This window comes from Micromonospora marincola (assembly GCF_056150385.1).
The window spans coordinates 392,784-447,411 of record NZ_JAXCFT010000005.1; the positions used below are offsets into that span (position 1 = coordinate 392,784).

General features: G+C 69.8%; 65 protein-coding genes and 4 tRNA genes (2 of these 69 only partly in view). 64 read left to right on the forward strand and 5 right to left on the reverse strand.

Annotation, left to right across the window (positions count from 1 at the left end):
- Together SM450_RS15375 and htpX are read left to right on the forward strand one after the other, a co-directional pair.
- Window positions 1-511: the 3' portion of an NADH-quinone oxidoreductase subunit N gene (locus tag SM450_RS15375; RefSeq protein WP_474620411.1), read on the forward strand. The gene continues 956 nt to the left of window position 1, outside the view; the window shows 511 of its 1,467 coding nt (coding positions 957-1,467); its start codon lies off the left edge, out of view; it ends in the stop codon at window positions 509-511.
- 155 nt (window positions 512-666) lie between these two features.
- Window positions 667-1,545 (forward strand): zinc metalloprotease HtpX, encoded by an 879-nt coding sequence (gene htpX, locus SM450_RS15380; RefSeq protein WP_474620412.1) that lies wholly within the window; start codon window positions 667-669, stop codon window positions 1,543-1,545.
- Window positions 1,546-1,597: 52 nt separating this feature from the next.
- On the opposite strand, the gene SM450_RS15385 is transcribed toward htpX, so the two are convergent.
- On the reverse strand, window positions 1,598-2,782 hold the full coding sequence (locus tag SM450_RS15385; protein ID WP_474620413.1) for an MFS transporter: 1,185 nt from the start codon (window positions 2,780-2,782) through the stop codon (window positions 1,598-1,600).
- 223 nt (window positions 2,783-3,005) lie between these two features.
- Between SM450_RS15385 and SM450_RS15390 the strand changes: the two genes are divergently transcribed.
- Window positions 3,006-3,530: a hypothetical protein gene (locus tag SM450_RS15390; RefSeq protein WP_474620414.1), complete on the forward strand. Its 525-nt coding sequence runs from the start codon at window positions 3,006-3,008 to the stop codon at window positions 3,528-3,530.
- Window positions 3,531-3,556: 26 nt separating this feature from the next.
- Here SM450_RS15390 and SM450_RS15395 read toward each other — a convergent pair whose 3' ends face one another.
- Window positions 3,557-5,191, reverse strand: a complete 1,635-nt coding sequence (locus tag SM450_RS15395; RefSeq protein ID WP_474620415.1) for an alpha/beta fold hydrolase — start codon at window positions 5,189-5,191, stop codon at window positions 3,557-3,559.
- A 176-nt stretch (window positions 5,192-5,367) separates the two neighbouring features.
- Between SM450_RS15395 and SM450_RS15400 the strand changes: the two genes are divergently transcribed.
- A complete protein-coding gene (locus tag SM450_RS15400; RefSeq protein WP_474620416.1) occupies window positions 5,368-6,627 on the forward strand; it encodes an MFS transporter in 1,260 nt (419 codons plus the stop codon).
- Window positions 6,628-6,726: 99 nt separating this feature from the next.
- Window positions 6,727-7,197: a VOC family protein gene (locus SM450_RS15405; RefSeq protein WP_474620417.1), complete on the forward strand. Its 471-nt coding sequence runs from the start codon at window positions 6,727-6,729 to the stop codon at window positions 7,195-7,197.
- Window positions 7,198-7,340: 143 nt separating this feature from the next.
- Here the strand turns inward: SM450_RS15405 and SM450_RS15410 are convergent, their stop codons facing one another.
- Window positions 7,341-7,835 (reverse strand): YajQ family cyclic di-GMP-binding protein, encoded by a 495-nt coding sequence (locus SM450_RS15410; RefSeq protein WP_474620418.1) that lies wholly within the window; start codon window positions 7,833-7,835, stop codon window positions 7,341-7,343.
- Between the two features lie 147 nt (window positions 7,836-7,982).
- Between SM450_RS15410 and SM450_RS15415 the strand changes: the two genes are divergently transcribed.
- Window positions 7,983-8,066: transfer RNA gene (locus SM450_RS15415), tRNA-Tyr, on the forward strand.
- A 72-nt stretch (window positions 8,067-8,138) separates the two neighbouring features.
- Here SM450_RS15415 and SM450_RS15420 read toward each other — a convergent pair.
- Complete coding sequence (locus SM450_RS15420) at window positions 8,139-8,585, reverse strand: hypothetical protein (protein ID WP_474620419.1); 447 nt, start codon at window positions 8,583-8,585, stop codon at window positions 8,139-8,141.
- Between the two features lie 86 nt (window positions 8,586-8,671).
- Between SM450_RS15420 and SM450_RS15425 the strand changes: the two genes are divergently transcribed.
- The 57 genes from SM450_RS15425 (at window position 8,672) to truA (ending at window position 53,083) form a co-directional block, all read left to right on the forward strand.
- Window positions 8,672-9,202 carry a hypothetical protein gene (locus tag SM450_RS15425; protein WP_474620420.1) on the forward strand — a complete coding sequence of 177 codons (531 nt, stop codon included), beginning with the start codon at window positions 8,672-8,674 and terminating at the stop codon, window positions 9,200-9,202.
- Between the two features lie 615 nt (window positions 9,203-9,817).
- A complete protein-coding gene (locus tag SM450_RS15430) occupies window positions 9,818-12,346 on the forward strand; it encodes a putative bifunctional diguanylate cyclase/phosphodiesterase (protein ID WP_474620421.1) in 2,529 nt (842 codons plus the stop codon).
- 95 nt (window positions 12,347-12,441) lie between these two features.
- Window positions 12,442-12,514 (forward strand) — tRNA-Thr (locus tag SM450_RS15435).
- Between the two features lie 25 nt (window positions 12,515-12,539).
- A tRNA-Met gene (locus SM450_RS15440) sits at window positions 12,540-12,612 on the forward strand.
- Window positions 12,613-12,743: 131 nt separating this feature from the next.
- Entirely contained in the window at window positions 12,744-12,911 is a 168-nt protein-coding gene (rpmG, locus tag SM450_RS15445) for a 50S ribosomal protein L33 (RefSeq protein WP_013288652.1), read from the forward strand.
- A 121-nt stretch (window positions 12,912-13,032) separates the two neighbouring features.
- Window positions 13,033-13,479, forward strand: a complete 447-nt coding sequence (locus tag SM450_RS15450) for an FAS1-like dehydratase domain-containing protein (RefSeq protein WP_474620422.1) — start codon at window positions 13,033-13,035, stop codon at window positions 13,477-13,479.
- Window positions 13,480-13,481: 2 nt separating this feature from the next.
- Complete coding sequence (locus tag SM450_RS15455; protein ID WP_474620423.1) at window positions 13,482-13,874, forward strand: MaoC family dehydratase; 393 nt, start codon at window positions 13,482-13,484, stop codon at window positions 13,872-13,874.
- A gap of 126 nt (window positions 13,875-14,000) precedes the next feature.
- Window positions 14,001-14,073: transfer RNA gene (locus tag SM450_RS15460), tRNA-Trp, on the forward strand.
- A 215-nt stretch (window positions 14,074-14,288) separates the two neighbouring features.
- Window positions 14,289-14,693, forward strand: a complete 405-nt coding sequence (secE, locus tag SM450_RS15465) for a preprotein translocase subunit SecE (protein WP_474620471.1) — start codon at window positions 14,289-14,291, stop codon at window positions 14,691-14,693.
- 35 nt (window positions 14,694-14,728) lie between these two features.
- On the forward strand, window positions 14,729-15,451 hold the full coding sequence (gene nusG, locus SM450_RS15470) for a transcription termination/antitermination protein NusG (protein WP_474620424.1): 723 nt from the start codon (window positions 14,729-14,731) through the stop codon (window positions 15,449-15,451).
- Between the two features lie 150 nt (window positions 15,452-15,601).
- A complete protein-coding gene (gene rplK, locus SM450_RS15475; protein WP_474620425.1) occupies window positions 15,602-16,033 on the forward strand; it encodes a 50S ribosomal protein L11 in 432 nt (143 codons plus the stop codon).
- 83 nt (window positions 16,034-16,116) lie between these two features.
- The gene (gene rplA, locus SM450_RS15480; RefSeq protein ID WP_474620426.1) at window positions 16,117-16,833 is read left to right on the forward strand and encodes a 50S ribosomal protein L1; all 717 of its coding nucleotides are present in this window, start codon (window positions 16,117-16,119) and stop codon (window positions 16,831-16,833) included.
- Between the two features lie 82 nt (window positions 16,834-16,915).
- The gene (locus tag SM450_RS15485; RefSeq protein ID WP_474620427.1) at window positions 16,916-17,890 is read left to right on the forward strand and encodes an ABC transporter ATP-binding protein; all 975 of its coding nucleotides are present in this window, start codon (window positions 16,916-16,918) and stop codon (window positions 17,888-17,890) included.
- On the forward strand, window positions 17,887-18,579 hold the full coding sequence (locus SM450_RS15490; RefSeq protein ID WP_474620428.1) for a hypothetical protein: 693 nt from the start codon (window positions 17,887-17,889) through the stop codon (window positions 18,577-18,579). Before SM450_RS15485 ends, SM450_RS15490 begins: the two co-directional genes overlap by 4 nt.
- Window positions 18,580-18,900: 321 nt before the next feature.
- Window positions 18,901-19,449, forward strand: coding sequence for a 50S ribosomal protein L10 (gene rplJ, locus SM450_RS15495; protein WP_281586599.1), 549 nt, complete (start codon window positions 18,901-18,903; stop codon window positions 19,447-19,449).
- Window positions 19,450-19,502: 53 nt separating this feature from the next.
- Complete coding sequence (gene rplL, locus SM450_RS15500) at window positions 19,503-19,892, forward strand: 50S ribosomal protein L7/L12 (protein WP_281586600.1); 390 nt, start codon at window positions 19,503-19,505, stop codon at window positions 19,890-19,892.
- A 572-nt stretch (window positions 19,893-20,464) separates the two neighbouring features.
- The gene (gene rpoB, locus SM450_RS15505) at window positions 20,465-23,896 is read left to right on the forward strand and encodes a DNA-directed RNA polymerase subunit beta (RefSeq protein WP_474620429.1); all 3,432 of its coding nucleotides are present in this window, start codon (window positions 20,465-20,467) and stop codon (window positions 23,894-23,896) included.
- Between the two features lie 80 nt (window positions 23,897-23,976).
- On the forward strand, window positions 23,977-27,864 hold the full coding sequence (locus SM450_RS15510; RefSeq protein ID WP_474620430.1) for a DNA-directed RNA polymerase subunit beta': 3,888 nt from the start codon (window positions 23,977-23,979) through the stop codon (window positions 27,862-27,864).
- 148 nt (window positions 27,865-28,012) lie between these two features.
- Window positions 28,013-28,384 carry a hypothetical protein gene (locus tag SM450_RS15515; protein ID WP_474620431.1) on the forward strand — a complete coding sequence of 124 codons (372 nt, stop codon included), beginning with the start codon at window positions 28,013-28,015 and terminating at the stop codon, window positions 28,382-28,384.
- 596 nt (window positions 28,385-28,980) lie between these two features.
- Window positions 28,981-29,352 carry a hypothetical protein gene (locus SM450_RS15520; RefSeq protein ID WP_474620472.1) on the forward strand — a complete coding sequence of 124 codons (372 nt, stop codon included), beginning with the start codon at window positions 28,981-28,983 and terminating at the stop codon, window positions 29,350-29,352.
- A gap of 486 nt (window positions 29,353-29,838) precedes the next feature.
- Complete coding sequence (rpsL, locus tag SM450_RS15525; protein ID WP_007465318.1) at window positions 29,839-30,213, forward strand: 30S ribosomal protein S12; 375 nt, start codon at window positions 29,839-29,841, stop codon at window positions 30,211-30,213.
- A gap of 1 nt (window position 30,214) precedes the next feature.
- Window positions 30,215-30,685, forward strand: a complete 471-nt coding sequence (rpsG, locus tag SM450_RS15530; RefSeq protein WP_474620432.1) for a 30S ribosomal protein S7 — start codon at window positions 30,215-30,217, stop codon at window positions 30,683-30,685.
- A gap of 76 nt (window positions 30,686-30,761) precedes the next feature.
- Window positions 30,762-32,858: an elongation factor G gene (fusA, locus tag SM450_RS15535; RefSeq protein WP_474620433.1), complete on the forward strand. Its 2,097-nt coding sequence runs from the start codon at window positions 30,762-30,764 to the stop codon at window positions 32,856-32,858.
- Between the two features lie 222 nt (window positions 32,859-33,080).
- Window positions 33,081-34,274, forward strand: coding sequence for an elongation factor Tu (gene tuf / locus SM450_RS15540; RefSeq protein WP_474620434.1), 1,194 nt, complete (start codon window positions 33,081-33,083; stop codon window positions 34,272-34,274).
- A 355-nt stretch (window positions 34,275-34,629) separates the two neighbouring features.
- Window positions 34,630-34,938, forward strand: coding sequence for a 30S ribosomal protein S10 (rpsJ, locus tag SM450_RS15545; RefSeq protein ID WP_007073037.1), 309 nt, complete (start codon window positions 34,630-34,632; stop codon window positions 34,936-34,938).
- A gap of 11 nt (window positions 34,939-34,949) precedes the next feature.
- Window positions 34,950-35,615 (forward strand): 50S ribosomal protein L3, encoded by a 666-nt coding sequence (rplC, locus tag SM450_RS15550; RefSeq protein WP_474620435.1) that lies wholly within the window; start codon window positions 34,950-34,952, stop codon window positions 35,613-35,615.
- Complete coding sequence (rplD, locus tag SM450_RS15555; protein WP_281586606.1) at window positions 35,612-36,262, forward strand: 50S ribosomal protein L4; 651 nt, start codon at window positions 35,612-35,614, stop codon at window positions 36,260-36,262. Before rplC ends, rplD begins: the two co-directional genes overlap by 4 nt.
- Window positions 36,259-36,561: a 50S ribosomal protein L23 gene (gene rplW / locus SM450_RS15560; protein ID WP_013288632.1), complete on the forward strand. Its 303-nt coding sequence runs from the start codon at window positions 36,259-36,261 to the stop codon at window positions 36,559-36,561. Before rplD ends, rplW begins: the two co-directional genes overlap by 4 nt.
- 12 nt (window positions 36,562-36,573) lie before the next feature.
- A complete protein-coding gene (gene rplB, locus SM450_RS15565) occupies window positions 36,574-37,413 on the forward strand; it encodes a 50S ribosomal protein L2 (protein WP_278109425.1) in 840 nt (279 codons plus the stop codon).
- A gap of 12 nt (window positions 37,414-37,425) precedes the next feature.
- Complete coding sequence (rpsS, locus tag SM450_RS15570) at window positions 37,426-37,707, forward strand: 30S ribosomal protein S19 (protein ID WP_091627706.1); 282 nt, start codon at window positions 37,426-37,428, stop codon at window positions 37,705-37,707.
- A gap of 40 nt (window positions 37,708-37,747) precedes the next feature.
- Entirely contained in the window at window positions 37,748-38,212 is a 465-nt protein-coding gene (gene rplV, locus SM450_RS15575) for a 50S ribosomal protein L22 (RefSeq protein WP_474620436.1), read from the forward strand.
- Entirely contained in the window at window positions 38,212-39,084 is an 873-nt protein-coding gene (gene rpsC, locus SM450_RS15580) for a 30S ribosomal protein S3 (protein WP_474620437.1), read from the forward strand. Before rplV ends, rpsC begins: the two co-directional genes overlap by 1 nt.
- Before the next feature lie 3 nt (window positions 39,085-39,087).
- Window positions 39,088-39,513, forward strand: a complete 426-nt coding sequence (rplP, locus tag SM450_RS15585) for a 50S ribosomal protein L16 (protein ID WP_073834927.1) — start codon at window positions 39,088-39,090, stop codon at window positions 39,511-39,513.
- Window positions 39,513-39,749, forward strand: coding sequence for a 50S ribosomal protein L29 (rpmC, locus tag SM450_RS15590; RefSeq protein ID WP_474620438.1), 237 nt, complete (start codon window positions 39,513-39,515; stop codon window positions 39,747-39,749). The genes rplP and rpmC overlap by 1 nt, the downstream gene beginning before the upstream one ends.
- Complete coding sequence (gene rpsQ, locus SM450_RS15595) at window positions 39,746-40,024, forward strand: 30S ribosomal protein S17 (protein ID WP_474620439.1); 279 nt, start codon at window positions 39,746-39,748, stop codon at window positions 40,022-40,024. The genes rpmC and rpsQ overlap by 4 nt, the downstream gene beginning before the upstream one ends.
- Before the next feature lie 97 nt (window positions 40,025-40,121).
- The gene (rplN, locus tag SM450_RS15600; protein ID WP_007465279.1) at window positions 40,122-40,490 is read left to right on the forward strand and encodes a 50S ribosomal protein L14; all 369 of its coding nucleotides are present in this window, start codon (window positions 40,122-40,124) and stop codon (window positions 40,488-40,490) included.
- A complete protein-coding gene (gene rplX, locus SM450_RS15605; protein ID WP_474620440.1) occupies window positions 40,487-40,807 on the forward strand; it encodes a 50S ribosomal protein L24 in 321 nt (106 codons plus the stop codon). Before rplN ends, rplX begins: the two co-directional genes overlap by 4 nt.
- The gene (gene rplE, locus SM450_RS15610) at window positions 40,807-41,376 is read left to right on the forward strand and encodes a 50S ribosomal protein L5 (RefSeq protein WP_393521868.1); all 570 of its coding nucleotides are present in this window, start codon (window positions 40,807-40,809) and stop codon (window positions 41,374-41,376) included. Before rplX ends, rplE begins: the two co-directional genes overlap by 1 nt.
- A 1-nt stretch (window position 41,377) precedes the next feature.
- The gene (locus SM450_RS15615) at window positions 41,378-41,563 is read left to right on the forward strand and encodes a type Z 30S ribosomal protein S14 (protein WP_007073023.1); all 186 of its coding nucleotides are present in this window, start codon (window positions 41,378-41,380) and stop codon (window positions 41,561-41,563) included.
- A 98-nt stretch (window positions 41,564-41,661) separates the two neighbouring features.
- Window positions 41,662-42,069: a 30S ribosomal protein S8 gene (gene rpsH / locus SM450_RS15620; RefSeq protein ID WP_393521866.1), complete on the forward strand. Its 408-nt coding sequence runs from the start codon at window positions 41,662-41,664 to the stop codon at window positions 42,067-42,069.
- A gap of 16 nt (window positions 42,070-42,085) precedes the next feature.
- A complete protein-coding gene (rplF, locus tag SM450_RS15625; protein WP_474620441.1) occupies window positions 42,086-42,628 on the forward strand; it encodes a 50S ribosomal protein L6 in 543 nt (180 codons plus the stop codon).
- Window positions 42,629-42,695: 67 nt separating this feature from the next.
- Complete coding sequence (gene rplR / locus SM450_RS15630; protein ID WP_281586612.1) at window positions 42,696-43,085, forward strand: 50S ribosomal protein L18; 390 nt, start codon at window positions 42,696-42,698, stop codon at window positions 43,083-43,085.
- Between the two features lie 33 nt (window positions 43,086-43,118).
- Entirely contained in the window at window positions 43,119-43,733 is a 615-nt protein-coding gene (rpsE, locus tag SM450_RS15635; RefSeq protein ID WP_013288621.1) for a 30S ribosomal protein S5, read from the forward strand.
- Complete coding sequence (gene rpmD, locus SM450_RS15640) at window positions 43,733-43,915, forward strand: 50S ribosomal protein L30 (protein WP_091065818.1); 183 nt, start codon at window positions 43,733-43,735, stop codon at window positions 43,913-43,915. Before rpsE ends, rpmD begins: the two co-directional genes overlap by 1 nt.
- Entirely contained in the window at window positions 43,915-44,358 is a 444-nt protein-coding gene (gene rplO, locus SM450_RS15645; RefSeq protein ID WP_474620442.1) for a 50S ribosomal protein L15, read from the forward strand. The genes rpmD and rplO overlap by 1 nt, the downstream gene beginning before the upstream one ends.
- A gap of 235 nt (window positions 44,359-44,593) precedes the next feature.
- Window positions 44,594-45,919: a preprotein translocase subunit SecY gene (secY, locus tag SM450_RS15650; RefSeq protein WP_474620443.1), complete on the forward strand. Its 1,326-nt coding sequence runs from the start codon at window positions 44,594-44,596 to the stop codon at window positions 45,917-45,919.
- Window positions 45,920-46,573 carry an adenylate kinase gene (locus SM450_RS15655; protein WP_474620444.1) on the forward strand — a complete coding sequence of 218 codons (654 nt, stop codon included), beginning with the start codon at window positions 45,920-45,922 and terminating at the stop codon, window positions 46,571-46,573. It begins immediately after the preceding gene.
- A 90-nt stretch (window positions 46,574-46,663) separates the two neighbouring features.
- On the forward strand, window positions 46,664-47,515 hold the full coding sequence (gene map, locus SM450_RS15660) for a type I methionyl aminopeptidase (protein ID WP_474620445.1): 852 nt from the start codon (window positions 46,664-46,666) through the stop codon (window positions 47,513-47,515).
- Between the two features lie 66 nt (window positions 47,516-47,581).
- Window positions 47,582-48,106 (forward strand): DUF1707 SHOCT-like domain-containing protein, encoded by a 525-nt coding sequence (locus tag SM450_RS15665; protein ID WP_474620446.1) that lies wholly within the window; start codon window positions 47,582-47,584, stop codon window positions 48,104-48,106.
- A 259-nt stretch (window positions 48,107-48,365) separates the two neighbouring features.
- The gene (gene infA, locus SM450_RS15670; protein WP_007073013.1) at window positions 48,366-48,587 is read left to right on the forward strand and encodes a translation initiation factor IF-1; all 222 of its coding nucleotides are present in this window, start codon (window positions 48,366-48,368) and stop codon (window positions 48,585-48,587) included.
- Window positions 48,588-48,678: 91 nt separating this feature from the next.
- A complete protein-coding gene (rpmJ, locus tag SM450_RS15675) occupies window positions 48,679-48,792 on the forward strand; it encodes a 50S ribosomal protein L36 (RefSeq protein ID WP_012184307.1) in 114 nt (37 codons plus the stop codon).
- Between the two features lie 153 nt (window positions 48,793-48,945).
- Window positions 48,946-49,326 carry a 30S ribosomal protein S13 gene (gene rpsM / locus SM450_RS15680; RefSeq protein ID WP_013288614.1) on the forward strand — a complete coding sequence of 127 codons (381 nt, stop codon included), beginning with the start codon at window positions 48,946-48,948 and terminating at the stop codon, window positions 49,324-49,326.
- 87 nt (window positions 49,327-49,413) lie between these two features.
- Window positions 49,414-49,821, forward strand: a complete 408-nt coding sequence (gene rpsK / locus SM450_RS15685) for a 30S ribosomal protein S11 (protein WP_014440747.1) — start codon at window positions 49,414-49,416, stop codon at window positions 49,819-49,821.
- 14 nt (window positions 49,822-49,835) lie between these two features.
- A complete protein-coding gene (gene rpsD, locus SM450_RS15690) occupies window positions 49,836-50,462 on the forward strand; it encodes a 30S ribosomal protein S4 (RefSeq protein ID WP_091065834.1) in 627 nt (208 codons plus the stop codon).
- 95 nt (window positions 50,463-50,557) lie between these two features.
- Entirely contained in the window at window positions 50,558-51,580 is a 1,023-nt protein-coding gene (locus tag SM450_RS15695) for a DNA-directed RNA polymerase subunit alpha (RefSeq protein ID WP_007073009.1), read from the forward strand.
- A gap of 34 nt (window positions 51,581-51,614) precedes the next feature.
- Entirely contained in the window at window positions 51,615-52,175 is a 561-nt protein-coding gene (gene rplQ / locus SM450_RS15700; protein WP_281586619.1) for a 50S ribosomal protein L17, read from the forward strand.
- A gap of 74 nt (window positions 52,176-52,249) precedes the next feature.
- On the forward strand, window positions 52,250-53,083 hold the full coding sequence (truA, locus tag SM450_RS15705; RefSeq protein WP_474620447.1) for a tRNA pseudouridine(38-40) synthase TruA: 834 nt from the start codon (window positions 52,250-52,252) through the stop codon (window positions 53,081-53,083).
- Window positions 53,084-53,096: 13 nt separating this feature from the next.
- Here truA and SM450_RS15710 read toward each other — a convergent pair whose 3' ends face one another.
- The gene (locus SM450_RS15710) at window positions 53,097-54,254 is read right to left on the reverse strand and encodes a hypothetical protein (RefSeq protein ID WP_474620448.1); all 1,158 of its coding nucleotides are present in this window, start codon (window positions 54,252-54,254) and stop codon (window positions 53,097-53,099) included.
- A gap of 125 nt (window positions 54,255-54,379) precedes the next feature.
- Between SM450_RS15710 and SM450_RS15715 the strand changes: the two genes are divergently transcribed.
- On the forward strand, window positions 54,380-54,628 hold the beginning of the coding sequence (locus tag SM450_RS15715) for a class I SAM-dependent methyltransferase (protein ID WP_474620449.1). Its footprint extends 357 nt past the window's final position; only the first 249 of its 606 coding nucleotides appear in the window; it begins with the start codon at window positions 54,380-54,382; the stop codon falls past the right edge of the window.

A 54,628-nucleotide genomic window follows, 5' to 3' on the forward strand; every position in this document is an offset into this window, starting at 1 on the left:
TGGCGTGTTGGCGCTGGGCGCGGGGCGCACCGCCGACGCCCGCGACGGCGCGTACGCCGCGGCCGTCGCGTACGCCGTCTTCTTCGTGCTGCTGGAGCTGGCCGCGTTCGCCGCGGTGGTGGCGTTGCGGCCGGCGGACGGCGACGGCGGCACGCTCGCCGACCTGCGCGGCGCGGCGCGCCGGCACCCCTGGGTGGGTGGCGCGTTCGCGCTGGCGCTGATCGGGCTGGCCGGCCTGCCGCCGGGGCTGGCCGGGCTGTTCGCCAAGGTGACGGTGGTCCGGTCGCTGCTGGCCGGGCACGCCGGCTGGCTGGCCCTGGTGGTGGCGTTGAACGCGGTATTCGGCCTGGCCTACTACCTGCGGGTGGCCGCGACGCTCTACGCGGCGCCCAGCGGCGTCGCCACGACCCGGCCGGCCCGCACCGTGGCGATCGCCCTCGGGGTGGCCACCGTGGTGGCCGTGGTGATCGGTTTCGCACCGCAGCTCGTGCTCGACGTCGCCGCGCGCTGACCCGGTTCGTGCCCGGTTGGGCGTTCGGCCCAGCGGTCGCACAGGAATCCTCAGCCAACTTTCAGCCATGAGCCGGATGGTTGACGGGTACCGGTGTGTTGAACCGGTCAGCGGGTTACCTGTGTGGGCCCGCGGCACCGAAGGAGCGATCGATCGTGCATCACAACCGTCTCAAGACCGCAGCGCTGCTCGGCCTGTTGACCTCGCTGATCCTCGCGGTCGGCTACTGGTTCGGCGGTAGCGGCGGACTCGTCATCGCCGTGCTCATCTCGCTGCTGATGAACGGCGTGACCTACTTCTTCTCCGACAAGCTCGCGCTGCGCTCGATGAAGGCGCAACCGGTCACCGAGGCACAGTTCCCCGAGCTGTACCGCATGGTGCGGGAGCTGTCGACACAGGCCGGCAAGCCGATGCCCCGGCTCTACGTGAGCCCCACGTCGCAGCCGAACGCGTTCGCCACCGGGCGTAACCCGCAGCACGCGGCGGTCTGCGTCACCCAGGGGATCGTGGAGGTCCTCGACTACCGGGAGCTGCGCGGCGTGATCGGGCACGAGTTGTCCCACGTCTACAACCGGGACATCCTGATCTCCAGCGTGGCCGCCGGCCTGGCCGGCATCATCACCATGCTTGCCAACCTGGCCTGGTTCATCCCACTGGGCTCGTCCGACGACGAGGACGGCCCGAACCCGGCGGTGCTGCTGCTCACCCTGATCCTCGGCCCGATCGCGGCCACGGTGATCCAGTTGGCGATCAGCCGGAGCCGGGAGTACCAGGCCGACGCGTCCGGCGCCGAGCTGAGCCGCGACCCGCTGGCCCTGGCCAGCGCGCTCAAGAAGATCCACATGGGTACGCAGGCCCGCCCGCTGGCGCCGCAGGGCCAGCTCGCCAGCACCGCGCACCTGATGATCGACAACCCGTTCAAGCGGGGCGGTGGCATCGCCGCGATGTTCGCCACCCACCCGCCGATGGAGCAGCGGGTGGCCCGGCTGGAGCAGATGGCCCGCAACTCCGGCCCGGTGCAGTTCCAGCGCTGACCCGTCCGTCCTCCTCCGCCCGCGTCCGCGCCGGACGCGGGCGGAGCCGCGTTCAGGCCGGCTCGGGCAGCCGGTCCGGCCGGGCCAGCAGCACCGTGGCGAGCAGCACCAGCCCCGCCGTCAGGTAGGCCACGGCCGGGCCGAACAACGCGGCGGCACCGCCGAGCAGGAAGACACCGACACCGGAGAGCATGATGTTCCCGGCGACGATTGTCGCCTCCACCTGCCCCATCCGCTCCCGGGGCGCCAACCGGGCGAACGTCGCCTGCGCGCCGATCAGCCACCCGCCGCCGGCTCCGATCAGCGCGTTCGCCACGGCGAGAGCCCAGGCCGGGGCGTCGACGGCCGCCAGCAGACCGGCCAGCAGCAGCGCCGTGGCGAGCGCGCCGGCGGCCACCACCTGGCCGGACACCCGGACCAGCCAGCCGCGGCGCCCGACCACCAACACGAACACCGCGCCACCGAACGACGAGGCGGCCAGCACCACCGGCCGCCACGCGCCTCCGGACAGGTCCGGGGCGAGAGTTTCCGGCAGCCCGCCGGCAAGCATGGTGGCCAGCGTGAGCAGGGCGACCCCGCGCAGGATCGGATGGGCGGCGATGATCCGGGCGCCGGCGGTGGCCGGTGGTCGTGGGCCGCGGCGCTCCTGCCGGCCCACCCGCAGGCCGGTGAGGACCACGGCCGCGAGCAGGAACGAGGCCAGGTCGACAAGCAGCGCCACCCGGGGGCCGATCGCCACCGTGACGCTCGCCCCGGCCAGCAGGCCGACGACCTGGCCGCTCTGGTTGGCGAAGGCCGCGAGCCCGAACAGCGGCAGGCGCAGCGGGGGCTCCACCGCCTCGGCGATGATCGCGACGTGCACGCTCCCGTACGCGGCCCGGACCGCGCCGAGCAGGCCGGCCGCCACGATCGCCGGCAGCGCCCGGGGAACCGCCGCCGGTACGGCGATGAGCACCGCGCCGGCCAGCGTGAGCCCGATCAGCATGGTGCGCCGGGCCAGCACGTCCAGCCAGCCGCTGAACACGGTCGCGACAAGGAACGCGGGCAGCGCCCGGGCGGCGTACACGGCGGCCGGCCCGAGCACCGAGCGCGTCTGGTCGTAGGTGAGCAGCAGCAGAGCGGCCAGCCCGACGAAGTCGCCCAGCTCGGAGATGCCCCGGGCGACCAGCAGCCGGGACGCGACCGGGTGCCGGAACAGCGCGCGGTAGCCGGGGGCGGGCGTCGCGGTGTCGGTCATCGGTTCGACGGGTCCGTTTCCCCGACCCGAAGCGGCACGACCGCCATTGCGCTCATCCGACCTCCGCACGCGCGTCGGCGGCCGATCCCGCCCGCCCTAGGCATGGACTCAGTTCGATCAGGAACCTACTCCCTCCCGGCCCGTACGGCAGCCCCTACAGGCACACCTGCGGGCGCGGGCCAGCGCCGCGCCGGCTTACCTCCGTATAGTGGCGCCGTCCGCGATGACGTTCTTCGGGGAGGACGTGACGATGATTGTTCGTTGGACTGGGCTGGGCTGGCTCGGACTTGTGCCGATGGTGCCGGCGTTCGCGGGGAGCCTCTGGCTGCTGTCGCGTGTGGACGCCAGCATGGAGGTCCGCGTCGCGCTGCTCGGGCCGATCCTCGTCGGGCTGTCCGTGCTGGTGACGGCGCCGCTCGGCGGGCTGCTCAACAGCACCCGCACCCCGCAGGGCCGGATCTGGCACAACCGCCACACCCTCTACGATCTCCCGCTGCAACACGTCGGTGCGGTCTACGCCATCCCGGCGATCGTCTTCCTGTCGTTGGCTCTCGGCCGCGGCTGGCACCCGGTCGCCGGCTGGGTCTTCTTCGCCATCGCCTCGGTCGCCGTGCTGACGCTTATCGTCCACCTCGCGGGCCGATCCGACAGGCGTCGCCGGCAGGCTGCGGGGCCGGCGTCGTTCGGGTCGGGCGTTCCGTCCCCCTTCACCGGTCCGGTCATCGACGGTGAGTCCCGGTCGCGCTGACGTTCGCCGATCAGGTCAGGCGGGCGTCACTTCGCGCAGAGCCGCGCCTGGGAGAACGACGGCCCCGGAGAGAGTTGGCCCCGCCATACGGAGTTGACGGTCACCGCCAGCGACGGGGCCTGCCAGGCCGCACCGAGCAGTTGGAGAGTGCCATACTCGCGCCGCCGCGACTCGACGTCCCTGCCGCTCAGGAAGTGGATCACCTGTTCGTCGACCTCCCGCTGGCCCATCAGCCCGCCGTGCAGGGCGGGCACCTCGTAGACGGGGATCCGGGTGTAGGGACCGGGCGGGAGTTCCGTCGCGCTGACCGTGGGCAGGAAGGCGATCATCCGGACGCCGGGGACCGGGCACATGGTCTGGTAGCGGTAGAACGGCGCCTGGTCCAGCAGTGACCGGATGAACGGCTCGTCCGGGCTGTCCCCACCGCCGCTGACGCGGGCCACAAGCGCGAAGATCCCGCGCAACTGCCAGCCGGGGGCGATGCCCCAGCCCTCCGCCGCGTCCGCCGGCGGGTAGTAGGCGCGGGCGGCGCGGACCAGCGGGCTGAACATCAGCAGCGCCTTCACCGGGGAGTCCGGATGGTCGCGCAGATGGGTCCGCCCCACCATCGCCCCTTCGCTCTCGCCGAGCAGGGCCACCGGCCGGCCGGTCCGGTCGTGCAGCGCGGCCACCTGCCGATCGAGCAGGGCCGCGCTCGATTCGAGCGAGCGATGCGTGTCCCGGGGGCCGTAGGGCAGCGGCCGACCGGTGGCGTCCTGGCCGGCGTAGGAGAACGTCGCCATCGCCGGGTCGGCCGCGGACCGCCCGTCGTACCGCGAGTTGTGCCCACCGAGCACGATCACCGCGTACCCGACCGAGGCGGGCAGCCGCCGGTCGAGCAGCGGCGGCCGGAAGTTGGCCGTCTGGTGCGCCGGGCTGGACGTCACCGCCTGCACCGCCACCGGGATCGCCAGGGCGAGCACGACGACGATCGGGACCACAGGCACCCGGGGCCAGTGGACCCGGGCCGGCAGCACCGCCGCCCGCACGGACCGGTTCCACAGCAGCCCGTTGAGGGCGCCGGCGAACGCCGCGACGAGCGGCGTCCACCAGCCGGGCGTCCGCCATACGACCGCGCCGGCGAGCGTGATCACCACGAAGTCGAGCAGCGACCAGCCGACGAGCGCCGCCGACGGCAGTCCCCGGAACCAGTCGCTGCCGACCGCCGCCCGTTGCAGGAACGGCGCGAGCAGCAGCATCGGCCCCACCGCGGCGAACACGAACCAGGAGAGCGACACCACGCCCGCGGCGACGGAGAGCGCGGCGAACGGGGTGACGATCACCGCGGTCATCGCCGCGATCCCCAGGTTGCGCAGCAGGATCCGCCGGCCGGCCGGCCGGGGCTTCTCGGCCGGCCAGGCGAGACCGACCAGGCCCGCGGAGAGCAGACCGCGCAGGCCGATGGCGGCCACAAGCCCGATCGCGTACGTCTGCCAGGAGTTGTGGTACACGAGCAGCCAGCGCATGTCGTTGTACGAGTCGTACGGCCAGACGGCCGAACCCTGCGGCGAGAGGCCCTCCGCGCCCCGGAAGTCGAGCGCCACGAACAGCACGTTCTGCAGGACCGGGACGGCCGCGGCGAGCGCGACGAGCCCGAGCAACCTGCCCCTCTGCTGGCTCACCCGCTCCTCCTCCTCGACCCGATGCGTCCCCTGCCCTGACTTTCCGACGGCGGGTGCCCGCGTGGGACGACATTCGGGAAAAGGCGGGCCGCTGTGAGGCAGCCGACCGTTTCTCCAGCCTCCGGCCGGCGTTAGGGTCGAAGGGCTTCTGACTCATTACATCCGGGAGGTCGACCGTGGCCGCACTGCGCCAGTACCTGGGCGTCTGGCGGGTCCCCGGCGCGCCGATGCTGCTGATCCTCGGCATCGTCGGCCGGCTCGGGATCGGCATGACCCCGCTGGCGCTGCTGCTCGTGGTCGCGCAGGTCACCGGCCGCTACTCCCTCGCCGCCGTCGCCGGCGGCATCTACGCGCTCTCCGGCGCCGCGCTCAGCCCGATCGCCGGCCGCATCGCCGACCGGGTGGGCCCCACCCCGGTGCTGCTGGCCACCGCGCTCGCCCACCCGCTCGCCCTGCTCGGGCTGCTCGGCGCCAGCCGCTCCGGCGCCGGCAACCTCGCCCTGATCTACCTGGCCGCAGGCGTCGCCGGCGCCACGTACCCGCCGCTGACCGCCGCGATCCGGGGCGCCTGGAACGACCTCACCGCGCCGGCCACCGGCCGAGGCCACCTGCGCAACACCGCGCTCGCCGCCGAGACCTCCCTGTTCGAGATCGTCTTCGTGCTCGGTCCGCTGCTGGTGGCCGGCTTCGTGCTTGTCGCCGACGCCTCCGCCGCGCTGCTCGGCGCCGCCGTGGTCACCCTGGTCGGCACCGGCTCGGTCGCCCTCGGCCGGGTGATGCGCGCCTGGCGTCCGCACCCGCGCGAACACCACGCCCGAGGACTCGGCCCACTGCGGGTCGGCGGCTTCCCCGCCCTGCTGGTCTGCGTGGCAAGCCTCGGCATCGCCTTCGGCGCCTCCGGCGTGATCGTCCCGGCCTTCGCCGGGAACACCGGCGCCGAGGACCCGGAGAGCCTGGCCGGCCTACTGCTCGCCGTCTGGGGCATCGGCAGCGCCGCTGGCGGCTTCTGGTTCGGCGTACGCAAGCCGGCCGTCAACATGACCCGCCAGTTCGCCTGGCTGCTCGGCGCCGTGGCGGCCAGCCTCGCCGTCTTCGCGGTCATGCCCGGCCCGGCCGCGCTCGGCGTCGCGCTGGCGCTCGGCGGCGCCGCCATCGCCCCCGCGCTCACCCTGGAGAACACGCTTGTCGGGCGGATCGCCCCGGCCGGCATGCTGAACGAGGCGTACACCTGGGTGGTCACCATGTCGGTGGCGGCGAGCGCCGCCGGCGGCGCGGTCGCCGGCCTGCTCGTCGACCATGCCGGCGGCGTGCCGTGGGCGTTCGTCTTCGCCGGGGCGGCGGTCGCCGTCGGGGCCGCGGTCGCCGCGCCGCCCGGCGGCCCGATCGCCCGGGCCGAGGCAACCGCGGTACGCGCCGAGCAGTCGCTCGCCGCCTGACGGCAACAGGCCGAGGAGCACGGTCGCCACCACGACTAGACGTCGCGTCTAAAAAACGTGCTTGAGCCTTCCGTTACGTCAGTCTTTATGGTCCCTTGCATGGACGACATCACACCCGAGGTCACGCGTGACATCTACGGCATGCCGGCGTTCGTCACGTTGACGGTCGCGGATCTTGAACGCACCCTCGACTGGTACGTCAACGGGCTCGATTTCATATCGCTCTTCACCGTGCCCGGTCCGGCCGGCGTGCCGGCACTGGTTCATCTTCGCCGCTGGCGGTACCAGGACATCCTGGTGCGCAAGGGAGTACCACCGGTCGGCGGTGAATGGACCACGAGCTTCATGGCCACCGCCGAACAACTGGATACGATCGCCGAGCGTGCTCGGACGCATAGCGGCGGTGTGGTTGAGGGACCATCCGACACGCCGTGGAACACCCGTGACCTGCGGCTCATCGACCCGGACGGGTACACGATCGTCTACACCGCCCGCCGGCCGGCAGGGGAACGTGACGAGCGCTTCAGCGCGATGATGGAGCGGGAGGCCCGCCGGCAGCTCAGCGACTAGGTGCGCGCCCCATCCGGCGAGGATCCAGGGCGCGGGAGGCCCGGTTGCTGTCGACAGCGGTGGTGACAGCAACCGGGCTGGGCGCCGGAGACCGGCAGCGGAGAGCTACGGATCAGCGCCCGACCAGGACAGCCGGGATTGGGTTACCTGTAGTTGGTGAACTGGAGCGCGATCCCGAAGTCCTCGCCCTTGAGCAATGAGATGACGGCCTGGAGGTCGTCCTTCTTCTTGCCGGTGACGCGGAGCTGGTCGCCCTGGATCTGCGCCTGGATACCCTTGGGGCCCTCGTCGCGGATCTTCTTGCTGATCGCCTTCGCCTTGTCCGTGTCGATGCCCTGGATCACCTTGGCGTCGATCTTGAAGACCTTGCCGGAGGACTTCGGGTCACCGGCGTCCAGCGACTTCAGCGAGATGTTCCGCTTGATCAGCTTCTCCTTGAAGACCTCAAGGGCGGCCCGCACCCGCTCCTCGGTCTCCGCCTGAAGGCTGATCGCCTCCTCACCCGACCAGGAGATCTCGGCACCGGTGCCGCGGAAGTCGAACCGCTGCGAGAGCTCCTTCTCCGCCTGGCGGAGGGCGTTGTCGACCTCCTGGCGGTCGGCCTTGCTCACGATGTCGAACGACGGGTTCGCTGCCATGCTCATGCTCCTGCTGTCCGGCGGTGTGTCCTGTTCCGTCCCGCACTGACCAGCGTGGGACCTCCTGACGGTACCCCGTTGCGGTGGGGCGGGGGACAACCGCTATCCTTGCTTCCGCCGCCGCGTTGCGACGCGGTGGGGTGCCCTGGCGGGTTGCCCGAGCGGCCAATGGGAGCGGACTGTAAATCCGTCGCGAAAGCTTCAGAGGTTCGAATCCTCTACCCGCCACCAGGTACAGACGCGGCCCCTGACCAGCAGAGATGCTGATCGGGGGCCGTTCTCGTCGGCCCGGCCGGGTCCGGCTCACGCCTCCGACGGCGTGGCCTCGTGCCCCGGCCTGCCGTGGGTGCGGCGCCGCTGCTTCATCTCGGCCTCGTAGATGTGCCGCCGGCCGCCGACCAGCTTCTCCCGGGCGTCCCGCTCGATCTCCTGGAACGCGGCGTAGTAGCCGTCGTCGAACTCCTCCACGATCTGGAACGTCCATCTCCCCGGTAGCAGGTTGCGTCCCAGCAGCTCCTGCTCGACCCGGTCGGCCATCTCGTCGTGCCCGGCGTCGCGGAACAGCCGCACCACCCGGTCGAGGGTGAGGTCCGCGCCGCCGACGAGCTGGTGCGCCGAGTAGAGGTGACCGCGTACGCGGTGGATCGTCTCCAGGGCCTCGCTCAACTCGCCGAGCGCTTCGATCGTGGTGTCGTCGATGCCCTGAGGTCGCGCGTGGTGATCGTCGACGGATGCTTCCTGCTCACGCATGCATGCGTCTTACCCAGCAGGAATGTCCCTTATCCAACCGGCGGGACGGGCCGCGGCCAGTTGCCGGCGGTCATCACGATGGGTGGATGGCGTGGGAGTGGCTCGGGCCGGTGACGACGGCCGTGGTGGGTGTGGTGGGCGTGACGGGGACCGTGTGGACCGCGCACGCGGGCCGGCGGCATCAGCTCGACGCGGTGCGGGCGCATGGCGCGGTCGGTGTGGCCATCGCTCTCGCGGCGGAGAAGCGGTTGGTCTATGCCCGTTCCTTCAACTCGCCAGGACGGCCCACGACGAGGCCCGGGCGCTCGTGTCCGCGGGCGAGGCGTTTGCCCCTCGACGAGGAGTCGCTGCCTCCGGTGCCGCCCGGTTCGGAGATCATTTACACCGGTCGTTACGAGATCGGTACGCCGTTCGCGCTGGCCATGGTCGCGTTGAACAGGTGCTATGACGAGGTGGTCATCGTCGGTGGTCCGGAAATCAGAAGTCATGCTACGGCCGCGATATCCGACATCAGTCGATATGCGTCAGGTGTCGGGGACAACTGGGATGTCGAGCGCACCATGGACGAGGTTTCCGTGCTTCTGCACGAGGATGCGACGAAGGTGACGCATGACTGATGATTCACTCGGGTTCGTAGGCGTGAAACCTTGCCTCAGACATCGATGATGGTGGAGGCTGTCCGGGGAGTCGGTCGGCGGGGAGGCGGGCCCTCCACTGTGGTCGTGGGTCACGACCGGCGGGCCTGACAGGAGAATCAGGCCTTACGCGCGGTTTACGCGGTGAAGTCGTTGTGCGCGTCTTCCGTAGCGACCGTGGGGCCGATCGTCACGCCGCGCTGGGCCGGGAGGTCGGGGCCGGCCTGTCGAACGGATGATTTCCCTGTCCGGCCACCCCTAGCAGGGGTGCGCACCGCTTTTGCGGGTGCCTGCCGTGTGGCACGATCGTGGAACCTCCACCATCGCTGTAACTCTCCCGACAGGAGCAATCATGTCTGGTCGAAGGTTGGGCCGGCTGCTTGGCTCGCTTCTCGTTCTCGCCACCCTCCTGGGTGGTGCCGCTGGGGTCGATTTCGATGGCAGCAACGGGGGCATTCAGACGCAGGACTTCGTGTGGAACTGACCGGCTTTTCCGGTCGTTGACCGTTTTGGGCCCGGCTGCCGCCTAACATGTGACGGCCGGGCAACGGCTTGCGTCGGCGGCGAAGCGGTGCACCGCCAACCCGAAGGAGCGGCATGATCGGTCGCGGCCAACCACGCCGCCGGTCGTCCGAGGACGCCTGGATCATCACGGCGCCGATGGCGTTGATCGCTGTCGCCTGTTCCGTCGTCACCGGTCTGGTCTCCGACCATCCCGTCGGCAGGTGGCCGCAGGCTGCTCTTCTGCTCGTCCTGATGGTGGTCGCGGGGATGCCCCTGCTGAGCCTGGTCGTGCGCCGGCACTCGGTCGCGATCACCCTCACCGAGCTGCCGCTGGTCCTGGCGCTCTTCTTCCTGCCGCCGCTGACGGTGGTGGTCACGTACACCGCGGCGACGCTCATCGCCCACATCCGGCACCGGTTCTCGGCGCCGAAGGTCTGGTTCAACGGGGCCCGCGCGGCCGCCGGCACCTCGCTTGCCGTGCTGCTCCTCCAGGCGCTGCCGCCGATGGTCGGGGTCGGCCCGCGGACCTGGCTGAGCATCTTCGCCGCCGTCGGCGTCGTGATGCTTGTCAGCATCACGGCCGTGGTCGCCGTGCACACGCTGCTGCACGGTTGGCAGACCGGCCGGGGGGCGTTGCGCAGCGCCAAGACGGCGCTGCTGACCGCCGCGATCAACGTCTCCATCGGCCTGATCATGCTGATCCTGGTACGCAGCAACTGGTGGTCGGTGCTGCTGCTGGCCGGGCTCGGCATCGGTCTGGTGCCGGTCTACCGCTCATACTCCCAGTTTTTCCGGCAGCACCGCACCCTCACCGATCTCTACGAGCTGACCCGGGCCGTGGTGGAGAGCGGCCAGAGCGGCACCCTGGCGGACGCCCTGCTCGTCCGCGTCCGCGCCCTGATGCAGGCCGAGTACGCCACGCTCTGGGTGCCGCCGCAGAGCCGCCACCCGGAGACGTTGCTGACCTCCCGAGCCGACGACCCCGGGCTGCTGGACGTGGCGCACACCCCGCAGGCGTTGCGCGACAAGGTGCGCAGCACCCGGCGTACGGTGGCGGTCGGACACGGCGTGACCACGGACGGTGAGTTCCGGGCGGAGTTGGGGGAGCGGCGGATCAAGGACGCGGTCGCGACGCCGCTGCGGTCCGGGCAGGTGGTGATCGGCACCCTGGAGGTGGCCAACCGGGTGGGCGACGGCAACCACTTCACCGCGGCCGACATCGCCCTGCTGGAGACGGTGGCGGCGCACGCCGCAGTCGCTCTGGAGAACTCCCGCCTGGTCGACCGCCTCCGGCACGACGCCGAGCACGACGCGCTCACCAAGTTGCCGAACCGCCGGCGGCTCACCGCCGCGGTGGCCGAGGCGGTCAAGGTCGGCGCGCCGGACGAGGTGGTGGCGCTGCTGCTCTTCGACGTCGACCGGCTCCGCCAGGTCAACGAGTCGCTCGGCCACGCGGCCGGTGACAAGGTGCTGATCGAGGTGGCCGAGCGGCTGCGGGCCTGCGCGCCCTCGTCGGCGCTCGTGGGCCGGGCCGGTGGCGACGAGTTCCTGGTGACGCTCCGGTTGGAGAGCGCCGACGCGGCCCTGGAGTTGGCGGCCCAGCTCCGGGAGCAGATCCGGGACGAGATGGTCTTCGACGCGCTCACCCTGGACGTGGACACCGCCGTCGGCGTGGCCGTCCACCCCGACCACGGCAGCGACGCGGTGGCCCTGCTCCAGCGGGTCGACCTGGCCGCCAACGCGGCCAAGTCGGTGCCGGGCAGCGTGCAGCTCTACAGTCCGGCGCTGGAGTCGCGCTCGCTGCGCCGGCTCGGCCTCGCCGGCGACCTGCAACGGGCGCTCGCGGACGGTGAGCTGGAGGTCTACTTCCAGCCCAAGGTCACGCTGCGGGACCGTCGCCTGGTGGGCGTGGAGTGCCTGGCCCGCTGGGAGCACCCGGCGCACGGCACGGTCGCGCCTGACGACTTCGTGGCGGTCGCCGCGCACACCGGCCAGCTCGGCCAGCTCACCGAGTTCGTGCTGCGGGAGAGCCTGCGGCGCAGCCGCGACTGGAACCACGGCGAGCAGCCGCTCTGCGTCTCGGTCAACCTCGCCGCCCGTACGCTCAACGACCAGCACTTCCCGGCGTTGGTCCGGGACCTGCTGGCGGAGTACGGCGTTCCGCCGCAACGGCTCACCCTGGAGATCACCGAGGCCGGCGTGCTGGACGGCACCGAACGTCCCATCCCGACCCTGCGGAGCCTTCGTGACCTGGGGGTCCGCCTGGCGGTGGACGACTTCGGCACCGGCAACTCGTCCCTGGCCCAGCTCCGCCGGCTGCCGGTGCACGAGGTCAAGGTGGACCGCTCGTTCGTGCAGGGGATGGCGACCGATCCGGGCGACCTGGCCATCGTCAACGCGGTGGTGACGCTCTCGCAGCAGTTCGGCCTGACCGTGGTGGCCGAGGGGGTGGAGAGCGAGCTGACGCTTGAGCTGTTGCAGGACATCGGCTGTGAGATCGGCCAGGGCTACCTGTTCAGCCGGCCGCTGCCGTACGAGCGTCTGGAGGCGTGGTTCGGCGCCCAGGTCGACCCCGAAACGGTCGTCGCCGGGGAGCTTCCGCGCCTGCGTGTGGTGCCCTGAGCAGGTGTGCGACCTGTCGGGGGGATCCGATTTCACCTCGACGACGCGGTCGTGTACTGTTTCCTCTGCGCGACACCCCAGGGGTGATCGGGCAGGCCCCCTTAGCTCAGTCGGCAGAGCGTCTCCATGGTAAGGAGAAGGTCTACGGTTCGATTCCGTAAGGGGGCTCAGAGGGTCCGGCTGGACCCGCCACGGCGGTGTAGCTCAGATGGCAGAGCAAGCGGCTCATAATCGCTGTGTCGCCGGTTCAAGTCCGGCCACCGCTACTCTCGTCCTCCGGGCCCGCCCGGTGGCCGATGGGACGGGTGCCACAGGCGCCCGCTTTGCATGTCCGCGGCGTCAGCACGTAAGCTGACACGCCGTAGTTGATACCCGTGAGCGAGGAAGGCACTCCGCCGTGGCGAAGGCGACCGATGTCCGGCCGAAGATCACTTTGGCGTGTGTGGAGTGCAAGGAGCGCAACTACATCACGCGCAAGAACCGCCGTAACGACCCGGACCGCATCGAGCTGAAGAAGTTCTGCCCCCGGGACGGCAAGCACACCGTCCACCGCGAGACCCGCTGACGCACGGCCGGCGCGCTGCCGGCCCGCCGCAGCTTCACCGACGCCGATCCGCCCGGTCGACGGCCCTGGAGGCCCTCCGGCCGCTCGGATCGGCGTTCGTGTTTGCGTGTAGGTTCGCGGCATGTCCCTGGACCCGTCCTTCGTCGGCCGGACCTATCCGCCGACCGCCCCCTACCAGGTGGGCCGAGAAAAGATCCGTGAGTTCGCGACCGCCGTCGGCGCGACCGACCCGGCGCACCACGACCCGGAGGCGGCGCGCGCGCTCGGCCACCCCGACGTGGTGGCGCCGCCGACCTTCCCGGTGATCGTGACGATGGCGGCCAGCCGGCAGATCGTCGAGGACCCGGAGCTGGGCGTCGACTACAGCCGGGTGGTCCACGGCGACCAGCGGTTCGCGTACACCCGGCCGGTGGTGGCCGGGGACGAGCTGGTGTGCGTGAACACCATCGAGGACGTCAGCAGCCGGGGGGGCCACGGGTTCCTGACCACCCGCACCGACGTGAGCACCTCCGACGGTGAGCCGGTGGTCGCGGTCTGGTCCAAGATCGTCGTACGCGGGGAGGCGTGAGGATGGAACTGCCCGTCCAGACGTACCGGGTGACCCGGGCGGACCTGGTCCGCTACGCGGGTGCCTCGGGGGACTTCAATCCGATCCACTGGAGCGACCGGACCGCCACCGGGGTGGGCCTGCCCGGGGTGATCGCCCACGGCATGTTCACCATGGCCCTGGTCGGCCGCGCGGTCACCGGCTGGGCCGGTTCGCCGGGCGCGGTGGTCGACTTCGGCGTCCGCTTCACCCGCCCGGTGGTCGTCCCGGACACCGACGAGGGCACCGAGATCGAGGTCGCCGCGGTGGTCAAGGAGGTCACCGAGGCGGGCCTGACCAGGCTCGACATCACCGCGACGTGCCAGGGGGAGAAGGTGCTCTCGCAGGCACGGGCGCTGATCCGCACTCCGCACTGAGGACCGACCCGACTCGCGTGGGGTGGACCGGTTGGGAAAGTCGCACGACTACCCGTACACTGGTCCGCCGTGGGGCAAGTGACCCCGCTCGGCACCACGTGCCCGGGTGGAGGTGAGTTGCCGCACAGGGGTGTAGCTCAATTGGCAGAGCAGCGGTCTCCAAAACCGCAGGCTGCAGGTTCAAGTCCTGTCACCCCTGCGCCTCAGGCCTGACCGTTCCCGTGGGTCGCGCCGCCGTTCGCGGTGGCGTCCGGCCCGTGGTGGTGGCACCGGTGGGGTGGTTCCGAGGCGATCGGGGCTGTCCCGGCCGGTCCGCCGGCCGCGGCCCGTCGCGGGACGGTTGGTCCGGCCGGCGTGACCAACACGCCGCGCACGCCGCCCGGCGTGCGACCCCATACCCGCACGGAGGGCGAAGTGGCCGAGAAGAAGCGGCGCGGCGAGGACGACGGCGACGAGCGTCTGAACGACGACGCGGCTGTCGACGGCGTTGCCGACGACGATGTGGCTGACGACGACGCCGATGCGGACGAGCCGGTCTCCCGAGGCGGCACCGCGACCCGCAAGCGGGCTCACGCCGAGCCGGCCGAGGGGCGCAAGACCCGCAAGGACACCGAGCGGATCGGGCTCTTCGCCCGCATCGCGCGGTTCTTCCGCGAGGTCGTGGCCGAGCTGCGTAAGGTCATCTGGCCGACCCGCAAGGAGCTGCTGACCTACACGGCCGTGGTGGTCACCTTCGTCGCGGTGATGCTGGCGATCGTGGCCGGCCTGGACTACGGCTTCGCCAAGGCGGTGCTGTGGGTCTTCGGCAACCCCAGCTGACCTGCGGACAGCGATACTGACGGAAGTGAGCGAGCGTGCCTGAGTACGACGAGACCGCCGAGACCCCGGACGAGCAGTCCGCGGTGGCGACGGCGGACAGCAACGAGTCGGTCGAGGCCGCCAGCGAGCCGGAGTTCCCGACCACCGAGCCGGCCCCGGACGAGGACTTCGATCCGGTGGCCGAGCTGCGCCAGAAGCTGCGCTACGCGCCCGGCGACTGGTACGTGGTGCACTCGTACGCCGGCTACGAGAACAAGGTCAAGACCAACCTCGAGACCCGGATCACGTCCCTCGACATGGAGGACTACATCTACCAGGTCGAGGTGCCGACCCGGGAAGAGGTCGAGGTCAAGAACGGCAAGCGGTCGCAGGTCCAGGCGAAGGTCTTCCCGGGCTACATCCTGGTCCGGATGGAGCTGACCGCCGAGTCCTACTCCTGCGTCCGGAACACCCCGGGGGTCACCGGCTTCGTCGGCGCCACCGACCGGGCCGACCGGCCGGCGCCGCTGAGCCTCGACGAGGTGCTCAAGTGGCTCGCCCCGGCGGTCGAGACCGAGCAGAAGAAGGCAAAGCCCGAGATCAAGGTCCTCGACTTCGAGGTCGGCGACTCGGTCACCGTCACCGACGGCGCGTTCGCTTCGCTGCCGGCGACGATCAGCGAGATCAACGCCGATCAGCAGAAGCTCAAGGTGCTGGTGTCGATCTTCGGCCGGGAGACGCCGGTCGAGCTGAACTTCAACCAGGTCGCCAAGATCTGACGTACGTCCGCACCGGCGGTCGGCCTTCGCGGGCCGGCCGCCGGTGTCGCGTCGGACTGCGCTACTCTTGAACGTCGGCCGTCCGCACCGCGCTGACCGTGCGCGCCCGCGGGCGGCGGAAAATCCCGGTTCCAAGCCCCAGGAAGAGACATGCCTCCGAAGAAGAAGCTCGTCAAGACGTTCACGCTTCAGCTCCCGGCGGGCCAGGCCACTCCGGCGCCGCCGGTCGGCCCGGCGCTCGGCCAGCACGGCGTGAACATCATGGAGTTCTGCAAGTCCTACAACGCGCAGACCGAGTCCCAGCGGGGCGACGTCGTCCCCGCCGAGATCAGCGTCTACGAGGACCGCACCTTCACCTTCGTGCTGAAGACCCCGCCCGCCGCCCGGCTGCTGATCAAGGCCGCCGGCGTGCAGAAGGGCTCGGGCGTCCCGGACAAGGAGAAGGTCGGCTCGGTCACCCGCGCCCAGCTGCGTGAGATCGCCGAGAAGAAGATGGCCGACCTCAACGCCAACGACATCGACCAGGCCGAGAAGATCATCGCGGGCACCGCCCGGTCGATGGGTCTGACCGTCGCCGACTGATCTCGCTCCACCGCTCCACCCGATCCGTTCGTGGGAGGGCCGCGATGCCGCGCGCCCGCCAGAGACCACAGGAGTCACCAGAAATGCAGCGCAGCAAGAGCTACCGCAAGGCCGCCGAGGTCATCGACCGGTCCAAGCTCTACGCCCCCGCCGAGGCCGTCAAGCTGGCCAAGGAGAACACCAACGTCAAGTTCGACGCCACGGTCGAGGTCGCCATGCGCCTCGGCGTCGACCCCCGCAAGGCGGACCAGATGGTCCGCGGCACGGTCAACCTGCCGCACGGCACCGGTAAGACCGCCCGCGTGATCGTCTTCGCCGCCGGCGCGAAGGCCGAGGAGGCCGCCGCGGCGGGTGCGGACGAGGTGGGCACCGACGAGCTGGTCGCCCGGATCCAGGGTGGTTGGCTGGACTTCGACGCGGCGATCGCCACGCCGGACCAGATGGCCAAGATCGGCCGGATCGCGCGGATCCTGGGCCCGCGCGGCCTGATGCCGAACCCGAAGACCGGCACCGTGACCATGGACGTCACCAAGGCGGTCGCGGACATCAAGGGTGGCAAGATCACCTTCCGGGTGGACAAGCACTCCAACCTGCACCTGATCATCGGCAAGGCGTCCTTCTCGGAGACCCAGCTGGTGGACAACTACGCCGCGGTGCTGGACGAGGTGCTCCGCGCCAAGCCGTCCGCGGCCAAGGGCACCTACCTCCGGAAGGTCACCCTGACCACCACCATGGGCCCGGGCGTCCCGGTCGACCCGAAGGTGGTCAAGAACATCCAGGAAGGCTCGGCCGAGGGCTGAGCACGCGCGCTTCCCGGACGGGGCCCCGCCACCACGCCGTGGCGGGGCCCCGTCCGTCTGTCCGTTGTGGCAGGCTCGGCGCATGCGGTTCGACGGGGTATGGCTCCGCTACCACAGGCGCGGTCCGTGGGTGCTGCGGCAGGTCGACGCGGCGATCGGCCCGGGTGATGTCGTGGTCGTGCTCGGCCGCAACGGGGCGGGCAAGTCCACGCTGCTCCAGCTCGCCGCCGGGGTGTTGCGTCCGGGCCGGGGCCGGGTGGTCGACCGGCCGGCCACCGTCGGCTGGGTGCCGGAGCGGTTCCCGGCCGACCAGCCGTTCACCGTCGGGGCCTACCTGGCCGCGATGGGCCGCGTCGCCGGCCTGCCCGGGCCCGCCGCCGACCGGGCGGTGCGCCAATGGGTGGAACGGCTGGGCCTGACCCGGTTCCACGACGTGCGCCTGCCGCAGCTGTCGAAGGGCACCGCCCAGAAGGTCGGCTTGGCGCAGGCACTGTTGCGTCCACCCGGCCTGCTCGTGCTCGATGAGCCCTGGGAGGGGCTCGACGCGGCGGCCCGCGAGCTGGTCCCCGAGATGATCGGCGAGGTGCTGGCGGGCGGCGGTGCGGTGCTTGTCAGCGACCACCGGGGGGAGACCGTCCGCCTGCCCGGCGCCCGGCAGTGGTCGGTCACCGACGGCACGCTTGCCGAGGCGGCGTCGTCCGGGGGTTCGGCCGTCGCCGTGGTCGAGCTGGCGGTGCCGGCCGCGCGGCTCGCCACCACCGTCGCCCGCCTGCGCGCCGACGGCCACCAGATCCTTCGGGTACGCGACCACGCCGTCCCCACCTCTGCCACGCCCCCGGAGCCGGCGCTCGCCGAGCCGCCGGGCGTCCCGTCCGAGGCTCCGCCGGGCGTCCCGTCCGACGAGACGCTGTCCGTCGACGTCGCGCCGTCTGTGGACCTGGCGCCAGGTGACGACCTCGCGCCGTCTGTGGACCCCGCGCCGGGTGACGATCCGGCCGGGGAAGCCCCGGCCGTCGGGGCAAGCCGGGCCGGCACGACGTCTGAGGTGACTCGATGATCGCCCTGGTGCGGCTGCGGCTGGCCGGCTTCGTGCACACCGGACGGGCGCTGGCACCGATGCTGGCCGGCCTGTTCGCCCTGGGCATCCTCTACGGCGGCGGTGGCGGGGGTCGGCCCGCGGAGGTCTACGGTGTCTCCGCGGTGGTGATCTTTCCGGTGCTGGCCTGGCAGACCAAGATCCTGCTGGATGTCGAACCCGACGTGCAGCGCCGGTTGGCCCGGGTCGTGGTCGGGCCGGCCCGGGAACGGGCGGCCGGCCTGCTCGCGGCGCTCGTCGCCGGGCTCGCCCTGGTGCTTGTCGCGCTGACGATGCCGTGGCCGCTCGGCGCGGTGTCGCTGGCGAGCGGGCCGGAGGGCCGGCCGGCTCTCGTCGGGGTGGCGCTCGGCGTCTGGGCACACCTGCTCGGGTTGCCGGCCGCGGTGGCTCTCGGCGCGTTGGCCAGCCGGGCGATCACCCGCAGCGCCGGCTACGGGGCGGCCGTGCTGGCGGTCGGGCTGGTCGGGGTGGTGGTGTGCGGGCTGTCCGGCTCGGTGGTGCCGTGGCTGGTCCCACCGGTGATGGCGACCGCGCGGGCCGTCGGCGGGCCGATCGCTGCCGGCACCGGGCTGCTGCTCACCGGCTGGGCGGCGCTCTGGACCGCGGTGGTGCTGGCCGGCTACGCCTGGGGGCGGCGCACCCGGGCCTGAGCAGGTGCGGGTGACGGGGAGCACCCGGAGGCGATTTGGCGCTGCGGCTCACGTCGCGTAACCTGGTGCGGTAGTTCCACCCAAAGACCGCTGGTCACCGTGCCCCGGCACGGTCGAAGGTCCCGCGACGACGGGCGACCCGCGCAGGGCGGCAAGCGAAACTCGGTGTCACGCACGGCCCGCCGACCGTGCCCCATGATCCCGGCCCTCGCCCCGTGCGCCCTGCGCCGGGGCTTTTTCGTTGTCGCGGTCCCTCCGCCGCCGTCGCGAGCCTCCGCTCGTCGCCGGCGTGCCAGCTCCGAGCAACGAGAGAGGAGGGACATGGCGGACAAGCCGATCCGGGCCGACAAGGCCACGGCCGTCTCCGAGCTGACCGAGAGCTTCCGCTCGTCGGGAGCCACTGTGCTCACCGAATACCGCGGGCTCACGGTTTCGCAGCTCACCCAGCTGCGGCGCACGCTCGGCAAGGAGACCAGCTACACGGTCGCGAAGAACACGCTTGCCAAGCGTGCCGCGGCCGATGCGGGCATCTCCGGCCTCGACGAGCTGTTCACCGGTCCTACCGCGCTGACTTTCGTTTCGGGCGACGTCGTCGAGGCGGCGAAGGGGCTTCGCGACTTCGCGAAGGCCAACCCGAAGCTCGTCATCAAGGGCGGTGTCTTCGAGGGCAAGGCCATTTCCGCGGCCGAGGTCACGAAGCTCGCCGACCTGGAGTCCCGCGAGGTGCTGCTGGCCAAGCTGGCCGGCGCCATGAAGGGCAACCTGAGCAAGGCCGCGGCCCTGTTCCAGGCCCCGCTCTCCAAGGCCGCCCGCGCGGCGGCGGCCCTGGCGGACAAGAAGCGCGAGCAGGAGGGCGCCGAGGCGGCCTGAGGCCGTACGGCGCACCACATTCTTAGTTTCCACTTGCAGAAAGGACGCCAGCTATGGCGAAGCTCAGCACCGACGAGCTGCTTGACGCGTTCAAGGAGATGACGCTGATCGAGCTCTCCGAGTTCGTGAAGCAGTTCGAGGAGACCTTCGAGGTCACCGCCGCCGCTCCGGTCGCGGTTGCCGCGGCCGGCGGTGCCGGTGGCGCCGCCGCCGCTCCGGCGGAGGAGGAGAAGGACGAGTTCGACGTCATCCTCGACGCCGACGGTGGCAAGAAGATCCAGGTCATCAAGGTCGTGCGCGAGCTGACCGGCCTGGGCCTCAAGGAGGCCAAGGACCTGGTCGAGGCCGCTCCGAAGGCCATCCTGGAGAAGGCCAACAAGGAGACCGCCGAGAAGGCGAAGGCCAAGCTCGAGGGCGAGGGCGCCAAGGTCACCCTCAAGTGACCTCGGTCTGACCTGGCGCGCGTCCGGCTCACGTGAGCCGGGGCACACCGCGCCGCGGCGGGCGGTGATCCGGAACCGGATCACCGCCCGCCGTGTTCGTACCACCCGGCGGCACCGGCGTGAGCAGGGCGTACAGCATCCTCGCACCGATTTCCCAGCGACCTGGGGCAGGTAGTCCCGTCGGGGGAAAGACACCCCGAGCGGTAACCGGCCCTTGACGCGACACGGCCCGGCAGGCACGCTGACATCAGCAAGACCTTCCGCGCTTGCAACGGCCGCCACTCGGGTAAGGGCAACGGCAGCACCACCGCTGCGGCACCCGAGCGGACCGGCAGGAGCGTCGCGTTCCGAGCGGCCCGGTGGACCCGGTTTTCCGAGGTCCCAGGGCTTGTTCCGCGACGACCTGCGGGGTGGGCTGGACAGCGGTTAGCCTCTCGGCTACACTGCTAGTTTGCGCTGCCTTCCGACTTGACCCCTGCTCGGAAATGTCCGATTGTGGATATTTCTGGTGGGGTCATTGGAGTGCACGCGTACCAGCCGTTCTGCAGCACCGGTCCTCGGAAGGACGCATCTTGGCAGCTTCCCGCCCTGCGAAGACCAGTCGTACGTCGAGCGCTTTCGCGCCCCGCCGAGTTTCTTTCGGTCGGATCACCGAACACCTCGAGGTCCCCAACCTCCTCGCCATTCAGAACGAGTCCTTCGACTGGCTCGTCGGCAACGAGGCTTGGCAGGGCCGGTCGGCGGACGACCCGCACGCACGCTCGGGTCTCGCGGAGATCCTCGACGAGATCAGTCCCATTGAGGACTTCTCCGGCACCATGTCGCTGTCCTTCTCCGCTCCGCGCTTCGACGAGGTCAAGGCCTCGATCGAGGAGTGCAAGGAGAAGGACCTGACCTACTGCGCGCCACTGTTCGTGACCGCGGAGTTCACCAACAACACCACTGGCGAGATCAAGAGCCAAACGGTGTTCATGGGTGACTTCCCGATGATGACGCCCAAGGGCACCTTCATCATCAACGGCACCGAGCGCGTCGTGGTCAGCCAGCTCGTCCGCTCGCCGGGCGTCTACTTCGACAAGCAGCCGGACAAGACCTCCGACCGCGACCTCTCCAGCGTCAAGGTCATCCCGAGTCGGGGTGCCTGGCTGGAGTTCGACATCGACAAGCGCGACACGGTCGGCGTACGCATCGACCGCAAGCGCCGGCAGGCCGTCACCGTCCTGCTCAAGGCCATCGGGTGGTCCGCGGAGCGCATCCGCGAGAAGTTCGGCTGGTCCGAGCTCATGATGACCACCCTGGAGAAGGACCACATCGCCGGGCAGGACGAGGCCCTGCTCGACATCTACCGGAAGCTCCGCCCTGGCGAGCCGCCGACCCGTGAGAACGCCCAGACCCTGCTCGACAACCTCTTCTTCAACCCGAAGCGGTACGACGTCGCCAAGGTCGGGCGCTACAAGTTCAACAAGAAGCTCGAAGTCGGCGTGCCGATGAACACCGGCACCCTCACCGAGGACGACATCGTCGCCACCGTGGAATACCTCTGCCGGCTGCACGCCGGTGAGGAGGGCTACGAGGCCGACGACATCGACCACTTCGGCAACCGTCGCCTGCGCACCGTGGGCGAGCTGATCCAGAACCAGGTCCGGGTGGGTCTCTCCCGGATGGAGCGGGTCGTCCGTGAGCGGATGACCACCCAGGACGTCGAGGCGATCACGCCGCAGACCCTGATCAACATCCGCCCGGTGGTGGCGGCGATCAAGGAGTTCTTCGGCACGTCGCAGCTGTCCCAGTTCATGGACCAGACCAACCCGCTGGCGGGTCTGACCCACCGGCGCCGGCTGAGCGCGCTCGGCCCGGGTGGTCTGTCCCGTGAGCGGGCCGGCTTCGAGGTCCGCGACGTGCACCCGTCCCACTACGGCCGGATGTGCCCGATCGAGACGCCGGAAGGCCCGAACATCGGCCTGATCGGCGCGCTCTCCACCTTCGCCCGGGTCAACCCGTTCGGCTTCATCGAGACGCCGTACCGGAAGGTCATCGACGGTCGGGTCACCGACCAGATCGACTACCTGACCGCGGACGAGGAGGACCGGTTCGTCAAGGCGCAGGCCAACGCGCCGCTGAAGTCGGACGGCACGTTCGCCGAGGACCGCGTTCTGGTCCGCCGTAAGGGCGGCGAGACCGAGGACGTGGCGCCCGGGGCCGTGGACTACATGGACGTGTCGCCGCGGCAGATGACCTCGGTCGCCACCGCGATGATCCCGTTCCTGGAGCACGACGACGCCAACCGCGCGCTCATGGGCGCGAACATGCAGCGTCAGGCGGTGCCGCTGGTCAAGGCCGAGGCCCCGCTCGTCGGTACGGGCATGGAATACCGTGCGGCCGTGGACGCCGGCGACGTGGTCGTCGCCGAGGTCGGCGGTGTGGTCGAGGACCTCTGCGCGGACTACATCACCGTCCACCAGGACGACGGCCACCGCCGGACGTACCTGCTGCACAAGTTCCGCCGCTCCAACGCCGGCTCCTGCGTCAACCAGAAGCCGGTCGTCTTCGAGGGCGACCGCGTCGAGGCCGGTCAGGTCGTCGCCGACGGTCCGTGCACCGACGAGGGCGAGATGGCGCTCGGACGCAACCTGCTGGTGGCGTTCATGTGCTGGGAGGGCCACAACTACGAGGACGCGATCATCCTGTCGCAGCGCCTCGTGCAGCAGGACGTGCTCACCTCGATCCACATCGAGGAGCACGAGGTCGACGCCCGGGACACCAAGCTCGGTCCGGAGGAGATCACCCGCGACATCCCGAACGTCAGCGAGGAGATGCTCGCCGACCTCGACGAGCGCGGCATCATCCGGATCGGCGCCGAGGTCGTCCCCGGTGACATCCTGGTCGGCAAGGTCACGCCGAAGGGCGAGACCGAGCTGACCCCGGAGGAGCGGCTGCTTCGCGCGATCTTCGGCGAGAAGGCGCGCGAGGTCCGTGACACCTCGCTGAAGGTGCCGCACGGCGAGACCGGCACGGTCATCGGCGTACGCACCTTCTCCCGCGAGGACGGCGACGAGCTGCCCCCGGGCGTGAACGAGCTGGTGCGGGTCTACGTGGCCCAGAAGCGCAAGATCCAGGACGGTGACAAGCTCGCGGGCCGCCACGGCAACAAGGGCGTCATCTCCAAGATCCTGCCGATCGAGGACATGCCGTTCCTGGAGGACGGCACCCCGGTCGACATCGTGCTGAACCCGCTCGGTGTGCCGTCCCGGATGAACATCGGCCAGGTCCTGGAGACCCACCTCGGGTGGGTGGCCAAGACCGGCTGGAGCGTCGACGGTGACGACGAGGAGTGGAAGCGCCAGCTCAAGTCGATCAACGCGCACGAGTCCGAGCCGGACACCAATGTGGCCACTCCGGTCTTCGACGGTGCCCGCGAGGAGGAGATCTCCGGCCTGCTGTCGTCGACCCTGCCCAACCGGGACGGCAACCAGCTGATCGGGCGCACCGGCAAGGCGCAGCTGTTCGACGGCCGTTCCGGCGAGCCGCTGCCCGACCCGATCGCGGTCGGCTACGTCTACATCCTCAAGCTCAACCACCTGGTCGACGACAAGATCCACGCCCGGTCGACCGGTCCGTACTCGATGATCACGCAGCAGCCGCTGGGTGGTAAGGCGCAGTTCGGTGGCCAGCGCTTCGGCGAGATGGAGTGCTGGGCCATGCAGGCGTACGGCGCCGCCTACGCCCTCCAGGAGTTGCTGACCATCAAGTCCGACGACGTCCTCGGCCGGGTCAAGGTCTACGAGGCCATCGTCAAGGGCGAGAACATCCCCGAGCCGGGCATCCCGGAGTCGTTCAAGGTGCTGCTCAAGGAGCTGCAGTCGCTGTGCCTCAACGTCGAGGTGCTCTCCAGCGACGGTGTGGCCCTCGAGATGCGCGAGACCGACGACGAGGTGTTCCGGGCCGCGGAGGAGCTGGGCATCGACCTGTCCCGGCGCGAGCCGAGCTCGGTCGAAGAGGTCTGAGGCGTTGAGTCGGGGGCCGGCTCGCCGGCCCCCGCTCCCGCCCGTTAGCTAGCAGTACAGACGACGACATAGGGGACACAGTGCTCGACGTCAACTTCTTCGACGAGCTGCGCATTGGTCTCGCCACCGCCGACGACATCCGTCAGTGGTCCCACGGCGAGGTCAAGAAGCCCGAGACCATCAACTACCGCACCCTGAAGCCGGAGAAGGACGGGCTCTTCTGCGAGAAGATCTTCGGTCCGCAGCGGGACTGGGAGTGCTACTGCGGTAAGTACAAGCGGGTGCGCTTCAAGGGCATCATCTGCGAGCGCTGCGGCGTCGAGGTGACCCGCTCCAAGGTTCGCCGGGAGCGGATGGGTCACATCGAGCTGGCCGCTCCGGTGACCCACATCTGGTACTTCAAGGGCGTGCCGAGCCGGCTGGGCTACCTGCTGGACCTCGCCCCGAAGGACCTCGAAAAGATCATCTACTTCGCCTCGTACGTCGTGACGAGCGTGGACGCCGACGCGCGTCACCGCGACCTCTCGACGATCGAGAACGAGATCCTGGCCGAGAAGCGGCAGTCCGAGAACAGCCGCGACTCGGAGATCGAGAAGCGGGCCGCCAAGTTGGAGGCCGACCTGGCCGAGCTGGAGGCCGAGGGCGCGAAGGCGGACGTCCGGCGCAAGGTCAAGGAGGGCGGAGAGCGCGAGATGCGCCAGATCCGCGACCGGGCCCAGCGCGAGATCGACCGCCTCGACGAGGTCCTCGACACCTTCCGCAAGCTCGAGCCGAAGCAGTTGGTCACCGACGAGCTGCTCTACCGCGAGCTGCGGGACCGCTTCGGTGAGTACTTCACCGGCAGCATGGGCGCCGAGGCCATCAAGGCGCTGGTCCAGAACATGGACCTCACCGCCGAGGCGGAGAACCTGCGCGAGACCATCCGTTCCGGCAAGGGCCAGCGGAAGATCCGGGCGCTCAAGCGGCTGAAGGTCGTCGCGGCGTTCCAGAACACCCGGAACTCGCCGCTCGGCATGGTGCTGGACTGCGTACCGGTCATCCCGCCGGACCTGCGCCCGATGGTGCAGCTCGACGGTGGCCGGTTCGCGACCTCCGACCTGAACGACCTCTACCGTCGGGTGATCAACCGGAACAACCGCCTCAAGCGGCTGATCGACCTCGGCGCGCCCGAGATCATCGTCAACAACGAGAAGCGGATGCTCCAGGAGGCCGTCGACGCGCTGTTCGACAACGGCCGTCGCGGTCGTCCGGTCACCGGCCCGGGTAACCGGCCGCTGAAGTCGCTCTCCGACATGCTCAAGGGCAAGCAGGGCCGGTTCCGGCAGAACCTGCTCGGCAAGCGCGTCGACTACTCGGGCCGTTCGGTCATCGTGGTCGGCCCGAAGCTCAAGCTGCACCAGTGCGGCCTGCCCAAGCAGATGGCGCTGGAGCTGTTCAAGCCGTTCGTGATGAAGCGGCTTGTCGACCTCAACCACGCGCAGAACATCAAGTCCGCCAAGCGGATGGTCGAGCGGCAGCGGCCGGTCGTGTGGGACGTGCTGGAAGAGGTCATCGGCGAGCACCCGGTCCTGCTGAACCGGGCGCCCACCCTGCACCGCCTGGGCATCCAGGCCTTCGAGCCGCAGCTGGTCGAGGGCAAGGCGATCCAGATCCACCCGCTGGTCTGCACCGCGTTCAACGCCGACTTCGACGGTGACCAGATGGCGGTCCACGTGCCGCTGTCCGCCGAGGCCCAGGCCGAGGCGCGGATCCTGATGCTGTCGTCGAACAACATCCTCAAGCCGGCCGACGGCAAGCCGGTCACCATGCCCACCCAGGACATGGTCATCGGTCTCTACCACCTCACCCACCTCACTCCGGGTGGCACGGGCGAGGGCCGGGCGTTCAGCTCGGACGCCGAGGCGCGGATGGCGTACGACAACGGCGAGCTGCACCTGCAGACCCCGGTCAAGATCCGGCTGCACGACGTGATCGGTGTCGACAACGGCGCCGGCGCGCAGCCGTGGACCGCGCCCGAGGGCTGGGTCGAGGGCACGCCGGTGACGGTGGAGACCACGCTGGGCCGGGTCCTGTTCAACGAGACGCTGCCCCCGGGCTACCGCTTCGTGAACTACGAGATCCGCAAGGGCCAGCTCTCCGCGATCGTCAACGACCTCGCCGAGCGCTTCCCGAAGGTGGCCCTGGCGGCCACCCTGGACGGGCTCAAGGAGGCCGGTTTCCACTGGGCCACCTGGTCCGGCGTCACCATCGGCATGGAGGACGTCATCGCTCCGCCGCGTAAGCGGGAGATCCTGGAGCGGTACGAGAAGGAAGCCGACCGGATCGACAAGCAGTACCAGCGTGGTCTGATGACCGCCGAGGAGCGTCGCGGCGAGCTGATCGAGATCTGGACCAAGGCGACCAACGAGGTCGCCAAGGAGATGGACACCGCGCTGCCGCAGGAGAACCCGCTGTGGAAGATGATCAACTCGGGTGCCCGCGGTAACCTGCTCCAGCTCCGGCAGATCGCGGCGATCCGTGGTCTGGTGGCCAACCCGAAGGGCGAGATCATCCCGCGGCCGATCAAGGCCTCGTACCGGGAGGGTCTGTCCGTGCTGGAGTACTTCATCTCCACGCACGGCGCCCGGAAGGGTCTCGCGGACACCGCCCTGCGTACCGCCGACTCGGGTTACCTGACCCGTCGTCTGGTGGACGTCTCGCAGGACGTCATCATCCGCGAGGAGGACTGCGGCACCGACCGGGCGATCCCGATGCAGATCGGTGAGCAGCTGGACGGCAAGCTGGTCGTGCACGAGCACGCCGAGACCAGCGTGCACGCCCGGACGCTCGCCGACGACATCAAGGGGCCGGACGGCACCGTGGTGGCCCACCGCGGCCAGGACATCAACTCCATCGGGGTCGACGCGATCGTGGCGGCCGGCGTGGAGACGGTGCGGGTGCGCAGCGTGCTTACCTGCGAGTCGAAGCTGGGCGTCTGCGGTGCGTGCTACGGCCGCTCGCTGCCGACCGGCAAGACCGTGGACGTCGGCGAGGCGGTAGGCATCATCGCCGCCCAGTCGATCGGTGAGCCGGGTACGCAGCTGACCATGCGTACCTTCCACACCGGTGGTGTCGCGGGTGAGGACATCACCCAGGGTCTGCCCCGTGTCCAGGAGATCTTCGAGGCCCGGGTGCCGAAGGGCAAGGCGCCCATCGCCGACACCCCCGGCCGGATCCGGATCGAGGACGGCGAGCGGTCCCGCAAGATCGTGGTCATCCCGGACGACGGCAGCGACGAGATCGTCTACGACAAGATCTCCAAGCGGGTCCGGCTCCGGGCGCACGACGGCGACCACGTCGAGGTCGGCGAGAAGCTCACCGAGGGCACCATCGACCCGCACGAGCTGCTGCGCATCCTCGGCCCGCGCGCGGTCCAGGTCCACCTGACCCAGGAGGTCCAGGAGGTCTACCGCTCGCAGGGTGTGCTCATCCACGACAAGCACATCGAGATCATCATCCGCCAGATGCTCAAGCGGGTGACGGTCATCGACTCCGGCTCGACCGAGTTCCTGCCGGGCGTGCTCGTCGACCGGGCGCTGTTCGAGTCGGAGAACCGCCGGCTCGTCGGCGAGGGTGGCGAGCCCGCCGCCGGTCGTCCGGTGCTGATGGGTATCACCAAGGCCTCGTTGGCCACGGATTCCTGGCTGTCGGCGGCCTCCTTCCAGGAGACCACCCGGGTGCTGACGGACGCGGCGATCCACGCCCGCAGCGACTCGCTCATCGGCCTCAAGGAGAACGTGATCATCGGTAAGCTCATCCCGGCCGGTACGGGCATCAGCAAGTACCGCAACGTCCGGGTCGAGCCGACCGAGGAGGCGAAGGCCAAGGTCTACTCGATGACCGGCTACCCGGAGACCGACTACGGCTTCGGGCCGGCCAGCGGCCAGGCGGTGCCGTTGGACGACTTCGACTTCGGGTCGTACCGCTAAACCGCAAGAACGACGAGGCCCCCGGCGTCCGCCGGGGGCCTCGTCGCGTTCCGTGATCCACACCGGTACGCCGAGGTGGCGGGGTCGATGGGCCGCGGATGCCGCCACCTCGGCGAGCTGGTGCGCCGGGCCGAGGCATGATGGGGACATGACGACCGTGCCGGGGCAACAGGTGCCCGTCGTGCCGCAGGCGCACCGCCATCCGCACGACCCGGAGCCGGTCCGCTCCACGAAGGCCCGCGCCGTCTTCGCCCTCGGCCTGATCGGTGCGCTGACCGGGCTCTTCGTCGGCGGGGTGGTGCCGTCGACGATCGCGCTCACGCTGGTCCGGCAGGCCCGCCGGGAGGCGTACACCTCGGGTGGTTATCTCACCGGAGCCGACTGGTTGCGCCGGGGCGAGCGGCTGGCCCAGGTCGGCCTGGTGCTTACCGCCGTCGCCGTGGTGGCCGCGGTGGTGATCGGGGTGGTCCGGCACGCCGACGCCTCATTCGGGCACGACTTCGCTCCGAACATGGACTGACCCGGTGGGGGAGCGGGCTCCGCGCCGGCCACCCGGCGGTGACCCGCGACGGTAGCCTGGCCGGTGTCCGCCGCACGGCGGGTGAGCGTGGACAGGAGGACCCCGTGACGGAACCGGCTGCGCCGGGAGGCGACCCGACCCGCCCCGGTGCCGGGTCGGACCCCGCCGCGTCACCGCGGGACCCGGCTCCGACCAGCCCGTGGGCGCCGCCACCGACTGGCGGGGACGGCGCCGCTCCGGCCGGCGGGGAGCGCGCCGATCCGGCCGGCGGGCAGGCGTCCGGGCCGCCCGGCCCTTGGCCACCGGCGGGACCGTACCCGCCGACGGTGCACCCGCCGGCGTCCGGGCCGGCCGCGCCGCCGTACCACCCCGGGCAGCCCGGATACGGCGGCGTGTCCGGGCCGGCCGCGCCGCCGTACCACCCCGGGCAGCCCGGATACGGCGGGCTCGGGGCGTACCCGGGGAGCGGGCCCGGCCACGGCGGTGGGTGGGGGCCGCCGGGGAACGCGCCCGGCGGCGGTTGGGGACCGGCCGGCGGGCCGGCGCTCCCGCCGCCCCCGCCCGAGGCGCCCCGGCCGCCGAAGCGGGTCGACGCGGTGCCGGGCACCCCGTTCGGGGTGGTCCATCTCGACGTGCCGCCGGTCACCTCCGGGCTGGCCATCGGCTCGCTGATCGCCGGGATCGCCTCGATCCTGGTGTCGCTGCTTGTCTTCTGCTTCGGCATCGCGGGTCCGAACTACGGCGGCGCGTGGGCGGCGGGCGCCTTCACCGTGCTCGGTGCGCTCGGTGGCGTCGGGGCGATCGTGGCCTGGTTGTTCGCCCGGCGGCAGATCCGGCGTCCGGCGCCGCCGCCGGCGGTCCGGTTCACCGGCGCCGGCCTGGCCGTGGCCGGGCTCAGTTGCGGTGCGGTCGGACTGCTGCTGAGCGTGATCGGGCTCGGGCTGGCCCTGGTGGTGCAGATCACGTGAGAGCCGCCGGCGGATTGGTCGCAGTTCGCCGGAATGTCCCGTCGCGCCGGAACCGAGGGGTGCCGGGGCCGCCGGGTCGCCCGCCGGATCAGCCGGTACACTTGTCGTCGTAGGTGCCCATCGAGGGCGTAACGGCCACCCGGAAGTCGGGCCGGCGGGGCTGCGGAGCAGTCCTGGCGAACCGTTCCGTTTTGACCGGCGCGCCTGTGGTGGGTACTCTTTCCCCTTGCGCCCGGGCTCGCCCGGGCAATGCGTGCGTGCGCTGGAGCCGGTCCTTCCGGTGATCGCGTGGTCGCACCACCAAGACCAAAGATCCCGGGACGACGCGCGAGCGGCCGGCACCGGGACCGTGGCTCGGGCGACACGCCCGACCGCGGGTGCTGGGGTCCCGTGGCCCCGGTCGATATGTAGGAGAGCCGTCCATCAGGCCGGCTAGAGCAGACGGCGCGGTCGCCTCGCAGCGACCGAAGGGAGCGGAGAAACCCGGTGCCCACCATTCAGCAGCTGGTCCGGAAGGGCCGACAGGCCAAGACGACCAAGACCAAGACCCCGGCGCTCAAGGGGTCTCCCCAGCGGCGCGGCGTGTGCACCCGCGTGTACACCACCACCCCCAAGAAGCCGAACTCGGCGCTGCGCAAGGTCGCTCGCGTCAAGCTCAGCAGCCAGATCGAGGTGACCGCCTACATCCCGGGCGTCGGCCACAACCTGCAGGAGCACTCGATCGTGCTCGTGCGTGGCGGCCGTGTGAAGGACCTCCCCGGCGTGCGGTACAAGATCGTTCGCGGCTCGCTGGACACCCAGGGTGTCCGCAACCGCAAGCAGGCTCGCAGCCGTTACGGCGCGAAGAAGGAGAAGAGCTGACATGCCGCGTAAGGGACCCGCTCCGCGGAAGCCGCTGGTCGCTGACCCGGTGTACAACTCGCCGCTTGTCACCCAGCTGGTGAACAAGATCCTGCTGCGTGGCAAGCGTCAGCTCGCCGAGCGCGTCGTGTACGCCGCCCTGGAGGGCTGCCGCGAGAAGTCCGGCACCGATCCCGTCGTCACGCTCAAGCGCGCGATGGACAACGTGAAGCCGACCCTCGAGGTGCGCAGCCGCCGTGTCGGTGGCGCCACCTACCAGGTTCCGGTCGAGGTCCGGCCGGCCCGCGCGACCACCCTCGGTCTGCGCTGGCTGGTGACCTACTCCCGGGCCCGGCGTGAGAAGACCATGATCGAGCGGCTGATGAACGAGCTGCTGGACGCGAGCAACGGCCTCGGTGCCGCCGTCAAGCGGCGCGAGGACACGCACAAGATGGCCGAGTCCAACAAGGCCTTCGCGCACTACCGCTGGTAACACCTGAGGTTCCGGCGCCCACGAGGCGCCGGAACCGCCACCAGTTGTGTCGAGACGACGATAAGTAGGGATTGAAGTGGCCGCCGCAGACGCGCTCGCCAACGTACGCAACATCGGCATCATGGCGCACATCGATGCCGGTAAGACCACTACCACCGAGCGAATCCTGTTCTACACCGGCATCACGTACAAGATCGGTGAGGTCCACGAGGGCGCCGCCGTCATGGACTGGATGGAGCAGGAGCAGGAGCGCGGTATCACCATCACCTCCGCCGCCACGAAGTGCGAGTGGAAGGGCCACACGATCCAGATCATCGACACGCCCGGTCACGTCGACTTCACGGTCGAGGTCGAGCGGTCGCTGCGTGTCCTGGACGGTGCGGTCGCGGTGTACGACGGCGTGGCCGGTGTGGAGCCGCAGACCGAGAACGTATGGCGCCAGGCGGACAAGTACAGCGTTCCCCGGATGTGCTTCGTCAACAAGCTCGACCGGACCGGCGCCGACTTCTTCCGCTGCGTGCAGATGATGATCGACCGGCTCAACGCCACCCCGCTTGTGCTCCAGATCCCGATCGGCCTCGAGGGCGCCCACATCGGCGTCGTCGACCTGGTCGGCATGCGCGCCCTCACCTGGCGCGGGGAGACCCAGAAGGGTGAGGACTACGCGATCGAGGAGATCCCGGCCGAGCTGGCCGACTCCGCGGCCGAGTGGCGCGAGAAGCTGATGGAGACCCTGGCCGACGTCGACGACGCGGTGATGGAGAAGTACCTGGAGGGCGAGGAGATCTCCACCGAGGAGATCAAGGCCGCCATCCGGCGCGCCACCATCGCCAGCAAGGCCAACCCGGTGCTCTGCGGTTCGGCGTTCAAGAACAAGGGCGTCCAGCCCATGCTCGACGCCGTCATCGACTACCTGCCGTCGCCGCTGGACGTGCCCGCGATCGAGGGTACGGCCACCGACGGCGAGACGCCGATGCTGCGGAAGCCGTCCCCCTCCGAGCCGTTCTCCGGCCTGGCGTTCAAGATCCAGACCGACAAGCACCTCGGCAAGCTCACCTACGTCCGGGTCTACTCCGGCGTGGTCGAGACCGGCACCCAGGTGGTCAACTCCACCAAGGACCGCAAGGAGCGCATCGGCAAGATCTACCAGATGCACGCCAACAAGCGGGAGGAGCGCAGCTCCGCCAAGGCCGGCGACATCATCGCGGTCCAGGGTCTCAAGCAGACCACCACCGGCGACACGCTCTGCGACTCGGCGAACCCGGTCATCCTGGAGTCGATGACCTTCCCGGAGCCGGTCATCGAGGTGGCCATCGAGCCGAAGACCAAGGCCGACCAGGAGAAGCTCAGCACCGCCATCCAGAAGCTCGCCGAGGAGGACCCGACGTTCCGGGTCAAGCTCGACGACCAGACCGGTCAGACGGTCATCTCCGGCATGGGCGAGCTGCACCTGGACATCATGGTCGACCGGATGCGCCGCGAGTTCAACGTCGAGGCGAACTTCGGTAAGCCGCAGGTGGCGTACCGCGAGACCATCCGCCGCAAGGTGGACAAGATCGAGTACACCCACAAGAAGCAGACGGGTGGCTCCGGCCAGTACGCCCGCGTCATCGTGAGCGTCGAGCCGCTGCCGCTTGGCAACGACTCGCCGACCTACGAGTTCGCGAACGCCGTCACGGGTGGTCGCATCCCCCGGGAGTTCATCCCGTCGGTGGACGCGGGCGCCCAGGACGCCATGCAGTACGGCATCCTCGCCGGCTTCCCGCTCGTGGGGCTCAAGCTGACGCTGCTGGACGGCCAGTACCACGAGGTCGACTCGTCCGAGATGGCGTTCAAGATCGCCGGTTCGATGGTGATGAAGGAGGCGGCCCGCAAGGCCGACCCCGCACTGCTCGAGCCGATGATGGCCGTTGAAGTCACCACTCCGGAGGAGAACATGGGTGACGTCATCGGCGACCTCAACTCCCGGCGGGGCATCATCCAGGCGATGGAGGAGCGCAGCGGCGCTCGCGTCGTCCGGGCCCTGGTGCCGCTGTCGGAGATGTTCGGCTATGTCGGCGACCTGCGGTCGAAGACCCAGGGCCGGGCTAGCTACAGCATGCAGTTCGACTCCTACGCCGAAGTGCCGCAGAGCGTGGCGAAGGAGATCATCGCCAAGGCGACGGGTGAGTGACGCTCACCCCGAGCTGATCCGATGATCCGGGGGCGGTCGCGGGAGGGATCTCCCGCCCGCGGCCACCTCGGTCGGGTCGTGTGAATCCGGGCCTGTAGGCTTCATCGCCGCAGAACCCACAAAGGCTCTCCGGCCGTCAGGCCGGAAAGGCTGTCGACAGAGTCCTACGCGCCGACCGGCGCACCGGGGCGAAGGAACCAGAAAGTCCACAGGAGGACACCAGTGGCGAAGGCTAAGTTCGAGCGGACTAAGCCGCACGTCAACATCGGCACCATTGGTCACATCGACCACGGTAAGACGACGCTGACGGCGGCCATCACCAAGGTCCTGCACGACCAGTACCCGGACCTGAACCCGTACACGCCGTTCGACGAGATCGACAAGGCGCCGGAGGAGAAGGCCCGCGGCATCACGATCTCGATCGCACACGTCGAGTACCAGACCGAGGCGCGTCACTACGCGCACGTCGACTGCCCCGGTCACGCCGACTACATCAAGAACATGATCACCGGTGCCGCGCAGATGGACGGCGCGATCCTGGTGGTGGCGGCGACCGACGGCCCGATGCCGCAGACCCGCGAGCACGTGCTGCTGGCCCGTCAGGTCGGTGTGCCGTACATCGTCGTGGCGCTCAACAAGAGCGACATGGTCGACGACGAGGAGCTCCTGGAGCTCGTCGAGCTCGAGGTCCGCGAGCTGCTGTCGGCGCAGGAGTACCCGGGTGACGACCTGCCGGTCGTCCAGGTCTCCGCGCTGAAGGCGCTCGAGGGCGACCCGACCTGGACCGAGAAGCTGCTCGAGCTGATGAACGCGGTCGACACCGCGATCCCGCAGCCGGAGCGCGAGACCGACAAGCCGTTCCTCATGCCGGTCGAGGACGTGTTCACGATCACCGGTCGTGGCACCGTCGTCACCGGTCGTGTCGAGCGTGGCGTGCTGCTCCCGAACGAGGACGTCGAGGTCGTCGGCATCCGCGAGAAGGGCTTCAAGACCAAGGTCACCGCGATCGAGATGTTCCGGAAGACCCTGGACGACGCCCGCGCAGGTGAGAACGTCGGCCTGCTGCTGCGCGGCACCAAGCGCGAGGACGTCGAGCGCGGCATGGTCGTCATCAAGCCGGGCACCAACACTCCGCACACGGAGTTCGAGGCGACGGTCTACATCCTCTCCAAGGAGGAGGGCGGCCGGCACACCCCGTTCTTCCAGAACTACCGCCCGCAGTTCTACTTCCGCACCACGGACGTCACCGGCGTCGTCACGCTGCCCGAGGGCACCGAGATGGTCATGCCGGGCGACAACACCACGATGTCCGTGAAGCTCATCCAGCCCATCGCGATGGAGGACAACCTCAAGTTCGCGATCCGCGAGGGTGGTCGTACGGTCGGCGCGGGTCGCGTCACCAAGATCGTCAAGTGAGCTGGGTAACCCCGATTAGCGTCGCCGCCGGTCGTGCGGCATACTAGTCAGGTTGCGTAACGACGGTCGGTCACCCGCGTCCGGTTGAGGCTGGACCTCCGGGAGGCAGACGGTCTCGCGTGGGGTGGTTGATCGCCATCGGCGGTCAACCACCCTCGCGCGGCGTTCAGATCGCGGTTCTCGCGATCGGCGTCATGACCCACCGCGCGGTCAGAGAATCGCTCCGGAACCTCGGGGCGGAGCCTGGTCCACGGGCGCGACACGCCCGACCGCGGGGGTCGGCGGAAGTGGGCCTGTACCAGCCGGTACAGGTGCCCGCAACACAGCGGCATCGAGAGAAGGAACAGAAGCCACCATGGCGGGACAGAAGATCCGCATCCGGCTCAAGGCCTATGACCACGAGGTCGTCGACTCCTCGGCTCGGAAGATCGTCGAGACGGTGACGCGTACCGGGGCGCAGGTCGCTGGCCCGGTGCCGCTGCCCACGGAGATCAACCGTTTCTGCGTCATCCGCTCGCCGCACAAGTACAAGGACTCGCGCGAGCACTTCGAGATGCGCACGCACAAGCGTCTGATCGACATCATCGACCCGACCCCGAAGACGGTCGACTCGCTCATGCGCCTCGACCTGCCGGCTGGCGTCGACATCGAGATCAAGCTGTAGGGATCGATCAAATGGACAGGCAAGTCAAGGGGATCCTGGGCGCCAAGCTCGGCATGACCCAGGTCTGGGACAACAACAAGGTTGTCCCCGTGACCGTGGTCGAGGCCGGCCCGTGCGTCGTGAGCCAGGTTCGTAACGCCGAGAAGGACGGCTACGCCGCCGTTCAGCTCGCCTACGGAGCCATCGACCCGCGCAAGGTCAAGAAGCCGATCGCCGGGCACTACGCCAAGGCGGACGTCGCGCCGCGCCGGCACATCGTCGAGCTGCGCACCGCCGACGCCGCGGACTACGCGCCGGGCCAGGAGGTCACGGTCGACGAGTTCCCGCCCGGCGTCGTGATCGACGTGACCGGCAAGACCAAGGGCAAGGGCTACGCCGGCCCGATGAAGCGGCACGGCTTCCACGGTCTGCGCGCCAGCCACGGTGTCGAGCGCAAGCACCGCTCGCCCGGCTCGATCGGCGCCTGCGCGACCCCGGGTCGCGTCTTCAAGGGCACCCGGATGGCGGGTCGGATGGGTGGCGTGCGCTACACCGTCCAGAACCTGACCGTGCAGGCGATCGACACCGAGAACAACCTCCTGCTCGTTCGCGGCGCCATTCCCGGCCCCAAGGGCGCGCTGGTCCTGGTCCGCACCGCGGCCAAGGCGAAGGTGAAGAAGGGCGGTGTGGCCAAGTGACCACCGTTGACGTCCTCGACGTCGAAGGCGGCAAGAGCGGCTCCGTCGAGCTGCCGGCCGACATCTTCGACGCGCAGGCGAACATCGCGCTGATGCACCAGGTCGTGGTGGCTCAGCTCGCGGCGGCCCGACAGGGCACGCACAAGACCAAGTCCCGCGGCGAGGTCTCTGGTGGAGGCCGCAAGCCGTACAAGCAGAAGGGCACCGGTCGTGCCCGCCAGGGCTCGACCCGCGCGCCGCAGTTCGCCGGCGGTGGCGTGGTCCACGGCCCGGTGCCGCGCGACTACAGCCAGCGGACCCCGAAGAAGATGAAGGCAGCCGCCCTGCGTGGCGCCCTCTCCGACCGGGCCCGCGCCGGCCAGGTGCACGTCGTCGAGGCGTTCGTCTCGGGCGAGAAGCCGTCGACCAAGGCGGCCCTGGCCACGCTGGCGAAGCTGACCGAGGCCCGCCGGGTCCTGGTCGTGCTGAGCAGCACCGACGAGCTGAACTGGGTGTCGCTGCGCAACGAGCCGCGGGTGCACCTGCTCGAGGCCGGCCAGCTCAACACCTACGACGTGCTGGTGGCCGACGACGTGGTCTTCACCAAGGAGGCCCTGGACGAGTTCCTGGGCGTGCCAGCCGAGACCACCGAGGAGGGTGGCAAGTGAGCACGATCGCCGATCCGCGTGACGTCATCGTCGCGCCGGTCGTCTCGGAGAAGAGCTACAGCGAGCTGAACCGGAACTGGTACACCTTCCTGGTGCACCCGGACGCGAACAAGACCGAGATCAAGATCGCTATCCAGCAGATCTTCAACGTCCGCGTCCTGACGGTCAACACGCTCAACCGCGAGGGCAAGCGCAAGCGGACCCGCACCGGGTTCGGCAAGCGCAAGGACACCAAGCGCGCGATGGTGAAGCTGGCTGACGGTGACCGTATCGAGGCCTTCGGCGGCCCGGTCAGCTGAGGGGTGTAGACAATGGCTATCCGTAAGTACAAGCCGACGACGCCGGGCCGGCGTGGCTCAAGCGTTGCCGACTTCGCTGAGATCACCCGGTCGACGCCCGAGAAGTCGCTGCTGGCTCCGCTGCCGAAGAAGGGTGGACGCAACGCCCACGGCCGGATCACCACGCGGCACCACGGTGGCGGCCACAAGCGCCAGTACCGCCTGATCGACTTCAAGCGGGTCGACAAGGACGGCGTGCCGGCGAAGGTCGCGCACATCGAGTACGACCCGAACCGCACCGCGCGTATCGCGCTGCTGCACTACGCCGACGGCGAGAAGCGCTACATCCTCGCGCCGAAGGACCTGAAGCAGGGCGACCGCGTCGAGTCCGGACCGGGCGCCGACATCAAGCCGGGCAACAACCTGCCGCTGCGCAACATCCCGGTCGGTACCACCGTGCACAACGTGGAGCTGCGTCCGGGCGGCGGCGCCAAGCTGGCCCGCTCGGCGGGCGTCGGCATCCAGCTGCTCGGCCGCGAGGGCGCGTACGCGACCCTGCGTATGCCGTCCGGTGAGATCCGGCGCGTCGACGTGCGCTGCCGCGCCAGCGTCGGCGAGATCGGCAACGCCGACCAGTCGAACATCAACTGGGGCAAGGCCGGCCGGATGCGGTGGAAGGGCAAGCGCCCGACCGTCCGTGGTGTCGCCATGAACCCGGTCGACCACCCGCACGGTGGTGGTGAGGGTAAGACCTCCGGTGGTCGCCACCCGGTCAACCCGCAGGGTAAGCCCGAGGGCCGCACCCGTCGTAAGGGCCAGCCGAGCGACCGGCTGATCGTCCGCCGCCGCTACGCCACGCGTAAGCGCGGCTGAGGGAGATAAGACATGCCTCGCAGCCTGAAGAAGGGCCCGTTCGTCGACGACCACCTGCTCAAGAAGGTGGAGACGCAGAACGACAAGGGCTCGAAGAACGTGATCAAGACCTGGTCGCGGCGTTCGACGATCATCCCGGACATGCTGGGTCACACGATCGCCGTGCACGACGGACGCAAGCACGTTCCGGTCTTCGTGACCGAAGCAATGGTCGGGCACAAGCTCGGCGAGTTCGCGCTGACCCGCACGTTCAAGGGTCACGAGAAGGACGACCGGAAGAGCCGCCGGCGCTGACGCCGCGGGCATACGGATAGAGGAACAAGGGGTTACAGCGATGCCAGGAAAGGGCGACGCTCCGGTGCTTCCGGGCGCGCGGGCGGTTGCGCGGCACGTGCGCATCTCGCCGATGAAGGCGCGCCGGGTGGTCAACCTCGTCCGCGGCCTGCCCGCGAAGGAGGCGCTCACGGTGCTGCAGTTCGCGCCGCAGGCTGCGAGCGAGCAGGTATTCAAGGTGCTCGCGAGCGCGATCGCCAACGCGGAGAACAACGAGCGGCTGGACCCCGATGCGCTGCTCGTCAGCGAGGCGTTCGTCGACGAGGGCCCGACGATGAAGCGGTTCCGGCCGCGGGCGCAGGGCCGGGCCTACCGGATCCGCAAGCGGACCTGCCACATCACGGTGGCGGTCGAGGCGGTGGCGCCGGCCGCGCCGAAGAAGTCGGCCAGGAAGGCCGCTCCGGTCAAGCAGGCCGAGTCGGCCGCGCCGGCCGAGGGGCAGAGCACGACGGAGGGTGCCGAGTAATGGGTCAGAAGGTTCACCCGACCGGGTTCCGGCTCGGCATCTCGACCGACTGGAAGTCCCGCTGGTTCGCGGACAAGCTCTACAAGGACTACATCGGCGAGGACGTCAAGATCCGCCGGATGATGTCCAAGGGCCTCGAGCGCGCCGGCATCTCCAAGGTCGACATCGAGCGCACCCGGGACCGGGTCCGCGTCGACATCCACACCGCCCGGCCGGGCATCGTCATCGGCCGTAAGGGTGCGGAGGCCGACCGGATCCGCGGCGAGCTGGAGAAGCTCACCGGCAAGCAGGTCCAGCTGAACATCATCGAGGTGAAGAACCCCGAGTCGGACGCGCAGCTGGTCGCCCAGGGCGTCGCCGAGCAGCTCTCCAGCCGGGTCAGCTTCCGTCGCGCCATGCGCAAGTCGATGCAGTCCGCGATGAAGAACCCGGCCTGCAAGGGCATCCGGGTGCAGGTCTCGGGTCGTCTGGGCGGCGCCGAGATGAGCCGGACCGAGTTCTACCGTGAGGGCCGCGTCCCGCTGCACACGCTGCGGGCCAACATCGAGTACGGCTTCTTCGAGGCCCGTACCACCTTCGGCCGGATCGGCGTGAAGGTCTGGATCTACAAGGGCGACGCCGTCCCGGGTCGGGAGACTCCGGCCGAGACCGCGCCGTCGCGCGGCCCGCGCCGCGACCGTGGCGACCGGCCGGAGCGGCCGCGCCGTGGCCGGTCGGGCTCCTCGGGTACGACCGCCGGTGGCACCGAGGCCGGCCGGGCTGCCGCGACCACCATCGCGCAGCAGGCGGAGACGCCAGCCGGCGAGCCGGTCGACGCCGGAGCCGTGGCCGCCGCCGCGACCCAGCCGGCAGAAACGCAGCAGGAGGGCTGACAGATGCTGATGCCGCGCAAGCCCCCGAAGGGCTTCCGCAAGCCGCACCACCCGGACCGCCACGGCGCGTCCAAGGGTGGTAACCGGGTGGTGTTCGGCGAGTTCGGGATCCAGGCTCTCGAGCCGGCGTACGTGACCAACCGCCAGATCGAGTCGGCGCGTATCGCGATGACCCGTCACATCAAGCGTGGCGGCAAGGTCTGGATCACGATCTTCCCGGACCAGGCCCTCACCAAGAAGCCGGCCGAGACCCGGATGGGTTCCGGTAAGGGTTCGCCCGAGTGGTGGGTCGCCAACGTCAAGCCGGGGCGGGTTCTCTTCGAGATGTCCTTCCCCAACGAGCAGATCGCGCGAGAGGCGATGCGTCGCGCGATCCACAAGCTCCCGATGAAGTGCCGCATTGTTACGCGCGAAGTGGGTGAATCCTGATGGCAGCGGTCGTCAAGGCCTCCGAGCTGCGTGAGCTCTCCGACGAGGAGCTGGTCACGAAGCTGCGCGAGGCGAAGGCGGAGCTGTTCAACCTCCGCGTGCAGGGCGCAACCGGGCAGCTGGACAACAACCGGCGGCTGCAGGTCATCCGTCGGGAGATCGCCCGGATCTACACGATCATGCGTGAGCGTGAGCTGGGTCTCTCGACCGCGCCGACTGAGGTGACTGCATCATGAGTGACGAGAACGCGACCACCACCGTGCGGGCCCGCCGCAAGGTCCGTGAGGGCCTAGTGGTGAGCGACAAGATGGACAAGACCGTCGTGGTCGAGGTCGAGGACCGGGTCAAGCACGCGCTGTACGGCAAGATCATGCGTCGTACCCGCAAGCTGAAGGTGCACGACGAGCAGAACTCGGCCGGTATCGGCGACCGGGTCCTGATCATGGAGACCCGGCCGCTCTCCGCCACCAAGCGGTGGCGGCTCGTGGAAATCCTCGAGAAGGCCAAGTAGCGAAGGCTGGAGCTCGGCCGGTATCGGTCGGGCGAACGTTCCGCCAGGCTCCGGCCGCCCTCGGCGGCCGGAGAACCGGCAGACATAGGAGATAGACGTGATTCAGCAGGAGTCGCGACTGCGCGTCGCCGACAACACGGGTGCCCGGGAGATCCTGTGCATCCGGGTTCTCGGTGGCTCCGGTCGGCGCTACGCGAGCATCGGCGACGTCATCGTGGCAACGGTGAAGGACGCGATCCCCGGTGCCGGCGTGAAGAAGGGCGACGTCGTCAAGGCCGTCGTCGTTCGGACCGCCAAGGAGAGGCGGCGGCCGGACGGGTCGTACATCCGCTTCGACGAGAACGCCGCCGTCATCATCAAGGACGGTGGGGACCCGCGCGGTACCCGTATCTTCGGCCCGGTGGGTCGCGAGCTGCGGGACAAGCGGTTCATGAAGATCATCTCTCTCGCGCCGGAGGTGTTGTGACCGTGAAGGTCAAGAAGGGCGACACGGTCGTCGTCATCGCCGGCAAGGACAAGGGTGCCAAGGGCAAGGTCATCGCGGCCTACCCGCGGCAGGACAAGGTCCTGGTCGAAGGCGTGAACCGGGTCAAGAAGCACACTCGCATCAGCACCACCCAGCGTGGCGCCAAGACTGGTGGCATCGTCACCCAGGAGGCCCCGATCCACGTCTCGAACGTGATGGTCACGGACTCCGACGGCAAGCCGACCCGCGTCGGCTACCGGATCGACGACAACGGCCAGAAGGTCCGCATCGCGCGTAGCACCGGTAAGGACCTGTGATGACCACGGCTACCGAAACGAAGACCCTGCCGCGTCTCAAGGAGCGGTACCGCAACGAGGTCGTGGCGAAGCTGCAGGAGCAGCACGCCTACGGCAACCCCATGCAGGTGCCCGGCCTGGTCAAGATCGTCGTCAACATGGGTGTCGGCGAGGCCGCTCGGGACGCCAAGCTGATCGACGGCGCGGTCCGCGACCTGGCCACGATCACCGGCCAGAAGCCGCTGGTCCGGCGGGCGACCAAGTCGATCGCGCAGTTCAAGCTCCGTGAGGGCATGCCGATCGGCGCGAAGGTCACCCTGCGGGGCGACCGGATGTGGGAGTTCCTGGACCGGCTGCTCTCCATCGCGTTGCCGCGTATCCGTGACTTCCGCGGCCTGGACGGGCGCAAGCTCGACGGGCACGGCAACTACACGTTCGGTCTGACCGAGCAGTCGGTGTTCCACGAGATCGACCAGGACAAGATCGATCGCCAGCGGGGCATGGACATCACGGTGGTCACGACCGCCACGACCGACGACGAGGGCCGGGCGCTGCTCAAGCTCCTGGGCTTCCCGTTCAAGGAGAACTGAGATGGCCAAGAAGGCGCTGATCCTCAAGGCGGCCGCGAAGCCGAAGTTCTCGGTTCGCGCGTACACCCGCTGCCAGCGGTGCGGGCGTCCGAAGGCGGTCTACCGCAAGTTCGGTCTCTGCCGGGTGTGCATCCGGGAGATGGCCCACCGCGGTGAGCTGCCCGGCGTGTCCAAGGCTTCCTGGTAATAGCCCGGCGCGCTCCGGCGCGTCAGCTGAACTGTCTCTTCGCCGTAGGCCCCGGGCCTGGCCCGGGGAACCCCGGCGAGAAAGGTTGACGAGTTTTCATGACGATGACCGACCCGATCGCAGACATGCTCACGCGTCTGCGTAACGCCAACCAGGCGTACCACGACCGGGTGACGATGCCCTACTCGAAGATCAAGGCGAACATCGCCGAGGTCCTCAAGGCCGAGGGTTACATCGCCACCTGGTCGGTCGAGGACCCCGAGGAGGGTGCCGTCGGCAAGCGACTGGTCGTCGAGCTGAAGTACGGCCAGAGCCGCGAGCGGAGCCTGGCCGGCATCAAGCGCGTGTCCAAGCCCGGTCTCCGGGTGTACGCCAAGTCGGACGGGCTCCCGCGGGTGCTCGGCGGACTGGGTGTGGCGATCATTTCGACGTCCCAGGGGCTGCTCACCGACCGGCAGGCCCGCAAGCGGAGCGTTGGCGGGGAAGTCCTCGCCTTCGTCTGGTAACGGGAGACAGGTAGAAATGTCGCGTATTGGACGTAAGTCGATCCCGGTGCCTTCCGGCGTCGACATCACGATCGACGGGCAGACCGTCAAGGTCAAGGGCCCCAAGGGCGAGCTGAGCCACGTGCTGGCCGAGCCGATCACGGCGGAGCGCAGCGAGAACGGCGAGCTGCTCGTCAACCGGCCCAACGACGAGCGCAAGGCCAAGGAACTGCACGGCCTGAGCCGTACACTGGTGGCGAACATGATCGTCGGGGTGACCGAGGGCTACCGCAAGAGCCTGGAGATCGCCGGCACCGGCTACCGCGTCACCGCCAAGGGCAAGGATCTGGAGTTCGCGCTCGGGTTCTCGCACCCCGTGCTGGTGCAGGCGCCGGACGGGATCACCTTCACGGTCGAGCGGCCGACGCTGTTCCACGTGGCCGGCATCGACAAGCAGCAGGTCGGCGAGATCGCCGCCAACATCCGGAAGATCCGCCCGCCGGAGCCCTACAAGGGCAAGGGCGTGAAGTACCAGGGCGAGGTCATCCGCCGCAAGGCTGGAAAGGCGGGCAAGAAGTGACCGCGGCCGGCACCATCCGGGCGAGGTCATCCGCCGGCCGTGAGGCCGTGAGAAAGGCAGGTAAGAAGTGAGCGCCACGCTGCTCAAGCGCCGCCGCGGCGTCGCCGCCAAGCGTGCCGTCGGGCGTGCGCGTCGGCACTTCCGGGTCCGCAAGAACGTCAGCGGCACCGGCGAGCGTCCCCGCCTCGTCGTCACCCGCTCCCTGCGGCACGTGGTCGCCCAGGTCGTGGACGACACCAAGGGTCACACCCTGGCGTCGGCCTCGACCATGGACGCCTCGCTGCGCGGCGCGGAGGGCGACAAGAGCGCCCTGGCCGGCAAGGTCGGCGCACTGCTCGCCGAGCGCGCCAAGGCCGCCGGCGTCTCGAAGGTCGTCTTCGACCGCGGTGGCAACCGGTACGCGGGGCGTGTCGCCGCGCTTGCCGACGCCGCCCGCGAAGCCGGGCTCGAGTTCTAACAACCCCGTCACGAGAGAGAAGGAAGGCTGCTGATGCCAGGTCAACAGCGCCGTGGCGGCGGGTCCGGTGGCAACGAGGGTGGTCGCCGCGACAACCGCCGTGAGGGCGGCCGCGGAAACGCGCCCGTCGAGAAGACCCCGCACCTCGAGCGGGTCGTCGCGATCAATCGCGTCGCCAAGGTCGTGAAGGGTGGTCGTCGCTTCAGCTTCACCGCCCTGGTGATCGTGGGCGACGGCGACGGCACCGTCGGCGTGGGCTACGGAAAGGCCAAGGAGGTGCCCGCGGCGATCGCCAAGGGTGTCGAGGAGGCCAAGAAGCACTTCTTCAAGGTGCCGCGGATCGGTCAGTCGATCCCGCACCCGGTCACGGGCGAGGACGCCGCCGGTGTGGTGCTGCTCAAGCCGGCCTCGGCCGGTACGGGTGTCATCGCCGGTGGCCCGGTCCGGGCCGTGCTGGAGTGCGCGGGCATCCACGACGTGCTCTCCAAGAGCCTCGGCTCGTCCAACCCGATCAACATCGTGCACGCCACCGTGGCGGCCCTGAAGGGGCTTGAGTCCCCCGAGCAGGTCGCGGCGCGTCGTGGCCTGCCGGTGGAGGACGTCGCGCCGGCTGCCATGCTGGCGTCGCGTGCGGGGGTGGCGTCCTGATGGCACGTCTGAAGGTCACCCAGGTCCGGTCCGGGATCGGGCGCAAGCAGAACCAGCGTGACTCGCTGCGTTCGCTCGGGCTCAAGCGGATCAACGACGTGGTGGTCAAGGAGGACCGGCCGGAGATCCGTGGCATGATCTTCACGGTCAACCACCTCGTGAAGGTCGAGGAGGTCGAGTAATGACGATCAAGGTGCACCACCTGCGTCCGGCGCCCGGTGCCAAGACCGCCAAGACCCGTGTGGGTCGCGGTGAGGGCTCCAAGGGCAAGACCGCCGGTCGCGGTACCAAGGGTTCGAAGGCCCGGAAGAACATCTCGCCGGCGTTCGAGGGTGGGCAGATGCCCATCCACATGCGCCTGCCGAAGATGAAGGGCTTCAAGAACAAGTTCAAGGTCGTGTTCCAGGTGGTCAACCTGGACCGCCTCGCGGAGCTGTTCCCGAACGGCGGCGAGGTCGGCCCGGTCGAGTTGGTCGAGTCCGGCGCGGTCCGCAAGGGCCACCCGGTCAAGGTCCTCGGCACCGGCGACCTCGGTGGTGTCTCGCTCCAGGTGTCGGCGCAGGCGTTCAGCGCGTCGGCCAAGGAGAAGATCACCGCGGCCGGCGGCTCGGTCACCGAGCTGTAAGGCATGTTCGTGGCGCCCGCTCAGTTGTTCATGACTGGGCGGGCGCCATGGTCTACCGGCGACGTGTGCGCCGGGTAACATCGGATTCGGTTTATGTAGCCGGGCACATCTGCCCGGACGGGTGTCGGGCTGTTAGAGTCCGTTGCCAGCCATGGATATCGGGCACTGGGCCCGACATCCACCCCGCCCCGCCAGGGATCGTCACCGGCGGCCCGCGTCGCGCAGGAGGAAGAAGTTGCTGTCCGCCTTTCTCAGTGCGTTCCGTACGCCTGACCTGCGCAAGAAGCTGCTGTTCACAGTAGGCATCATCGCGGTCTACCGGCTGGGCGCCACGCTGCCCAGCCCGGGCGTCTCGTACGGCAACGTGCAGAAGTGTCTCGACACCATCCAGGGCAGCACCGGCGTGCTCAACCTGCTGGATCTCTTCTCCGGCGGCGCGCTGCTCCAGCTCTCGGTCTTCGCGCTGGGCATCATGCCCTACATCACCGCGTCGATCATCCTGCAGCTGCTGACGGTGGTGATCCCGCGCCTGGAGCAGCTCCGCAAGGAGGGCCAGGCCGGTCAGGCGAAGATCACCCAGTACACCCGCTACCTCACGCTGGGCCTGGGTGTCCTCCAGTCCTCGGCGTTCGTGGCGCTTGCCCGTTCCGGGCAGCTGTTCAACAACCAGTGCGACCAGTTCCCGATCGTGCCCAAGGGCACCGGCATCCCGGACTGGCTGACGCTCACCGTCCTGGTTCTGACCATGACCGCCGGCACCGGCGTGGTGATGTGGCTCGGCGAGCTGATCACCGACCGGGGCGTCGGCAACGGCATGTCCGTGCTGATCTTCACCTCGATCGCGGCCCGGCTCCCCAGCGAGGGCTGGAAGATCAAGACCACCAAGGGCTGGGGGATGTTCCTCCTCGTCATCGCCCTGGTGCTGCTTGTTATCACCGCGGTCACGTTCATCGAGCAGGCGCAGCGCCGGATCCCGGTCCAGTACGCGAAGCGCATGATCGGCCGGCGGATGTACGGCGGCACGTCGACCTACATCCCGCTCAAGGTGAACCAGGCCGGCGTCATCCCGGTCATCTTCGCCTCGTCGCTGCTCTACCTGCCGACGCTCGCGCTCCAGTTCTTCGACCAGAACGACCCGGGCAAGACCCAGGCCTGGATCCAGAACCACATCGTGAAGGCGAGCGCGCCGGAGCACATCGCGATCTACTTCCTGCTGATCATCTTCTTCACCTACTTCTACGTGTCGATCACGTTCAACCCGACCGAGGTCGCGGACAACATGAAGAAGTACGGCGGCTTCGTGCCGGGCATCCGCCCCGGCAAGCCGACCGCCGAGTACCTCGACTTCATCCTCAGCCGGATCACCCTGCCGGGCGCGCTCTACCTGGGCATCGTCGCGATCCTGCCGAACTTCTTCTTCATCTGGCTGGACAACCAGCAGTTCCAGAACTTCCCGTTCGGCGGCACCGCTGTGCTCATCATGGTCGGCGTCGGTCTGGAGACCGTGAAGCAGATCGAGAGCCAACTCATGCAGCGGAACTACGAAGGGTTCCTGCGGTAGATGCGACTCGTTCTGGTTGGCCCGCCGGGCGCGGGCAAGGGCACACAGGCGGAGTTCATCGCCGCCCACCTCTCGGTGCCGAAGATCTCCACCGGTGACATCTTCCGGGCGAACGTCACCCAGGGCACGCCGCTGGGGGTCGAGGCCAAGCGATACATGGACGCCGGCAAGCTGGTCCCGGACGACGTCACCATCAACATGGTCCGGGACCGGCTCGCCGAGCCGGACGCCGGCGAGGGCTTCCTGCTCGACGGCTTTCCGCGGACCACGCCGCAGGCCGCCGAGCTGGACAAGCTCCTCGCCGACCTGGGCGGCTCGCTGGACCTGGTGCTGGAGTTGGTCGTCGACGACGACGAGGTGATCAGGCGGCTCTCCGGCCGGCGCACCTGCCGCGGCTGCGGCAAGATCTGGCACGTCGAGTTCGACGCGACCACCCGGGACGACGTCTGTGACAGGTGCGGCGCGGAGCTGTTCCAGCGCGACGACGACAAGCCGGAGACCATCGCCGCCCGGCTGCGGGAATACGCCGAGAAGACCGCGCCGCTCGTCGACTACTACGGCGCCCAGGGCAAGCTGGTGGGCATCGACGCGACCGGGCCGGTGGAGGACGTCACCGTCCGCGCCATCGACGCGCTGCGGTCGTACGGCGGCTGACCCGCCCACCGCCGCCCGGCGGATAGAGTACGAACAGCGGGGTACGCGTGACGTGCCCCGCTGTTCCGTGTAACGAAAGGTGTCGCCGTCATGCGCCGTCCCCAGCTGGACATCCAGCTGAAGACCCCCGAGCAGATCGAGCTGATGCGGGCCGCCGGTCTGGTGGTCGCCCGCGCCCTGGACCGGATGCGGGAGGCGGTCGCGCCCGGCGTGACGACGGCCGACCTGGACGCGATCGCCGAGGCCACCATCAGGGAGGCCGGGGCGGTCCCGTCGTTCAAGGGCTACCACGGCTTCCCGGCGTCGATCTGTTCCTCGGTCAACGAGCAGGTGGTGCACGCCATCCCGTCGCCGGATCAGGTGCTGCGCTCCGGTGACCTGATCTCGATCGACTGTGGCGCGGTGCTCGACGGCTGGCACGGCGACTCGGCCGTCACGGTTCCGGTGGGTGAGGTCGCCCCGGCCCTGCTGCGGATGGCCGAGGTGGCCGAGGACGCGATGTGGGCCGGGATCGCCGCCGCCGCCCGGGGGGCGGCCTCCGGCCGGGGCTGGCTCACCGACATCTCGCACGCGGTGGAGACCGCGGTCCGCAAGGGCGGCCGGTACGGCATCGTCGACGGCTACGGCGGCCACGGCATCGGCACCGAGATGCACCAGGACCCGCACGTGCTCAACCACGGCCGTCCGGGCAAGGGTCCGCGCCTGGTGCCCGGCATGGCGTTGGCCATCGAGCCGATGATCACGGCGGGCTCCCCGCGTACGGTCGAGCTGTCCGACGGCTGGACCGTGGTGACGCGGGACCGGTCGATGGCGGTGCACGTCGAGCACTCGATGGCGCTGCTGCCCGACGGCGTGTGGGTGCTTACCGCCGTCGACGGCGGCCGGGCCCGCCTCGGCGACCTGGTCACCTCCCGCCAGCCCGCGAACTCCCCGGCGCGCTGACCCCACCCCCACTGCGCGGGCATGACGGGCGGCTGCGGGTGGCGGGGTGGTGGCATCCTTGCCGTCATGGACGGGCAGCGGGAGATGCGAGCGGCCGACCGCGACCGGGAGGCCACGGCGGAGCGGCTCCGGGTGGCGCTGGAGGAGGGCCGGCTCGTCCTGCACGAGTACGACGAGCGACTGGCCCGCGCGTACGCCGCCCGCACCTACGCCGAGCTGGACGAGGTGGTTGCCGACCTGCCCGGCCCGGCGACCACGGAACGGTCCGCCCTGGCGCCGGCCACACCGACTCCGCCCGCGCCCGCCGCGCCGACGGCTTCCGCGGGCGCCGGAGTGAGCGGGACACCTGCGGAGTCCGGTGGATCCGAGGTGCCGGAGAATCGCACCCGGCTGCTCTGGCTCTGGCTGCCGTGGCTGCGGGTGGCCGCGGTCCTGGTGCCGATCTGGCTGATCAGCGCGGTCGCGTCCGGGCATGTCGCAGGCATTTGGCCGCTCTGGGTGCTGGGGCCGTGGGGTGGCCTGGTGGTGATGCAGTCGGTCGGGCTGATCGGTGTGGATCATGGCCGGAAGCGGCGCGACCGCAGGCGTTGAGCGGTCACCGCTGTGCCGCTTGTCACAGTCGGGGCGGAAATCCGCCGTAGAGGGGACGCGCGGGCCGGCCGGTTTGGCGGCAGCGCTGCGGCCGGCGTACACTTTCAGATCGGCGCACAGCGTCCACTCCGCCATGCCCACCCTGCGCTTCGGTGGGAGTCGGAGCCGCGGCTGGCGCGGATCAACTGATCTTGGTCGGGTGATCCGTGTAAGACGTTGTGGGCCGTCCGGAGCAACCGACGTCAGGACAGCGGAGTACATGCCGAAAAAAGACGGAGCCATCGAGATCGAGGGTCGGGTCATCGAGCCCCTGCCGAACGCCATGTTCCGGGTGGAGCTCGCGAACGGTCACAAGGTGCTGGCTCACATCAGCGGCAAGATGCGGCAGCACTACATCCGCATCCTGCCGGAGGACCGGGTCGTCGTCGAACTCTCGCCGTACGATCTGACCCGCGGGCGCATCGTCTACCGCTACAAGTAAGCCTGACGACGGCCGGGACGTCCCCGTATCCGTCTTCGACGTCCGGGTCGCGACTCGTCGCGTTCCGGGCCAGATGGGAAGTAAGGCAACCGTGAAGGTCAAGCCGAGCGTCAAGAGGATCTGCAACAAGTGCCGGGTGATCCGCCGGCACGGCCGGGTCATGGTGATCTGCACCGACCCGCGCCACAAGCAGCGCCAGGGCTGACGCCCCACACGTCACCAGCTCGTCCCAGCCGCGGACGGTGCGCCTCGCGCGTACCCACTCGTGGTTGACCCCCGGTCGGAGGCCGGGGCCCGCTCGGGCAGCGGGGTGGGACGGGTCCACACCTCCGCACACATTTGAGGAGTACGCCCGCACATGGCACGTCTAGTCGGCGTGGATCTTCCCCGCGAGAAGCGGATGGAGATCGCGCTCACCTACATCTTCGGGGTCGGTCGCACCCGCGCCCTGGAGACCCTCGCCGCCACCGGCATCTCGCCGGACAAGCGCGTTCGGGACCTCACGGACGAGGAGCTGGTCGAGCTCCGGAACCACATCGAGGGCAACTACAAGGTTGAAGGCGACCTGCGCCGCGAGGTCGCCGCCGACATCCGCCGCAAGGTCGAGATCGGCTGCTACGCCGGCATCCGGCACCGTCGCGGTCTGCCCGTGCGCGGTCAGCGCACCAAGACCAACGCGCGGACCCGGAAGGGCCCGAAGCGGACCGTGGCCGGCAAGAAGAAGCCCGGCAAGAAGTAGTTCTTACCCGGATGACGGGTCGGCCGCCGCCGAGGTGGGTCAGGCCGCAACCCGTTCCGGAAAGTCAACTAGGAGCGCAGAAGACTTATGCCACCGAAGGCTCGTGCCGGAGCCGCCGTCAAGAAGGTCCGGCGCAAGGAACGCAAGAACGTCGCCCACGGGCAGGCGCACATCAAGAGCACCTTCAACAACACCATCGTGTCCATCACGGACCCGACCGGTGCGGTCATCTCCTGGGCCTCCTCCGGCCAGGTGGGCTTCAAGGGCTCCCGCAAGTCGACCCCGTTCGCCGCGCAGTTGGCCGCCGAGGCCGCCGCGCGTCGGGCCATGGAACACGGCATGCGCAAGGTCGACGTGTTCGTCAAGGGCCCCGGCTCCGGCCGGGAAACCGCCATCCGTTCGCTGCAGGCCGCGGGCCTCGAGGTCGGGCAGATCTCCGACGTCACGCCGCAGCCGCATAACGGGTGCCGTCCGCCGAAGCGTCGCCGGGTCTGAGAGGTTAGAGAGAGATGGCTCGTTACACCGGTGCTGACTGCCGCCGTTGCCGGCGGGAGAAGATGAAGCTGTTCCTCAAGGGCAGCAAGTGCGATGGTCCGAAGTGCCCGTTCGAGTCCCGGCCGTTCCCGCCCGGGCAGCACGGCCGCGGCCGGACCAAGGAGACGGAGTACCTGCTCCAGCTCCGTGAGAAGCAGAAGGCCCGCCGTGTCTACGGCGTGCTGGAGAAGCAGTTCCGCGGCTACTACGAAGAGGCCGTGGGCAAGAAGGCCAAGACCGGTGAGGTTCTGCTGCAGATCCTCGAGTCGCGGCTGGACAACGTGGTCTACCGGGCCGGCTACGCCAAGTCCCGGGACATGGCCCGTCAGCTGGTCAAGCACGGTCACTTCACGGTGAACGGCAAGAAGGTCGACATCCCGTCGTACCGCGTCAAGGAGCACGACATCGTCGAGGTCCGGGGCAAGAGCAAGGAGCTCACCCCGTTCATCGTCGCGCAGGCCGAGGCCGGCTCCAAGACCGTTCCGGCGTGGCTCGAGGCCATCCCCAGCCAGATGAAGGTCCTCGTGCACTCGCTCCCGGCCCGTCAGGTGATCGACACCCAGGTCCAGGAGCAGCTGATCGTCGAGCTCTACTCCAAGTAGGGCTCGTTGCGGTGGCCCGTCCCGCGGGGCGGGCCACCGGAACAAGTTGTGTCGTGGGCGTCAAATAGCGGGCGCCCCGGAAGAGAAGAGAAAAGATGCTCATCAGCCAGCGACCGTCTCTCTCCGAAGAGTCGATCAACGAGACCCGGTCCCGGTTCACCATCGAGCCGCTGGAGCCCGGCTTCGGCTACACGCTCGGCAACTCGCTGCGGCGTACGCTGCTGTCCTCCATCCCGGGTGCGGCGGTCACCTCGATCAAGATCGACGGTGTCCTGCACGAGTTCACCACGATCCCGGGGGTCAAGGAGGACGTGGTCGAGCTCGTCATGAACATCAAGGAGCTGTGCGTCAGCTCCGAGCACGACGAGCCGGTCAGCATGTACCTGCGCAAGCAGGGCCCGGGCGACGTGACCGCCGGTGACATCCAGCCCCCGGCCGGTGTCTCGGTGCACAACCCGGACCTGAAGCTCGCCACCCTCAACGGCAAGGGCCGGCTCGACATGGAGCTGACCGTCGAGCGGGGCCGGGGCTACGTCACGGCGGCGCAGAACAAGCAGGCGGGCGCCGAGATCGGCCGGATCCCGGTCGACTCGATCTACTCGCCGGTGCTCAAGGTGACGTACCGCGTCGAGGCGACCCGCGTCGAGCAGCGGACCGACTTCGACCGGCTCATCATCGACGTCGAGACCAAGCCGTCGATGGGTCCGCGTACCGCGCTGGCCTCCGCCGGCTCGACGCTCGTGGAGCTGTTCGGCCTCGCCCGCGAGCTGGACGAGACCGCCGAGGGCATCGACATCGGGCCGTCCCCGCAGGACGCCCAGCTGGCCGCGGACCTGGCTCTGCCGATCGAGGAGCTGGACCTGACCGTCCGCTCCTACAACTGCCTCAAGCGCGAGGGCATCAACTCCGTCGGTGAGCTGATCGGGCGCACCGAGGCTGACCTTCTCGACATCCGCAACTTCGGTCAGAAGTCGATCGACGAGGTCAAGATGAAGCTCGCCGGGATGGGCCTGGGGCTGAAGGACTCGGCTCCGAACTTCGACCCGGCGCACGTCGTGGACGCCTTCGGCGAGGCCGACTACGACACCGACGACTACCGCGAGACCGAGCAGCTCTAGTCCGCGCTGCCGCCACACCTGAGGAGCACCAAGCATGCCCACGCCCACCAAGGGCCCCCGCCTCGGCGGCAGCCCCGCGCACGAGCGGCTGATGCTGGCCAACCTGGCCACCGCGCTGTTCCAGCACGGCAAGATCCAGACCACCGAGACGAAGGCCCGGCGGCTCCGCCCGCTGGCCGAGCAGCTCATCACCAAGGCCAAGCGCGGCGACCTCGCCTCGCGTCGGCGGGTGGCGGGCGTAGTCAAGGACAAGGACGTGGTCTACTCCCTGTTCGACCAGATCGCGCCCCGGTACGCCAACCGCAACGGTGGCTACACCCGGATCGTGAAGACCGGTCCGCGCAAGGGTGACGCCGCTCCGATGGCGATCATCGAGCTGGTGGAGGAGCTTGCCGTCGCCGAGCCGAAGGCGAACCGGAAGACCGCCGCCCGCAAGGCCGCCCAGCAGGACAAGGTCGAGGCCCTGGCCCCGGCCGAGGAGGCCCCGAAGGCGAGCGCCGGTGACCAGGATGCGGAGGCTCCGGTCTCCGCCTCCGGCGACACCGCCGCCGCCCGTGAGGACAGCGACGAGGCCACCGAGAACGACAAGGCCTGATCGCAGGCAGCACCGTCGGGCCCGGCATCCCCTCGCGGGGTGCCGGGCCCGACGCCGTCAACGGGAGGTACGAGGTGGACGAGCGGACCCGGCTGCGGCTGGACGTCTCGTACGACGGCACCGACTTCTCCGGTTGGGCCCCCCAGCCCACCCGGCGCACGGTGGCCGGGGTGCTCATGCAGGCGCTTGATCTGGTCCTCGGCGCGGGCACGGCCACCGGCCTGACCGTGGCCGGTCGCACCGACGCCGGGGTGCACGCCACTGGGCAGGTCTGCCATCTCGACCTGCCGACCGAGGTGTGGCGTGCGCACGAGGGGCGGCTGCTGCGCCGGCTGGCCCGGCTCCTGCCCACGGACGCCCGGGTCCGCGCGATGACCGAGGTGCCGGCCGACTTCGACGCCCGGTTCTCGGCCACCTTCCGCCGTTACGAGTACCGGGTCACCGACGCGCGCTGGGGCGCCGAGCCGCTGCGCCGGCGGGACACCCTGGCCTGGCCGAAGCCACTGGACCTGGCGGCGTTGAACGAGGCCGCGGCCGGTCTGGTCGGCGAGCACGACTTCGCCGCGTACTGCCGGCGCAAGGAGAACGCCACCACGCTGCGGGAGGTGACCCGGCTGGTATGGCGGCGCGATCCGGACGGCATCCTGGTCGCCACCGTGCAGGCCGACGCGTTCTGCCAGAACATGGTGCGCAGCCTGGTCGGCGCCATGCTTGTCGCAGGCGACGGGCGGCGGCCGGTCCAGTGGCCGGCCGGCCTGCTGACCCGCCGGGAACGGTCGAGCGAGGTCACCGTCGCGCCCGCGCACGGCCTGGCCCTGGTCGAGGTCGGCTACCCCAGCGATCCCGCCGAGTACGCCCGCCGTGCCGATCTCACCCGCCGGCTGCGGGTGCCGGTCGCCGAGGGCTGAGCCCGCCCCCTGGTCAGTCGTCCGAGCCCTGCTGGCCGGCGCTGTCGTCGGTCGGGCCGTCGGTGGGTTGGCCGGCCGTGCCGCCGGAGGCCCGACGCTCCAGCACACCCCGGTTGAGGTGCAGCTCGATCAGGTCGTACATGATCTCGCGGGCGGTCGCGTCGTCGGTCGGGATCCGTTCCCCGTCCGCGCGGGTGACCAGGCAGAAGGCGAGGTAGTGGCCGCGTACCTGCCAGCCGACCCGGGCGGCGGCCTTCTCCACCACCTCGGTGTCCTTGTCCGCGGCCATGCCGCGGAAGCGCCCCTGCCGGTCGTCGAGCAGCGGCCGGATCCGGTCGCGTACCCGCTGGGCGCTGGCCAGGTCGGTCAGGTTGAACAGGCCGGCGGTGAGCAGGTGGTCGCCGTCGGGTGAGCGGAGCGTGCCCCGGACGACCTGGTTGCAGCCGAGGCGCGTCAGCAGGTCGGCGATCTCGCCGGTGGCCGCGACCGCGCAGTTCGTACTCGTCTGGGTCTTGAGCACCCGGTAGGCGGGCTTGCCGTCGACGACCACAAGTTGCTTGCCGGGGAAGAGTTCCTTGGTGGTGAGCGCGGCCTGGTCGGTGTCCCGGGAGTCCAGGTCGGACCGGCCGGGCGCGCTCGGGTCGGCCTCGCTCGGCGGGGAGGTCGGTGCGCTCGCCGGTGGCGTGGTGGTCCGGTCGTCGAGCAACGCGGCCACGGCCAGCCCGGTGAGCGAGAGCAGGAGCAGCACCGCGGCGCCGCCGATAAGCGTCCGCCAGAGGCGGCCACCGCCGCGGCGTTCGACACGTCGGCTGCGGGGCAGTTCGGACACGTTCGTGGCGCGGAAGACCGGGCTGGCCGGGATCGGCACGGTGGGCCGTGCCACGGCGGCCGGCACCGGCTGCGGCATCGGCGGTGTGGGGTGCGGCACCGGGGCGGGTTCCGGGGGCGGCGCGGGTCGGCCCGGCGTCGGGGCGGGCGGCGCGGGGGCGGGCGCGCGGACGCCGTCGGGGGCCGCGCCCTTTCCCCGGGCCGGCGGCAGCGACGGCGTGGGGAAGCGGGAGGGCGACGGGCCCGCCGGTGGCGGCGTCGGGGTCGCAGGCCCGGTCGGGTCCGACCCGGGCTGCGGGTACTCCAGGAAGGCGTCCTCATCGGACTCGTACCGGTAGGCCATGCGAGATAGAGTAGGGCCGATTGTCCCTTTCAGGGGGAATATCGGGAAATTCCGGCCGAGTGGCGTGCGCCGCCGGCCCCCGTACCGTCGCCCGGCCTTCGACCGTCCGGTGCGAGAATGCCGGCGTGACCGGCGACCACTACTTCACCGCTGAACCCGCGACCCCGGCCCGTCCACGCGAGGTCGAGTTCTCCGTCGCCGGGCGCGACTACGCCCTCAGCTCGGCAAGCGGCGTCTTCTCCGCCGACCGGCTCGACCCCGGCACCGCTGTGCTGCTGCGCAAGGCCGACCTCCCGGCCGCCGACGTCGCCGGGCCGTTGCTCGACATCGGCTGCGGCTTCGGCCCGATCACCTGCGTCCTGGCCACCGTCGCG

Excerpts from the sequence above, each read along its gene's own strand:
- SM450_RS15385 (WP_474620413.1), bottom strand. The coding sequence starts at position 2,782 with ATGACCGACACCGCGACGCCCGCCCCCGGCTACCGCGCGCTGTTCCGG.
- SM450_RS15390 (WP_474620414.1), top strand. The coding sequence starts at position 3,006 with ATGACGTTCTTCGGGGAGGACGTGACGATGATTGTTCGTTGGACTGGG.
- SM450_RS15405 (WP_474620417.1), top strand. The coding sequence starts at position 6,727 with ATGGACGACATCACACCCGAGGTCACGCGTGACATCTACGGCATGCCG.
- SM450_RS15410 (WP_474620418.1), bottom strand. The coding sequence starts at position 7,835 with ATGGCAGCGAACCCGTCGTTCGACATCGTGAGCAAGGCCGACCGCCAG.
- SM450_RS15420 (WP_474620419.1), bottom strand. The coding sequence starts at position 8,585 with ATGCGTGAGCAGGAAGCATCCGTCGACGATCACCACGCGCGACCTCAG.
- SM450_RS15425 (WP_474620420.1), top strand. The coding sequence starts at position 8,672 with ATGGCGTGGGAGTGGCTCGGGCCGGTGACGACGGCCGTGGTGGGTGTG.
- SM450_RS15430 (WP_474620421.1), top strand. The coding sequence starts at position 9,818 with ATGATCGGTCGCGGCCAACCACGCCGCCGGTCGTCCGAGGACGCCTGG.
- SM450_RS15450 (WP_474620422.1), top strand. The coding sequence starts at position 13,033 with ATGTCCCTGGACCCGTCCTTCGTCGGCCGGACCTATCCGCCGACCGCC.
- SM450_RS15455 (WP_474620423.1), top strand. The coding sequence starts at position 13,482 with ATGGAACTGCCCGTCCAGACGTACCGGGTGACCCGGGCGGACCTGGTC.
- rplK (WP_474620425.1), top strand. The coding sequence starts at position 15,602 with ATGCCTCCGAAGAAGAAGCTCGTCAAGACGTTCACGCTTCAGCTCCCG.
- rplA (WP_474620426.1), top strand. The coding sequence starts at position 16,117 with ATGCAGCGCAGCAAGAGCTACCGCAAGGCCGCCGAGGTCATCGACCGG.
- SM450_RS15485 (WP_474620427.1), top strand. The coding sequence starts at position 16,916 with ATGCGGTTCGACGGGGTATGGCTCCGCTACCACAGGCGCGGTCCGTGG.
- SM450_RS15490 (WP_474620428.1), top strand. The coding sequence starts at position 17,887 with ATGATCGCCCTGGTGCGGCTGCGGCTGGCCGGCTTCGTGCACACCGGA.
- rplJ (WP_281586599.1), top strand. The coding sequence starts at position 18,901 with ATGGCGGACAAGCCGATCCGGGCCGACAAGGCCACGGCCGTCTCCGAG.
- rplL (WP_281586600.1), top strand. The coding sequence starts at position 19,503 with ATGGCGAAGCTCAGCACCGACGAGCTGCTTGACGCGTTCAAGGAGATG.
- SM450_RS15515 (WP_474620431.1), top strand. The coding sequence starts at position 28,013 with ATGACGACCGTGCCGGGGCAACAGGTGCCCGTCGTGCCGCAGGCGCAC.
- rpsG (WP_474620432.1), top strand. The coding sequence starts at position 30,215 with ATGCCGCGTAAGGGACCCGCTCCGCGGAAGCCGCTGGTCGCTGACCCG.
- rpsJ (WP_007073037.1), top strand. The coding sequence starts at position 34,630 with ATGGCGGGACAGAAGATCCGCATCCGGCTCAAGGCCTATGACCACGAG.
- rplC (WP_474620435.1), top strand. The coding sequence starts at position 34,950 with ATGGACAGGCAAGTCAAGGGGATCCTGGGCGCCAAGCTCGGCATGACC.
- rplB (WP_278109425.1), top strand. The coding sequence starts at position 36,574 with ATGGCTATCCGTAAGTACAAGCCGACGACGCCGGGCCGGCGTGGCTCA.
- rpsS (WP_091627706.1), top strand. The coding sequence starts at position 37,426 with ATGCCTCGCAGCCTGAAGAAGGGCCCGTTCGTCGACGACCACCTGCTC.
- rplV (WP_474620436.1), top strand. The coding sequence starts at position 37,748 with ATGCCAGGAAAGGGCGACGCTCCGGTGCTTCCGGGCGCGCGGGCGGTT.
- rpsC (WP_474620437.1), top strand. The coding sequence starts at position 38,212 with ATGGGTCAGAAGGTTCACCCGACCGGGTTCCGGCTCGGCATCTCGACC.
- rplP (WP_073834927.1), top strand. The coding sequence starts at position 39,088 with ATGCTGATGCCGCGCAAGCCCCCGAAGGGCTTCCGCAAGCCGCACCAC.
- rpmC (WP_474620438.1), top strand. The coding sequence starts at position 39,513 with ATGGCAGCGGTCGTCAAGGCCTCCGAGCTGCGTGAGCTCTCCGACGAG.
- rpsQ (WP_474620439.1), top strand. The coding sequence starts at position 39,746 with ATGAGTGACGAGAACGCGACCACCACCGTGCGGGCCCGCCGCAAGGTC.
- rplE (WP_393521868.1), top strand. The coding sequence starts at position 40,807 with ATGACCACGGCTACCGAAACGAAGACCCTGCCGCGTCTCAAGGAGCGG.
- SM450_RS15615 (WP_007073023.1), top strand. The coding sequence starts at position 41,378 with ATGGCCAAGAAGGCGCTGATCCTCAAGGCGGCCGCGAAGCCGAAGTTC.
- rpsH (WP_393521866.1), top strand. The coding sequence starts at position 41,662 with ATGACGATGACCGACCCGATCGCAGACATGCTCACGCGTCTGCGTAAC.
- rplF (WP_474620441.1), top strand. The coding sequence starts at position 42,086 with ATGTCGCGTATTGGACGTAAGTCGATCCCGGTGCCTTCCGGCGTCGAC.
- rpsE (WP_013288621.1), top strand. The coding sequence starts at position 43,119 with ATGCCAGGTCAACAGCGCCGTGGCGGCGGGTCCGGTGGCAACGAGGGT.
- rpmD (WP_091065818.1), top strand. The coding sequence starts at position 43,733 with ATGGCACGTCTGAAGGTCACCCAGGTCCGGTCCGGGATCGGGCGCAAG.
- rplO (WP_474620442.1), top strand. The coding sequence starts at position 43,915 with ATGACGATCAAGGTGCACCACCTGCGTCCGGCGCCCGGTGCCAAGACC.
- SM450_RS15655 (WP_474620444.1), top strand. The coding sequence starts at position 45,920 with ATGCGACTCGTTCTGGTTGGCCCGCCGGGCGCGGGCAAGGGCACACAG.
- map (WP_474620445.1), top strand. The coding sequence starts at position 46,664 with ATGCGCCGTCCCCAGCTGGACATCCAGCTGAAGACCCCCGAGCAGATC.
- SM450_RS15665 (WP_474620446.1), top strand. The coding sequence starts at position 47,582 with ATGGACGGGCAGCGGGAGATGCGAGCGGCCGACCGCGACCGGGAGGCC.
- infA (WP_007073013.1), top strand. The coding sequence starts at position 48,366 with ATGCCGAAAAAAGACGGAGCCATCGAGATCGAGGGTCGGGTCATCGAG.
- rpsM (WP_013288614.1), top strand. The coding sequence starts at position 48,946 with ATGGCACGTCTAGTCGGCGTGGATCTTCCCCGCGAGAAGCGGATGGAG.
- rpsK (WP_014440747.1), top strand. The coding sequence starts at position 49,414 with ATGCCACCGAAGGCTCGTGCCGGAGCCGCCGTCAAGAAGGTCCGGCGC.
- rpsD (WP_091065834.1), top strand. The coding sequence starts at position 49,836 with ATGGCTCGTTACACCGGTGCTGACTGCCGCCGTTGCCGGCGGGAGAAG.
- SM450_RS15695 (WP_007073009.1), top strand. The coding sequence starts at position 50,558 with ATGCTCATCAGCCAGCGACCGTCTCTCTCCGAAGAGTCGATCAACGAG.
- rplQ (WP_281586619.1), top strand. The coding sequence starts at position 51,615 with ATGCCCACGCCCACCAAGGGCCCCCGCCTCGGCGGCAGCCCCGCGCAC.
- SM450_RS15710 (WP_474620448.1), bottom strand. The coding sequence starts at position 54,254 with ATGGCCTACCGGTACGAGTCCGATGAGGACGCCTTCCTGGAGTACCCG.